General features: G+C 54.8%; 49 protein-coding genes, 1 tRNA gene and 1 pseudogene (1 of these 51 only partly in view). 20 read left to right on the forward strand and 31 right to left on the reverse strand.

Annotated elements, in window-relative coordinates:
- Nucleotides 1-14: 14 nt before the first annotated feature.
- Nucleotides 15-91 (forward strand) — tRNA-Met (locus tag L462_RS09205).
- A gap of 88 nt (nt 92-179) precedes the next feature.
- Here L462_RS09205 and amiC read toward each other — a convergent pair.
- Nucleotides 180-1,433: an N-acetylmuramoyl-L-alanine amidase AmiC gene (gene amiC, locus L462_RS09200; protein ID WP_020883787.1), complete on the reverse strand. Its 1,254-nt coding sequence runs from the start codon at nt 1,431-1,433 to the stop codon at nt 180-182.
- Nucleotides 1,434-1,660: 227 nt separating this feature from the next.
- Here amiC and argA point away from each other — a divergent pair, with 227 nt between their 5' ends.
- Nucleotides 1,661-2,992 (forward strand): amino-acid N-acetyltransferase, encoded by a 1,332-nt coding sequence (argA, locus tag L462_RS09195; RefSeq protein ID WP_020883786.1) that lies wholly within the window; start codon nt 1,661-1,663, stop codon nt 2,990-2,992.
- Between the two features lie 34 nt (nt 2,993-3,026).
- Here argA and recD read toward each other — a convergent pair whose 3' ends face one another.
- The 12 genes from recD to rppH form a co-directional block, all read right to left on the reverse strand.
- The gene (recD, locus tag L462_RS09190) at nt 3,027-4,847 is read right to left on the reverse strand and encodes an exodeoxyribonuclease V subunit alpha (RefSeq protein WP_032678884.1); all 1,821 of its coding nucleotides are present in this window, start codon (nt 4,845-4,847) and stop codon (nt 3,027-3,029) included.
- Nucleotides 4,844-8,386, reverse strand: coding sequence for an exodeoxyribonuclease V subunit beta (recB, locus tag L462_RS09185; RefSeq protein WP_032678885.1), 3,543 nt, complete (start codon nt 8,384-8,386; stop codon nt 4,844-4,846). The genes recD and recB overlap by 4 nt, the downstream gene beginning before the upstream one ends.
- Complete coding sequence (gene ptrA / locus L462_RS09180; protein WP_032678886.1) at nt 8,383-11,265, reverse strand: pitrilysin; 2,883 nt, start codon at nt 11,263-11,265, stop codon at nt 8,383-8,385. The genes recB and ptrA overlap by 4 nt, the downstream gene beginning before the upstream one ends.
- 139 nt (nt 11,266-11,404) lie before the next feature.
- Nucleotides 11,405-14,779 carry an exodeoxyribonuclease V subunit gamma gene (recC, locus tag L462_RS09175; protein ID WP_032678887.1) on the reverse strand — a complete coding sequence of 1,125 codons (3,375 nt, stop codon included), beginning with the start codon at nt 14,777-14,779 and terminating at the stop codon, nt 11,405-11,407.
- 12 nt (nt 14,780-14,791) lie between these two features.
- Nucleotides 14,792-15,115, reverse strand: coding sequence for a prepilin-type N-terminal cleavage/methylation domain-containing protein (locus L462_RS09170; RefSeq protein ID WP_014171443.1), 324 nt, complete (start codon nt 15,113-15,115; stop codon nt 14,792-14,794).
- A complete protein-coding gene (locus L462_RS09165) occupies nt 15,100-15,501 on the reverse strand; it encodes a DUF2509 family protein (protein ID WP_032678889.1) in 402 nt (133 codons plus the stop codon). The genes L462_RS09170 and L462_RS09165 overlap by 16 nt, the downstream gene beginning before the upstream one ends.
- Nucleotides 15,498-16,058 carry a prepilin peptidase-dependent protein gene (locus L462_RS09160; protein WP_025203343.1) on the reverse strand — a complete coding sequence of 187 codons (561 nt, stop codon included), beginning with the start codon at nt 16,056-16,058 and terminating at the stop codon, nt 15,498-15,500. Before L462_RS09160 ends, L462_RS09165 begins: the two co-directional genes overlap by 4 nt.
- Nucleotides 16,049-16,513, reverse strand: coding sequence for a prepilin peptidase-dependent protein (locus L462_RS09155; RefSeq protein ID WP_020883779.1), 465 nt, complete (start codon nt 16,511-16,513; stop codon nt 16,049-16,051). Before L462_RS09155 ends, L462_RS09160 begins: the two co-directional genes overlap by 10 nt.
- A 184-nt stretch (nt 16,514-16,697) precedes the next feature.
- On the reverse strand, nt 16,698-17,492 hold the full coding sequence (thyA, locus tag L462_RS09150; protein ID WP_032678890.1) for a thymidylate synthase: 795 nt from the start codon (nt 17,490-17,492) through the stop codon (nt 16,698-16,700).
- A 6-nt stretch (nt 17,493-17,498) separates the two neighbouring features.
- Nucleotides 17,499-18,374, reverse strand: coding sequence for a prolipoprotein diacylglyceryl transferase (gene lgt, locus L462_RS09145; RefSeq protein ID WP_014171449.1), 876 nt, complete (start codon nt 18,372-18,374; stop codon nt 17,499-17,501).
- 213 nt (nt 18,375-18,587) lie between these two features.
- A complete protein-coding gene (ptsP, locus tag L462_RS09140; RefSeq protein WP_014171450.1) occupies nt 18,588-20,834 on the reverse strand; it encodes a phosphoenolpyruvate--protein phosphotransferase in 2,247 nt (748 codons plus the stop codon).
- A gap of 12 nt (nt 20,835-20,846) precedes the next feature.
- Complete coding sequence (gene rppH / locus L462_RS09135) at nt 20,847-21,377, reverse strand: RNA pyrophosphohydrolase (RefSeq protein WP_013098553.1); 531 nt, start codon at nt 21,375-21,377, stop codon at nt 20,847-20,849.
- Between the two features lie 463 nt (nt 21,378-21,840).
- On the opposite strand from rppH, the pseudogene L462_RS25585 reads away from it, so the two are divergent.
- The 4 genes and pseudogenes from L462_RS25585 to L462_RS09120 form a co-directional block, all read left to right on the forward strand.
- Nucleotides 21,841-21,906: pseudogene (locus tag L462_RS25585) on the forward strand (hypothetical protein); the annotation flags it as partial.
- A gap of 154 nt (nt 21,907-22,060) precedes the next feature.
- Complete coding sequence (mutH, locus tag L462_RS09130) at nt 22,061-22,753, forward strand: DNA mismatch repair endonuclease MutH (protein WP_032678891.1); 693 nt, start codon at nt 22,061-22,063, stop codon at nt 22,751-22,753.
- A 128-nt stretch (nt 22,754-22,881) separates the two neighbouring features.
- Nucleotides 22,882-23,100 (forward strand): YgdI/YgdR family lipoprotein, encoded by a 219-nt coding sequence (locus L462_RS09125; RefSeq protein WP_020883776.1) that lies wholly within the window; start codon nt 22,882-22,884, stop codon nt 23,098-23,100.
- 132 nt (nt 23,101-23,232) lie between these two features.
- The gene (locus L462_RS09120) at nt 23,233-24,273 is read left to right on the forward strand and encodes an NADP(H)-dependent aldo-keto reductase (RefSeq protein WP_032678892.1); all 1,041 of its coding nucleotides are present in this window, start codon (nt 23,233-23,235) and stop codon (nt 24,271-24,273) included.
- A 77-nt stretch (nt 24,274-24,350) separates the two neighbouring features.
- On the opposite strand, the gene lplT is transcribed toward L462_RS09120, so the two are convergent.
- On the reverse strand, nt 24,351-25,544 hold the full coding sequence (lplT, locus tag L462_RS09115) for a lysophospholipid transporter LplT (RefSeq protein ID WP_025203340.1): 1,194 nt from the start codon (nt 25,542-25,544) through the stop codon (nt 24,351-24,353).
- Nucleotides 25,537-27,696, reverse strand: coding sequence for a bifunctional acyl-ACP--phospholipid O-acyltransferase/long-chain-fatty-acid--ACP ligase (gene aas, locus L462_RS09110; RefSeq protein WP_020883773.1), 2,160 nt, complete (start codon nt 27,694-27,696; stop codon nt 25,537-25,539). Before aas ends, lplT begins: the two co-directional genes overlap by 8 nt.
- 424 nt (nt 27,697-28,120) lie before the next feature.
- Here aas and galR point away from each other — a divergent pair, with 424 nt between their 5' ends.
- A complete protein-coding gene (galR, locus tag L462_RS09105) occupies nt 28,121-29,137 on the forward strand; it encodes an HTH-type transcriptional regulator GalR (RefSeq protein ID WP_020883772.1) in 1,017 nt (338 codons plus the stop codon).
- On the opposite strand, the gene L462_RS09100 is transcribed toward galR, so the two are convergent.
- The 4 genes from L462_RS09100 to L462_RS09085 form a co-directional block, all read right to left on the reverse strand.
- Nucleotides 29,098-29,574, reverse strand: coding sequence for a GNAT family N-acetyltransferase (locus L462_RS09100; RefSeq protein ID WP_032678893.1), 477 nt, complete (start codon nt 29,572-29,574; stop codon nt 29,098-29,100). The genes galR and L462_RS09100 overlap by 40 nt on opposite strands.
- On the reverse strand, nt 29,571-30,344 hold the full coding sequence (locus L462_RS09095; protein WP_032678895.1) for a GntR family transcriptional regulator: 774 nt from the start codon (nt 30,342-30,344) through the stop codon (nt 29,571-29,573). The genes L462_RS09100 and L462_RS09095 overlap by 4 nt, the downstream gene beginning before the upstream one ends.
- Nucleotides 30,345-30,434: 90 nt before the next feature.
- Nucleotides 30,435-31,862, reverse strand: coding sequence for a glycoside hydrolase family 1 protein (locus L462_RS09090; protein ID WP_032679731.1), 1,428 nt, complete (start codon nt 31,860-31,862; stop codon nt 30,435-30,437).
- A 7-nt stretch (nt 31,863-31,869) separates the two neighbouring features.
- A complete protein-coding gene (locus L462_RS09085) occupies nt 31,870-33,195 on the reverse strand; it encodes a PTS sugar transporter subunit IIC (protein ID WP_020883770.1) in 1,326 nt (441 codons plus the stop codon).
- 300 nt (nt 33,196-33,495) lie between these two features.
- On the opposite strand from L462_RS09085, the gene L462_RS09080 reads away from it, so the two are divergent.
- Complete coding sequence (locus L462_RS09080) at nt 33,496-34,533, forward strand: LacI family DNA-binding transcriptional regulator (RefSeq protein ID WP_032678896.1); 1,038 nt, start codon at nt 33,496-33,498, stop codon at nt 34,531-34,533.
- Here the strand turns inward: L462_RS09080 and lysA are convergent.
- Nucleotides 34,503-35,765 (reverse strand): diaminopimelate decarboxylase, encoded by a 1,263-nt coding sequence (gene lysA / locus L462_RS09075; RefSeq protein WP_032678898.1) that lies wholly within the window; start codon nt 35,763-35,765, stop codon nt 34,503-34,505. The genes L462_RS09080 and lysA overlap by 31 nt on opposite strands.
- Nucleotides 35,766-35,887: 122 nt before the next feature.
- On the opposite strand from lysA, the gene L462_RS09070 reads away from it, so the two are divergent.
- Entirely contained in the window at nt 35,888-36,811 is a 924-nt protein-coding gene (locus tag L462_RS09070) for a LysR family transcriptional regulator (RefSeq protein ID WP_032678899.1), read from the forward strand.
- Here the strand turns inward: L462_RS09070 and L462_RS09065 are convergent.
- Nucleotides 36,806-37,498: an aspartate/glutamate racemase gene (locus L462_RS09065; protein ID WP_032678900.1), complete on the reverse strand. Its 693-nt coding sequence runs from the start codon at nt 37,496-37,498 to the stop codon at nt 36,806-36,808. The genes L462_RS09070 and L462_RS09065 overlap by 6 nt on opposite strands.
- A 136-nt stretch (nt 37,499-37,634) precedes the next feature.
- Between L462_RS09065 and L462_RS09060 the strand changes: the two genes are divergently transcribed.
- Nucleotides 37,635-37,958 (forward strand): cupin domain-containing protein, encoded by a 324-nt coding sequence (locus L462_RS09060; RefSeq protein ID WP_020883766.1) that lies wholly within the window; start codon nt 37,635-37,637, stop codon nt 37,956-37,958.
- A 41-nt stretch (nt 37,959-37,999) separates the two neighbouring features.
- On the opposite strand, the gene wzz(fepE) is transcribed toward L462_RS09060, so the two are convergent.
- The gene (gene wzz(fepE), locus L462_RS09055; RefSeq protein ID WP_032678901.1) at nt 38,000-39,124 is read right to left on the reverse strand and encodes an LPS O-antigen length regulator Wzz(fepE); all 1,125 of its coding nucleotides are present in this window, start codon (nt 39,122-39,124) and stop codon (nt 38,000-38,002) included.
- Between the two features lie 541 nt (nt 39,125-39,665).
- On the opposite strand from wzz(fepE), the gene L462_RS09050 reads away from it, so the two are divergent.
- The 4 genes from L462_RS09050 to L462_RS09035 are packed head-to-tail and all read left to right on the forward strand — an operon-like array spanning nt 39,666 to nt 43,892.
- A complete protein-coding gene (locus L462_RS09050) occupies nt 39,666-40,556 on the forward strand; it encodes a carbohydrate ABC transporter permease (RefSeq protein WP_032678902.1) in 891 nt (296 codons plus the stop codon).
- Complete coding sequence (locus L462_RS09045) at nt 40,549-41,451, forward strand: carbohydrate ABC transporter permease (protein ID WP_025203331.1); 903 nt, start codon at nt 40,549-40,551, stop codon at nt 41,449-41,451. Before L462_RS09050 ends, L462_RS09045 begins: the two co-directional genes overlap by 8 nt.
- A 12-nt stretch (nt 41,452-41,463) precedes the next feature.
- A complete protein-coding gene (locus L462_RS09040) occupies nt 41,464-42,591 on the forward strand; it encodes an ABC transporter ATP-binding protein (protein ID WP_014171470.1) in 1,128 nt (375 codons plus the stop codon).
- A gap of 14 nt (nt 42,592-42,605) precedes the next feature.
- The gene (locus tag L462_RS09035; protein ID WP_020883762.1) at nt 42,606-43,892 is read left to right on the forward strand and encodes an ABC transporter substrate-binding protein; all 1,287 of its coding nucleotides are present in this window, start codon (nt 42,606-42,608) and stop codon (nt 43,890-43,892) included.
- A gap of 37 nt (nt 43,893-43,929) precedes the next feature.
- Here L462_RS09035 and L462_RS09030 read toward each other — a convergent pair whose 3' ends face one another.
- The 3 genes from L462_RS09030 to kduI all read right to left on the reverse strand — a co-directional run bounded on the left by L462_RS09030 (nt 43,930) and on the right by kduI (nt 47,320).
- Complete coding sequence (locus L462_RS09030) at nt 43,930-45,363, reverse strand: arabinose-proton symporter AraE (protein ID WP_226777985.1); 1,434 nt, start codon at nt 45,361-45,363, stop codon at nt 43,930-43,932.
- A gap of 295 nt (nt 45,364-45,658) precedes the next feature.
- The gene (gene kduD, locus L462_RS09025; RefSeq protein WP_014171473.1) at nt 45,659-46,420 is read right to left on the reverse strand and encodes a 2-dehydro-3-deoxy-D-gluconate 5-dehydrogenase KduD; all 762 of its coding nucleotides are present in this window, start codon (nt 46,418-46,420) and stop codon (nt 45,659-45,661) included.
- Nucleotides 46,421-46,483: 63 nt separating this feature from the next.
- On the reverse strand, nt 46,484-47,320 hold the full coding sequence (kduI, locus tag L462_RS09020) for a 5-dehydro-4-deoxy-D-glucuronate isomerase (protein WP_032678903.1): 837 nt from the start codon (nt 47,318-47,320) through the stop codon (nt 46,484-46,486).
- 298 nt (nt 47,321-47,618) lie between these two features.
- On the opposite strand from kduI, the gene L462_RS09015 reads away from it, so the two are divergent.
- Nucleotides 47,619-48,794: an oligogalacturonate lyase family protein gene (locus L462_RS09015; protein WP_032678904.1), complete on the forward strand. Its 1,176-nt coding sequence runs from the start codon at nt 47,619-47,621 to the stop codon at nt 48,792-48,794.
- A 152-nt stretch (nt 48,795-48,946) separates the two neighbouring features.
- Here the strand turns inward: L462_RS09015 and L462_RS09010 are convergent, their stop codons facing one another.
- From L462_RS09010 to L462_RS09000, 3 genes are all read right to left on the reverse strand, one after another.
- Nucleotides 48,947-49,630: a porin gene (locus L462_RS09010; RefSeq protein ID WP_014171477.1), complete on the reverse strand. Its 684-nt coding sequence runs from the start codon at nt 49,628-49,630 to the stop codon at nt 48,947-48,949.
- Nucleotides 49,631-49,945: 315 nt separating this feature from the next.
- Nucleotides 49,946-51,124, reverse strand: a complete 1,179-nt coding sequence (locus tag L462_RS09005) for an acetyl-CoA C-acetyltransferase (protein ID WP_020883759.1) — start codon at nt 51,122-51,124, stop codon at nt 49,946-49,948.
- 93 nt (nt 51,125-51,217) lie between these two features.
- Nucleotides 51,218-52,084: a LysR family transcriptional regulator gene (locus L462_RS09000; RefSeq protein ID WP_032678906.1), complete on the reverse strand. Its 867-nt coding sequence runs from the start codon at nt 52,082-52,084 to the stop codon at nt 51,218-51,220.
- A 103-nt stretch (nt 52,085-52,187) separates the two neighbouring features.
- Between L462_RS09000 and L462_RS08995 the strand changes: the two genes are divergently transcribed.
- A complete protein-coding gene (locus L462_RS08995; RefSeq protein WP_032678907.1) occupies nt 52,188-52,649 on the forward strand; it encodes a multidrug/biocide efflux PACE transporter in 462 nt (153 codons plus the stop codon).
- Between the two features lie 118 nt (nt 52,650-52,767).
- Nucleotides 52,768-53,997 carry an amino acid permease gene (locus L462_RS08990; protein ID WP_032678908.1) on the forward strand — a complete coding sequence of 410 codons (1,230 nt, stop codon included), beginning with the start codon at nt 52,768-52,770 and terminating at the stop codon, nt 53,995-53,997.
- A gap of 32 nt (nt 53,998-54,029) precedes the next feature.
- Here the strand turns inward: L462_RS08990 and L462_RS08985 are convergent, their stop codons facing one another.
- A complete protein-coding gene (locus L462_RS08985; RefSeq protein ID WP_032670215.1) occupies nt 54,030-54,503 on the reverse strand; it encodes an Lrp/AsnC family transcriptional regulator in 474 nt (157 codons plus the stop codon).
- A gap of 116 nt (nt 54,504-54,619) precedes the next feature.
- On the opposite strand from L462_RS08985, the gene L462_RS08980 reads away from it, so the two are divergent.
- Complete coding sequence (locus L462_RS08980; protein WP_020883757.1) at nt 54,620-55,231, forward strand: LysE family translocator; 612 nt, start codon at nt 54,620-54,622, stop codon at nt 55,229-55,231.
- Nucleotides 55,232-55,259: 28 nt separating this feature from the next.
- Here the strand turns inward: L462_RS08980 and L462_RS08975 are convergent, their stop codons facing one another.
- Together L462_RS08975 and yjdI are read right to left on the reverse strand one after the other, a co-directional pair.
- Nucleotides 55,260-55,532 carry a GNAT family N-acetyltransferase gene (locus L462_RS08975; protein ID WP_014171484.1) on the reverse strand — a complete coding sequence of 91 codons (273 nt, stop codon included), beginning with the start codon at nt 55,530-55,532 and terminating at the stop codon, nt 55,260-55,262.
- A 10-nt stretch (nt 55,533-55,542) separates the two neighbouring features.
- A complete protein-coding gene (gene yjdI / locus L462_RS08970; protein WP_020883756.1) occupies nt 55,543-55,773 on the reverse strand; it encodes a 4Fe-4S mono-cluster protein YjdI in 231 nt (76 codons plus the stop codon).
- 178 nt (nt 55,774-55,951) lie between these two features.
- Between yjdI and L462_RS08965 the strand changes: the two genes are divergently transcribed.
- Together L462_RS08965 and L462_RS08960 are read left to right on the forward strand one after the other, a co-directional pair.
- Nucleotides 55,952-57,589, forward strand: a complete 1,638-nt coding sequence (locus tag L462_RS08965) for an ATP-binding protein (RefSeq protein WP_032678909.1) — start codon at nt 55,952-55,954, stop codon at nt 57,587-57,589.
- Nucleotides 57,590-57,592: 3 nt separating this feature from the next.
- Nucleotides 57,593-57,671, forward strand: the beginning of a protein-coding gene (locus tag L462_RS08960) for a response regulator (protein ID WP_014171487.1). 623 nt of this gene lie beyond the right edge of the window; the window shows 79 of its 702 coding nt (coding positions 1-79); the start codon lies at nt 57,593-57,595; the stop codon falls past the right edge of the window.

Consider the following 57,671-nt stretch of genomic DNA (forward strand, 5'->3'; position numbering starts at 1 on the left):
AGTAGAAAGACGGACGCGGGGTGGAGCAGCCTGGTAGCTCGTCGGGCTCATAACCCGAAGGTCGTCGGTTCAAATCCGGCCCCCGCAACCAACACTTCTAAAAACAATAAACACCCTTCAGGGTGTTTTTTTGTATCTGCGGTGTGTGAAACTGCCGGGCGTTTACCCGGCGCACTCAACTACCCAAGCCTTGCCAGCGTCGCCCCATCTGAGAAATACGCCCGGATCCCTGCCAGAATCGACTCTGCCACTTCCTGCTGGAATTTTGCCGTCCTGAGCTTACGCTCTTCTTCCACGTTACTGATAAACGCGGTCTCGACCAGAATCGACGGAATATCCGGGGCCTTCAGCACCGCGAACCCGGCCTGTTCAACGCTGTTTTTGTGCAGCTTATTAACATTGCCTAGCTTGCCCAGCACCGCTTTACCAAATTTCAGGCTGTCGGTGATGGTCAACGACTGCACCATATCAAACATGGTGTGGTCGACATAGCGGTCGCCACTTTTGCTCACGCCGCCAATCAGGTCCGAGGCGTTCTGAGAGTCAGCCAGGAATCTTGCGGCGGTGCTGGTTGCCCCTTTAGTCGAGAGCGCAAACACCGACGAACCGCTCGGCTGACGGCTGGTAAACGCATCGGCATGAATCGAGACAAACAAGTCTGCACGCTGCTTCTGGGCTTTCGCCACGCGGACTTTCAGTGGAATAAAGACATCTTCGTTTCGCGTCATATAGGCGCGCATATTGCCTTCTTTATCGATCAGCGCCTTCAGCCGGCGGGCGATTTGCAGCACCACATCTTTTTCCCGGGTACGATATTTCCCCACTGCGCCCGAGTCTTCGCCGCCATGGCCAGGATCAAGCATGATCACAATCGGGCGATCGCGCCCTGCTTTTCCGGGCTGCGGACCGCTCTGGGCCGGTGGCACCTGCTTCTCCAGGTTGCCCTGGTTGTAGTCTTCCAGTAATGCCAGCAGCGGATCCTGAATATCCGTCGCATTCGCCGGATAGAGATCCATGACCAGACGCTCTTTGAACGTCGCAACAGGTGCCAGGGCAAACAGCTGCGGTTTAACGTTTTGCTTCAGCTCAAACACCATGCGCACGGTTTGCGGATCAAACTGACCCACGCGCGCCGATTTGATAAACGGATCGTCGCCGCGGATCTGCGCCGCCATTCCCTTAAGCACAGAGTTGAGGTTAACACCTTCGAGATCCACCACCACACGCTCAGGATTGCTGAGAGCAAATTGCTTATATTTCAGCACCCGATTGGATTCTACCGTGACGCGTGTATAGGTCGACGACGGCCAGACACGCACCGCCACCACCTGACTGGTGGCGGCAAGACCCACCTGGCTGACGCTAAGCAACCACATCGCCCCTGCCCCTTTTAACAACCGGCGGCGGCTTATTGCTGAATTGGATCCCGACATGCTTCTCCCGAGCAAGAAAAGTGATTGATTTACAAAATCGCTAAATTGACCGAAAACTTTAACGAATGACGCATAAACTGTCATCTATAAAAGGGTAAACATTCATACGCTAACGCACGGATTACTTATCAATTTCTGTGGGTCGCAGAAAATTTAGGCTTGCACACACGGCCACAATCGAATAAAAATACAGAAATTACGAATAAACATTCATTAAGGGTTGTGTCATGGTGAAGGAACGTAGAACCGAACTGGTCCAGGGATTCCGCCATTCTGTTCCCTATATCAACGCCCATCGGGGAAAAACGTTTGTCATCATGCTCGGCGGCGAAGCCATTGAGCATGAAAACTTTTCCAGCATCGTCAATGACATTGGCCTGCTGCACAGCCTCGGGATCCGCCTGGTTGTGGTGTATGGCGCGCGCCCGCAGATTGATGCCAACCTGGCCGCGCATCACCACGAGCCGATTTACCATAAACATACCCGCGTCACGGATGCGAAAACCCTTGAGCTGGTGAAACAGGCGGCGGGTCTGCTGCAGCTGGATATCACCGCTCGCCTGTCGATGAGCCTTAACAACACACCGCTGCAGGGCGCGCACATCAACGTTGTGAGCGGCAATTTTATCATCGCTCAGCCTCTCGGCGTGGACGATGGCGTGGACTATTGCCATAGCGGACGTATTCGTCGTATCGATGAAGAGGCCATTCACCGCCAGTTGGACAGCGGTGCCATCGTGCTGATGGGGCCTGTAGCGGTGTCCGTGACCGGTGAAAGCTTTAACCTCACCTCAGAAGAGATTGCCACTCAGTTGGCCATCAAGCTGAAGGCGGAGAAAATGATTGGGTTTTGCTCTTCCCAGGGCGTCGTGAATGATGAAGGGGTGATTGTGCCAGAGCTCTTCCCGAATGAGGCCCAGGCTCGCGTGGAAGCGCTGGAAGCCGAAGGGGATTACCACTCGGGTACCGTACGTTTTTTGCGCGGTGCCGTGAAGGCCTGCCGCAGCGGCGTACGTCGTAGCCACCTGATCAGCTATCAGGAAGACGGTGCCCTGCTGCAGGAACTGTTCTCCCGCGATGGTATCGGCACCCAGATTGTGATGGAGAGCGCGGAGCAGATCCGTCGCGCCACCATCAATGATATCGGCGGAATTCTGGAGCTGATTCGCCCACTGGAACAGCAGGGCATTCTGGTTCGGCGCTCCCGCGAACAGCTGGAGATGGAGATCGACAAATTCACCATTATTCAGCGCGATAACCTGACCATTGCCTGCGCCGCCCTCTATCCGTTCCCGGAAGAGCAGATCGGAGAAATGGCCTGCGTGGCGGTGCATCCTGACTACCGGAGCTCTTCACGGGGTGAAATGCTGCTTGAGCGCGTGGCGGCTCAGGCGCGTCAGATGGGGCTGAACAAGCTGTTCGTGCTGACTACGCGCAGCATTCACTGGTTCCAGGAGCGCGGATTTACACCGGTGGACATTGAATCACTGCCGGAGAGTAAGAAAGAGATGTACAACTATCAGCGCCGGTCAAAAGTGCTGATGGCCGATCTGGGATAATACGAAGCCCTCACCACCCGGTGGGGGCTATCGCTTAAAGGGCTTCAAATATCGCGCTCAGGCCGCTTCGACGTTCCGTGCGGGTGGCAATCGCCTGTAGCAGCACACGTTCATCAGCATACAGCGACAGGCGCTGACGCGCGCGCGTAATGGCGGTATAAATCAGCTCGCGGGTAATGACGGGCGAAAGCTGTGTCGGCAGGATCAGCGCCGCATGGTTGAACTCGGAGCCCTGAGACTTATGCACCGTCATTGCCCAGGCCGTTTCATGTTCAGGCAGACGGCTGGGCTGAACGGACTTCACGCTTCCATCCGGCATCTGGAACCAGACGCGCAGCCCCAGTCCACGATCGAGGGCAATCCCGATATCCCCGTTAAACAACCCCAGCGCGCTATCGTTGCGGGCGATCATCACCGGGCGTCCCTCATACCAGCGCGAGTGCGGGGTGCGGTGGATTTTGCGTTTCTGGCCCAGCAGCTGTTCGAACCTGTCGTTCAGACCGCTTACGCCAAATGGCCCTTCCCTCAGTGCGCACAGTAGCTGATACTCGCCAAAGGCGGCGAGCGCCTGTGCGGGCGTGCATTGCTGTTGTACACCCGTCAGGAAATGCTGATACCCCTGCAGGGCGTCATCAAGCATCGCCTGATACTCTTCCCCGGTTTGCAGCGATTTTTTCTCGATATCGGTGAATTGACCGTCAAATACCGCACAGGTCATCTGCCGGTCGCCTCTGTTCACAGCCGAAGCCAGCTGACCGATGCCCGAGTCGCTGCCGAAACGGTAGCTTTTTTGCAGCAGGCACAGGCTGTCGCGCAGCGCCCCCGCCAGGGAATGGTTTTCACTGGCGAGCGAACAGCCGGTCAGACGGGACAGCTCCTCAGCGCGTTCAGCGGTATATCCCAGGCTTGCATAAGTGCAGATATCTCCCAGCACCGCCCCGGCTTCCACCGAGGCAAGCTGGTCGCGATCGCCCAGGAAAATGACGCGGGCGTGCGCTGGCAGAGCATCAATCAACCGCGCCATCATCGTCAGGTCGATCATCGACGCCTCATCCACCACCAGCACATCCAGGTGCAACGGGTTACCGGCGTGATAGCGCAGACGCTGGCTTCCCGGCTGAGCGCCCAGCAGCCGGTGCAGCGTGCTGGCTTCGTTTGGGAAAAGGGCAAGCTGCTCCCCGGTGAGTGGCAACTTCTGCAGCGCACCACCTAACGACTCGGTCAGGCGCGCCGCCGCTTTGCCGGTAGGGGCCGCCAGACGAATACGGCACTTTTGCTCACCTGATAACTGAATCAGGGCGGCAAGCAGTTTGGCCACGGTGGTGGTTTTACCGGTTCCCGGGCCGCCAGAGATGACGGAGATCCGCCGTGTTAAGGCCACGGCCGCCGCCACTTTCTGCCAGTCTGTCGCCTCAACAGAGGTAAACAAGGTATCCAGCGTTTGCCGCAGTTGGTCTTCATCGCAGGGAAGAGGCGCATTGGTCTCGCTGAAAAAACGCGCGACCGCCAGTTCATTACGCCACAGTCGGTTGAGATACAAACGATCGCCCGTCAGGATCATGGGGGTCTGGCTATCGGCTGCGCTGACGGCAGGCGAACGGTGCAACACCGTCGGCCAGTCCACGGATTCTCCCAGCAGAGCAAAGCAGGACTGCAGGGTCGCGGGCATTTTCTCATCCATCGCCAGACGCGAAAGCGGCAGGCAAACATGCCCTTCCCCTGCGTCTTTACTCAGGATGGCAGCGGCGAGCATCACGGCAGGCTCATCACCTGACACCATCATGGCGAACTGTACGTCCAGGTGGCGCAGTAGTCGCTGTTCTACCGCTTCCAGCAACAATTCCTGCATCGTCATGCCACTTCCTCCGTGTTTGCTGCAAATAAGTTATCCATTTTCTCAATCAGTGCCGCATGCGGGCGTGTGCTAAAGATACCTGAACGCGGGTCAGCCGCATCCACACCGCGCAGGAAAAGGTAAATCACCCCACCAAAGTGCTCTTCGTAACGGTAGTCAGCAATGCGATGGCGCAGATAACGATGCAGCGCCAGAGTGTAGAGCTGGTACTGCAGATCGTAGCGATGCATTTGCATGGCGGATGCCATCGCCTGCTGGGTGTAGGCTTCGCTGTTCTCACCCAGCCAGTTTGATTTGTAATCCAGCAGGTAGTAGCGCCCTTCGTGACGGAAAACCAGGTCGATAAAGCCTTTTAACATCCCCTGCACCTGGCGGAAGTTCAGCGGCGGGCAACCGGCAGACAACGGGTCATACTCGCGGATCACCGCATCAAGCGCGTCAGCCCGCAGCGGGCTGACGATGGGAAGGTAAAACTCCATCTCCACCTGTTTATCTTTGGCGGTCAACTGGCTGAGAGAGAGGCCCTCTGCCGTGAGCGGGGCGTGCAGAATAGCGCGGATCCACTCGGTGAGGACCGGCTGCCATTGTGCATCATAGCCCCCACTCTGTAACATCTTCAGGACCCATTCGTCAGAGACAGGCTGGGTAAAATCCAGCTCTTCAAACAGGCTATGCAAAAAGGTTCCCGGTGACGCGCCGCGTGGAAATTGATGCGGCGTAAGCGCAGGCTCAACCGGTACGCTACCGGCTCCGGCGGCATCAATATCCAGCTTTGGCATCAGGTCCTGCGCAATGCTCTGCCCGTGCTGCTGTAACCCGGAGTAGCTGGTAACGCGCCAGTCGTCGGCAATGGTACGCAGAATCTGCCGGGCTTCCAGTTCAGATTCCCGCCAGTCCGGCATCTGCCAGCGGCTGTTATCGGGTGGCGACGGAATGTGCAGGGCAACATGCTCGCCGCACAGCGACTCGATGCACTGGCGCAGCCCGGCAGCATCTTTGGGCTCGCCGAGCTGAATGAGTCGCCCCAGCGCGCTCAGGTGGAAATCGCTCTCCCCCGACTTGTCGCCACGACGGCGGAACAGCGGCGCCACGCCCAGGCTGCAGTGCCAGACCGAACGGGTCAATGCCACGTAGAGCAGGCGTAAATCTTCCGCCAGACGTTCGGCCTCGGCCAGCTCAACGCTGGACTCCGCTTTACTGAGATCGAGCACCGCGTCGAACGACTCGCGATCGTGGTAAAAGGCCTGATCCTGCACACGGTAATTGGCGATAAACGGCAGCCAGACCAGCGGATACTCCAGGCCTTTCGACTTGTGAATCGTGACGATTTGTACCAGATGTTTATCACTCTCAAGACGCATCTGCTGGCTGGAGGCGTTGCTGTTTGGGTCGGCAATCTGTTGCGCCAGCCAGCGCACCAGAGCATGTTCGCTTTCAAGTTGCGTGCCCGCCTCCTGCAACAGCTCACTGATATGTAAAATGTCGGTCAGACGGCGTTCACCGCCTGCTGTCGCGAGCATATTCTCCGCAAGGTGTCGCTTCGCCATGAGCTCGCGCACCATCGCCATCACACCGCGCTTCTGCCATCGCTCACGGTAGTGAACGAACTCTTCGACGACCGCATCCCATGCGGCTTCGTCATTATTGAGTGCATCAATGTCACGGGCGTTCAGACCGAGCATGGCGCTGGCTAGTGCACTGCGAAGCGTACTTTCGCGCTCCGGGGACAGCACGGCCTGAAGCAGCCACAACATCTCCTGTGCTTCCAGGGTTTCAAAAACGCTGTCACGGTTTGAGAGGTACACGGACGGGATGTTCAGCAGGGTAAGCGCATCGCGGATCAGCGACGCCTCCTGACGACTGCGCACCAGCACCGTGATATCAGACGCCTTCACAGGGGCTGACTCATTTTCCTTCCACAACAGCGCCTCGCCACGCGCACCAGCGCTGAGCCAGTCACGGATCTGCGCGGCACAATGCTGGGCCATGGCATTTTGATAGTCCGCGACGCCACAGCCTTCACCGTCCAGCAGCCAGAAGTTCATGGCGGGCTGCGTCACCCCGTTGAATTCGAAACGCAGCGAGCTGTTTTTTGCGGCAAACTTTACCGGCTGAAAGGGGATCTCACGGAACATAAACGCCGTATCCATGCGGCTAAACAGCGCATTGACGCTTTGCACCATGCCCGGGGAAGAGCGCCAGTTGGTATCCAGCGTATAATGCGCCTCTACCTCACTGCGGGCCTTCATGTAGGTGAAAATATCCGCACCGCGGAAGGCGTAAATGGCCTGTTTCGGATCGCCGATTAACAACAGCGCGGTGTCGGGCTGTTGTCGCCAGATGCGGCGGAAAATACGGTACTGCTGAGGATCCGTATCCTGAAATTCGTCAATCATGGCTACCGGGAAGCGGGTGCGGATCGCGCAGGCAAGGGCTTCGCCGTTTTCACTGCACAGCGCCGCATCAAGGCGGCTCAGCATATCGTCAAAACCCAGTTCGCCACGGCGACGTTTCTCACGTGATACGGCTTCGCGAATTTCCGTCATGGCGCGGGTGATCATCAGGTCATTGAGCGTGAGTGGCTCAGCGAGCAGCGATTCAATCGCAACAAACAGGGGATGCTCAGGCACAATGCCGTCGGCTTTAGTCCGCTCAATCAAAAAACGCTGCGAGAATTTCTCCAGTGCGTCCGGAAGCTGATAACCGCGCGTCTCTTCCTGCGCCCAGGCGCTGACCTTCTCGATCCATTTACTCTGGTTGCCGCGGTTAAATTTACGTCTGTCGATCCCGGAGTTTTCGATGATCGCCTCAATCTCACCGACAGACTCATTCCATTTTTGCTTGAGCGCAGCAATTTTTCCGACAATCTTTTCATGACGTGAAGCCAGCGTTTCGTCTGCAGGCGGCGGAGATTTGATAACCGGCGCTTCGCCCTGAAGATAACGGTCGATAGCGCGAAGAAGCTCTTCGGGACTTTTCCACAACGCATGGACCGCTTCAGCGATATCGCGCGATAAAGGGTAACAGTGGCGACGCCAGAAATCCGCACAGGCCTGATAGCGAAGCACAGATTCATCTTCAATGAGCTGCTGTTCAAACAGCATTCCGGATTCAAACGCATTCAGGCTCAGCATGCGCTGACAAAAACCATGAATGGTGAAAACGGACGCTTCGTCCATCTGCCGTTCCGCCAACAGCAGCCACTGGGCGGCCTGTTGCTTATCTGCAATCTCTTCAAGAAGGCTGGCGTAGAGAGGGTTATCCGTGGTCTGGCGCAGGCAGGCGATGCGCAGCTCATGAATATTGGCACGAATACGACCGCGCAGCTCAGCGGTAGCGGCCTCGGTGAAGGTGACCACCAGCAGCTCTTCCACGCTTAACGGACGTGGAAAAGCGGCGTTACCACCAAGCCCTAACAGAAGACGCAGATAGAGCGCGGCAATGGTGAAGGTTTTTCCCGTTCCCGCTGAGGCTTCAATCAATCGTTCACCCTGTAGAGGTAAACGTAAGGGATTAAGGGGCTCAGCGGTATCGGTCATTCTTTCTTACTCCAGGGCATAGATTGCTGCAGCGCGCTGACGCTCTTCCAGATCGTCCAGCCTTTCGGGTTAACGTAGTCCGTTTTCCCGTTCTGACTACCGGAAACCTGCGACAGAATCGCCATTCCCTGCGGTTTAACCACCGCCTGGTGGAAGAAATCAGCAACCTTCTGCGGCGTCAGCTGTTTTATCTCGGCCACTACTTTATCACGCGAATCAAATTTCAGATTACCGCGATCAAAATCTTTGCTCAGTTGTGATGCTTCTTCACCCAGCGTCTGCGGCGGCTGCATCACCTGCGCGATGACGGCCTGCTGAATCTGAGCAAACTCCTCCGGCTTCATCGCCCGCAGCTTCGCTTCCGCCTGTGGGAAGAATGCCTGATAACGCTGCCAGAGATAAGCAGGCTGTTTATCACTGCTTTGCAGCAGGAAGCCCAGCCCCCACTGGCGACCCACGTTCATGGAGAAGGCAAAGACCGCGTAACCAAGCTGCTCTTCTGTACGCAGTTGGTTGTAGAACCACGGCTGAATAATCTGCCCCAGCACCGCACTCTGCGCGGTACTGGTGAATTCATCATAACCCGTGGGTACAAACACAGCAGCCAGGGCTGAATCCGTGCTGTTACCCGCCTTTTCAAAAATCACATTCTGTTTTTTCTCAACCAGTACGTCCTGGTTGCGGCACCACTCGTCACCTTTCGAACCAAGCTGCGTACGGACATTTTCTGCCAGTGTTTTGGCCTGTACGTCACTCATGTTTCCGACGATAAGGAACTCCGGACGCGTGTTCGTTTTCAGCGCATCACGATACGCCAGCACATCTTTTAAGGTGATAGAGGGCAGTAGCGCCCGGCGATCTTCGCGCTGGAAATAGGGAATTTGCGAAAGCATTTGCGTCGGCATGAGCGCCAGGTCATACGCTTTACCCTTCTCGGCAGAATCCATCATCTGCGCATACCAGGATTTGGCCTGCTCAAGTTGCTCTTCCGTCGGGGTATAGTTGAAATAACCTTCCAGTAACGCCTGGAACAGCTGCGGCAGACGCTGGGTGTAGCCGTTGGCATTGACCATCAGACCGTTATTGGCGTTGGTCGAGAAGCTTATCCCGCCGACGGCCGCCTGATTGCTAAGCTGATCGAGTGCGATACCGGCAAGATAGTCATTGAGCGCAAACATCACCTGATTTTTAGCGCTGTTCATTGCTTTTGGGTTACGCAGAACCACGCTCACATCGGCTTTCGGTTCACTCGCGAAATAGCGGCTTGGCGTATACACCACGCGCAGCGTCGGCTCATCAACGATAAGTTCCGGGTGCGGATAGGCTTTCGTGGTTTTAATCAGCGAGAAATCATCCGGAATGTAGGGGTTCAGCTCCGGCAATTTAAGCGCGATCTCACCGGCCTTTTTCTGCCAGTCGGCGAAGGTCTGGTCACTGATTTTATCCACCTGGTAAGGGGCATCGACAAAATAGGCCATTTTGTTATGCGGTTCGTTCGGGCTGATATACCAGACGCGGGCATTCTGCGGCGTCATCATCGCCAGGCGGGCTTTTACCGCGTCGGCGTCATACTGGTCGGCAATATTGACCGCGTCGAGGGTATGTTCCACCGGCACACGGATCATGGTATCCGCCAGCCACTCAACGTAATCCATGTCGCGGGTAATGGACGGATAACGGAAATCGAGATCCAGCACGTGCGCCAGTTCATCAAAGTAACGTTTATCGACGCCTTTATCGCGCAGCAAAGAGAGGTAGCTGAAGATAGCCGCCACGACGTCATCACGGTGAGCCAGACCTTTGTCAGTCAGGGTGGCGGAGATCGCCAGCACGCCGCTGTTGCCGTTCACAACCGGATCGGAGTCGGCACGGATACCTTCCACCAGCCCTTGTTTTTGCAGCCAGTCAGAAAGTGTTCCCGGGCTACGGTTGCCAATCAGGTAGGTGACCAGTTCATCGGTTTTGCTGCGAAACTGCGCCGTATTGTTATCAATGCGGAACTCAACGCGTAACACTTTACGCGGCAGTGCAGGAACGTAGTGGATAACGATCCCTTTTTGCGCGTCCGTGACCACAGGAACGTTTATCTGCGGCAGGTCGATATTTTTATTCGGTACCCGGCCAAACGTCTGTGCCGCCATGCTTGCCAGCTCAGGCAACGGTTTGTTGCTGTAGATGACCGCTTTCATCAGATTGGCGGAGTAGTATTTATCGCGAAAGGCATGCAGGGCATCCAGCACCGGGCTGTTCGGTTTATCGCTCAGCGTCTCCAGGTTACCACCGGAAAAACGCGATCCCGGGTGCGCCGGGTTAATGGTTTCTGCACTCACCTGCGCCATGCGCATCCCGTCTCGCGTACGGGCAAGGGTCAGTTCAGCATTAACGGCATTGCGCTCGCGGTCAGCGTATTTTTTATCCAGCAGGGGAGCCGCGATAGAATCCGCCAGACGATCCACTGCACCTCCCAGCGCATCATTCTCAACTTCGAGATAGAAGGCTGTACGGTACGGCGCCGTGCTGGCGTTGTGGCTGCCGCCATGCATTTTGAGAAATTCGGACAGGCTATCTGGCTGTGGGTATTTTTTGGAACCCATAAGCGTCATATGTTCCAGATAGTGTGCAAGCCCAGGGTGGGCTTCCGGATCTTCCAGCGACCCAACCGGCACCACCAGTGCCGACAGGGATTTTACCGCCTGCGGATCGGAAACCAGCAGCACAGTCATCCCGTTATCAAGGCGAATAGCCTGATACTGACGGGTATCTTTTTCGCTCTTACGGATAGTTTCCTGAATGGGTTGCCAACCGGAGCCTGCCTGAGTGAAAGGTGCCCAAAGGGCGACAAACAAAACAAACGCTTTGAACAAGGTGCTGCCTGGCATTACGACCTCTTTATCACGGCTACATCATTAACAAACTGCGTGCTGGACTCACCAACATCTCTTTCTTTGGGTACATCAGTCCGTGATAAGAAGTGCATCATAAATGAACACCCCATGCTGCGCAATTTTTATACAGCACTCAGGACTGATTAAATTTGAACAACGGTAACAGGTAGCGTTGTGCTTCTTCCGTGATAGCCTCGAAGTATTCAGGCTCAAGCGTTCGCCATAAACGTTGATACCAAACATCCTCACCTTCGCCGCGCACCATCATGTTACCTTCATACGCCAGCATGAATTTACTCCGTGCTTTCTGCAGTGAAGCGTCATCCGTTAACATGGCATCATTCTGTGCGTCATAACAAGCTTTTATCCAGGCGCCACCGCTCTCGGGCAGTAGCAGGAGCGGTTTATTCATTCCCCGCAGGTAGCCTTCAACGTACAAGGATAAATAACGTAACGCCTGCTCTGCGTCCATCGGCGGAAAGCGCCATTCGCCCTCTTTGCGGACAAAAATACGGCTTTCGCCTTTATGGCCGCCAGCACTGTAGACAAGATGTTCGAGCCAGAGTTGCAAACCTTGTGAAACGCTAAGCATGGAAGGACGCCAGCGCAGGAGCCCATCCGGCTGTACCTGAGTTAGCCAGCCCGTGAGCTGCACACCCTGGCAGTTGAGATCGATTTCAAGACTTGTTCCGGGTTGCCGGCATTCCCTCACGCGTTCTGCCAGAGCTTCCATCTCCTGGCGCTGCGCCTCCCAGACAATTTCTCCGAACGCCCCGTAGGGTAACTGCCCCGCAGCACGGTAGCGGCGGTAAAGCTTGTCGGCATCTTCCTCTTCAACCAGCGCGTTCAGCAGCTGCAGGTTTAACTGATAACGCTCCAGCCCTTCCAGCGTAAACGGCTCTGCATCAGGAATTTCACTCTCTTCAGAACGGAAATTGACCTGCAACCGTTGCTGGAAGAAAGCGCGTACCGGATGCCCCCAAAACCGCTGAAGCTGTTCAAAGGTCAGGGTGTCTATCGGGCGAGGATCAAGCTCCTGAATGAAATCGGTATGCGCTCTCCCCTCTTTTTTCGCCGCAGGCAGCCATTCGTGGGCATAGCTCTGATGATCGCTGACCATGTAGTTCACCGGGTCAAACGGCATGCGGCTATGGAAGCGGGTGATATGCGCCTTCACTCGCTGCGCGCTTTCATCACAGTTACGGGCTTCATCCCCCGCCAGATAGTGGCTCTGCCCGATATAATCCACCAGTTCCTGCACCAGAACAGAAGGAAAGCGCTCGCTGTTGTCCTGGATAGAGCGGCCGATATAGCTGATATACAGCTGACGTTGAGCCGAAATGAGCGCCTCAAGGAAGAGATAGCGGTCATCGTCACGACGGCTACGATCGCCCCGCTTTGGATTCGCACTCATCAGATCAAAACCCAGCGGCGCCAGGGCTCGTGGGTATATACCGTCATTCATTCCGAGCAGGCACACCACTTTGAACGGGATAGAACGCATTGGCATCAGGGTGCAAATATTGATTGGGCCTGCCAGGAAACGCTGGCTAATTCGCTCCTGATCGAGCCGTTGCGTCAGCTCATCGCGCAGCAATGACAACGGGATAGCCTCGTTATAGTGGGAACTCACGCCCTCTTCGACGATTGCCTGCCACTGCGTTTCAATGAGCGCCATAGCGGCTTCGGTATCACTGTCCGGCAGGAAGAAATCATTGAGCAACGCCCTGCATATCGGGAGCCACGCATCCAGTGGACGCGGCTGCATCAACTCGAGCCGCCAGCGGTTAAGTTGCATCAGCAGGGAAGCTAAATGACCGACCAGCTCAGCGATCAACCCGCTGGACTCATCGTAGGGCAGGACTTCATTCCACTCGCCCTGGCTGCTTTCCATCGCATAGCCCAGCAGCATACGCGTCAGGCCAAACCGCCAGGTGTGCTGGCCGGTAGGAGGAAGCTCGAACGCCTGAACGTTGTCATCATCAATGCCCCAGCGTACGCCGGACTCGTTAACCCACTGACGAAGGTAACGCAGCCCCTCTTCATTAATATTGAAACGTGCGGCCAGGACTGGGACATCCAGTAATGCCAGGACATCTTCGGAGATAAACCGGCTATCCGGTAATGAAAGCAAAGTAATAAAGGCCTGCAAGGCCGGATGAGACTGGCGGGCCCGTCGGTCAGAAATGGCGTACGGCAGGTAGCGTTCACCCGTCGCACTCCCAAAAACAGCCTGAATAAAGGGACTGTAACTGTCGATATCCGCCACCATCACCACAATGTCACGTGGCGTCAGCTCAGGATCGTCCTGCAACATCGCCAGCAGTTGATCGTGAAGGACTTCAACCTCGCGCTGCGGGCTGTGGCAAACGTGGATCGTGACGCTGCGATCGTCGCCATCCAGCTTGCGCTTACTGTCGCTGCGTTCAAATTCTTTCGCCGTAACGCCCATGACGGCGCGGTTTTCGAGATCCAGAATGTCGAGCTGGATATTATGCAGCAGGCTATCCGGAGCGATCTCGACGAAGGCATCCACATCCCCTTCGCCTGACGACGTGATGTCTGAGAGCATATGAATGTAGTCACGGCCCAGCTTTCCCCAAGAGGCAAGCAGCGGGTTCGGCAGATTTTGAATGCCGTGCTCATCAAATAGCTGTGCGGCAGACGCGCTGTCTTTAAACAGTGGCACGGTACGCTCTTCAAACAGGCGTCGTCTCTGGCGAGACACCAGCCGCGAAAGCCAGCGTTCATCCTGAATGTCGCCCCAGTACTGGCGACACGGATTGGTAAAGAGGATATGTATGTCGATGTGTTTACCCAGCGCACTCAGCGCCTGCAAATACACCGGTGGCAGCGCCGAGATGCCGCAGATAAACACGCGAGAGGGCAGCCGGGCTGGTCGCTCAGCGCTGTTTTCCAGTATGGAGATAAACCGCTGGTAGAGGTTTGCACGGTGCCACTTCGGCTGGCCAAGTTTCTCAGTGTGTTCCACCAGCGCTTTCCAGAGCGGCGCCTGCCAGACTTGCGCCTCCGGTAACCCGTCGACCCGCTCGCCCGCTTCCCAGCGAGTCAGCCATTCCGGGCGATACACCAGATACTGGTCATAGAGATCGGCGGTGCGCGATGCCAGCTGGAACAGCTTGCGTTTATCGGTGTCGTCATTGAGGTAGTGGCGCAGCATGACGAATTCATCATGCTGCAGCATGTCCGGCAGCAATGCCATCAGCTTCCAGCTCATGCTTTGCTTGTTGAAGGCACTCTGCTCCGGGATATCCGGCAACACGCGGACAAACATCTCCCAGATAAAACTCGCGGGCAGCGGGAAATCGATATTTGCGGCAATGCCGAATTTACGCGAAAGTGACATCTGCAGCCACTGTGCCATACCGGTGCTCTGCACCAGCACCATTTCTGGCTCAAAAGGATCGTCAAGCCGCTCGCGCTCAACGATAAATTCCATCAGCGCTTCCAGCACATCCAGACGATTTGAGTGGTAGACCCTTAACATAGACGCTCCCGACTACTGGCTAACCGGGCAATGCAGACGCGTCATCTCGCCGCGCCGCCCCAGAGGAGAAATAAGTGTAACCGTGATGCTGACACATCCAGAGAGTGTTGTCTGCCCCCGACTGACCTGCCAGCCTGCCGGGAGAGCAATTGTTGAAAGCTGAGACTGATTCCAGGCATGGTGCCAGAGCTGACGATACTGATTAAACATGGAGAACCGCGTCGCCAGTGCCCGCTGATAACCCGACAGTGCCGTGACAATCATCACCAGCAGCATCATCGCCAGTAATACCTCAACCATGCTAAAGCCTTTTTCTCTGCTCACGGCAGCTGGCATAACGCACTCTCCTTAAGCGGACAAAAATCACTCCAGCCGTGTGGCGAGAAATGGATCTTACCATCGATGATTTCGCCTCTGCGCCATAGCTGCAGGTCATCACTCCCGGCGATAAGCAGCACACGCGCTTCATTCAGTAGCCGCAGGCAAACTCGCCACGCCGATACCTTTTTGCACTGGATCTCAGGCTCAGATAACCAGCTCTGAACGCGTCCCCATTCAAGCGCTGACTGCACGGATGCCTGCTGTTGAACCGAGCGGCTCTCACCGCCCACCAGTGCGCTAAACGTGGCCAGCTGCTGATTGAGGCCGGTGAGGATCAGCGTGCCCAACACCAGTAAAAGTAACACCAGCGCCAGCGAGGACATCCCACGCTGCCGGTTCACAGGTTGTACCCCGTGACGCCATAAAAAGCCTGACAGGGGGCCCCCTGCTCGCCCTGACGAAGGGCGGTCATTTCAATATTCAGCTGGGGGGCAAACCCCGCATGCTCAACTTGACTCACCACAAAGTGCTGGATGAGAAGCCTGTTGGGGTCAGTGAGTTTCTCCCATCCTTTACCCTCACACGAGGTCGCCCCATGCAGGGTCTCCAGTGCACCTGATTCCAGACGAAAACCTGTGCTGTCGTTTTCCGAAGACGAGCTATCCCAGTTACCGTTACTGTTTGCATCCCACCGTACAATGACACAGCGACCTTGCCTGCCGATCGTCAGTCCCTGCCCCGCACAGTTTCCGGCGCAATACCCCGCACGCTGAAGCTGTTTGCCGAGGGAAAAAAGGCGTTGCCACACCTCCTCCTCAAGCTCCCGCTGACCGGACTGCTGTAAAACAGCCCGCTGCAAGCCCGGTAAAAAGCGCGAGGCGCTTATCAGTAAAAGACTGCTGATCGCCGTGGCAATCAGAACTTCCATCAGTGAGAAACCCTGCTGGTTTAGGGACATGAACCTTCTCCTGTGACATTGCACATCCTGATTCGCCCTCCATTCGAGACAATGACGAGCCATTCTCCTGCACGACTTTGCAGGCGTATTCGCCCTGCCCATGCCGTATCCCTGAGTCCATAGAAGCCAAATAACGGCGTTATTTCACTTACCGTGACCTCCGGCCACAGGGGAATAAATACAAACGGACTGCCCTTATCACAGCCCTGCACGAATGCGCTCATCAGACAGGTGACGCCCCTGTCGCGCCGCAGTGTGACCTGGTGGTCACGGTTGTGCCGGTTTGCGTCATTGCGCAGAAATGCCAGGTAATCGCGCACCTGCCCGGCGGTTTGCCAGAGCCGTTGCTGCCGTTGCCAGTTGTCCCAGCCGTATAGCCCGGAGGCGCTGAGAATGACCACCAGCGAGATAGCCACCAGGGTTTCGATAAGCGTAAAACCGTTCTCTTTTTTCATGCCGGGAGTGTGGCGAAATGGCCTGGAATTGACGAGCAACGGAGGAGCGTTTTACGAGCCCTTATCAAGGAAAGTTAAGCGGTTGCAGTGTGTTGCATACGTTCTGGATAACGCGTCGGAAAGCGGGAAGAAGGCGAAAAAAAACCGGCGCTAAACAGCACCGGTTATGTCACGATTGACGGCCTCAGATAGCGACGGGCGCTTTGATGCCTGGATGAGGGTCATAACCCTCAATCTCAAAATCGTCAAAGCGGTAATCAAAAATGGATTCCGGTTTGCGTTTGATAATCAACTTAGGCAAGGCGCGCGGTTCGCGGGTCAACTGGAGATGCGTCTGTTCCATATGGTTGCTGTAGAGATGGGTATCCCCACCGGTCCAGACGAAATCGCCCACGTCCAGATCGCACTGCTGCGCCATCATATGCACTAACAGCGCATAGCTGGCAATGTTGAACGGCAGGCCGAGGAACACGTCGCAGGAGCGCTGATAGAGCTGGCAGGAGAGCTTGCCGTCTGCCACATAAAACTGGAAGAACGCATGGCACGGTGCCAGCGCCATTTTATCCAGCTCGCCGACGTTCCAGGCGGAAACGATAATACGGCGCGAGTCCGGATCGTTTTTCAGCTGGTTCATCACGGTGGTGATCTGGTCAATATGGCGGCCATCCGGCGTAGGCCATGCGCGCCACTGCTTACCGTACACCGGGCCCAGGTTGCCGTTTTGATCTGCCCATTCGTCCCAGATAGAGACGTTGTTTTCATGCAGATACGCAACGTTGGTATCGCCTTGCAGGAACCAAAGCAGTTCATGAATGATCGAGCGCAGGTGGCAGCGCTTTGTCGTTACCAGCGGAAAACCTTCCTGCAGATTGAAGCGCATCTGGTGGCCAAAAATGGAGAGCGTGCCGGTACCGGTACGGTCATTTTTCGGCGTGCCCTCATCGAGCACTTTTTTCATCAGTTCAAGATACTGTTTCATGGTTCCTCAGGAAAGTTGTTGCTGTGGACGACGACGATACGCCCAAATCATCATAATGACACCCGCGACAATCATCGGAATGGAGAGGATCTGCCCCATGCTGATGTACTGTACCCATTCGCCGGTGAACTGTGCATCCGGCTGGCGGAAGAACTCGACGATGATACGGAATGCACCGTAGCCAATCAGGAACAGACCGGAGACAGACCCCATCGGACGCGGTTTACGGATAAACAGATTCAGGATGATAAACAGCACCACACCTTCCAGCGCCAGCTCGTAAAGCTGAGACATGTGGCGCGGCAGAACACCGTAAGTATCGAACAGGGATTGCCACTCAGGATGAGACGGCAGCAGCGCCATGTCCTCTGCACGCGAGCCCGGGAATAGCATGGTAAAGGAGACACTCGGGTCGACACGCCCCCAGAGCTCACCATTGATAAAGTTGCCCAGACGTCCTGCTCCCAGACCAAACGGGATCAGTGGCGCGATAAAATCTGACACCTGGAAGAAGTTGCGTTTGGTGCGTTTGGCAAAAATCACCATCACCAGGATCACACCAATCAGCCCGCCGTGGAAGGACATGCCGCCATCCCAGACGCGGAACAGGTAGAGTGGATCGTTCAGGAATACCGGGAGGTTATAGAACAGAACATAGCCAATACGGCCGCCCAGGAACACGCCAAGGAAGCCTGCATACAGCAGGTTCTCGACTTCGTTTTTGGTCCAGCCACTGCCGGGACGACTGGCGCGACGGCCAGCAAGCCACATGGCAAAAATGAAGCCGACCAGGTACATCAGACCGTACCAGTGAAGCGAAACAGGTCCTATTGAGAAAATGACCGGATCAAATTCCGGAAAATGCAGATAACCACTGTTCATCTGTCACCACAAGATGTTGTTATTCCGCTGAAAGTGGACAGCGGTAGAAATGCGATTCTGCTGTTAGCAGAGGCTCCAAAGTTGCGAATCATAGCATAAGGCGGACGCGGAGGATGCGCCAGAGATGTAAAAGATGTGTATAGAGGAGGGTGTTATATCCTCACCGCCGCCCTGTCACAAAGGACGAGGACGGAGTAAGGGGAAAAGTACGTATTAGCGACCGCCGCGAATCAGGCCGCCCATACCGCGTCGTTCCATGAAAGCAGCCACCTGATGACGCACTTCGGCGGCCAGTTGCGCTTCAAGACTGCGTTCAGCCAGCTCGCGGGCATCCTCAATATCGATATGCCGCAGCAGGTACTTCACGCGGGCAACCGCACGGCCGTTCATGGAGAGGTGGCGGTATCCCAGCCCAATCAGGATTGCAACGCACATCGAATCTCCGGCCATTTCACCACACAGGCGCAAATCAATATCGTGCTGTTCGGCTTCTCGCGCGATCATCGCTAACGCCCGGATCATCGCAGGGTGCAGGCTGTCATAGATGCTGGCAACACGCGTGTTGTTACGGTCGACGGCCAGAATATACTGCGTCAGGTCATTGGTACCGACCGAGATAAAGTCGACACGGTTAGCCAGCTGCGGCAGCATAAAGACCATTGACGGCACTTCAAGCATCACCCCAATTCGTGGTTTGGGGATCGCATAGCCAATCATCTCTTCGACTTCACGACCGGCACGCTCAATCAGACGCCGCGCCTCGTCAATCTCATCAATGCTGGTGACCATCGGCAGTAAAATGCTGAGGTTACCCGTCGCCGCATTCGCGCGCAGCATGGCACGCACCTGGATCAGGAAGATCTCAGGCTGATCGAGCGTAATGCGTATCCCACGCCAGCCCAGGCACGGGTTTTCTTCACTGATCGGCATGTACGGCAGCTGTTTATCTGCCCCGACATCAAGGGTGCGCAGGGTGACCGGTTTGTCGTTAAACATCTGCAGCATGCCCTGATACTGCGCGACCTGCTCCTCTTCAGAGGGAAAGCCACTTTGCAACATGAACGGGATTTCGGTGCGGTATAAGCCGATACCGTCGATGCGGCTGCCAAGCTTCTCTTCATGCTCGGGGCTTAAACCTGCGTTGAGCATGACTTTGATTCGCTCGCCGCTTTTGAGCTGCGCGGGCAGATTAACGTCATCCTCTGCCAGCTTGCTTAATTCATTCTCTTCGCTGATAAGGCGCTGGTATTCCTGAAGCAGAACCGGCTCAGGATCAACCAACAGCTCACCGCGATAACCGTCGACCACCAGGGTGCGTCGGTGCAGCACCGATGGCTGGATATCCGCCCCCATAACGGTGGGAATTCCCAGCGCGCGCACCATAATGGCCGCGTGCGAGTTCGCCGCGCCATCGCGTACCACCACGCCCGCCAGGCGGTCATGAGGCAGTTCAGCCAGCGTTGTCGCGGAGAGTTCATCGGCAACCAGCACAAAACGTTTTGGCCAGGCATTCGCGCCCTGAATAGTGTCATCAAGATGGAACAGTAAACGCTGCCCCAGGGCGCGTAAATCACCGGCCCGCTCTTTCAGGTAACCGTCGGTCAGTGCCGCAAACTGCTCGGCAAATTTTTCGATGACCTTTTTAACCGCCCACTCCGCAACCGCACCTTTGTCGACTTCGTCAAAAAGCTCGCGGCGCAGACGTGCATCGGAGAGAAGGTGCGAGTAGAGGTCAAAAATGGCCGCCGTCTCTTTTTGCGCACCAGCGGCAAAGCGCTTGCTGTAGCGACGAAACTCATTCGACGCCTCTTCCAGTGCGGCGGTGAGACGCTCGCGCTCAAGCGCTTCATCAAGCGTTGAGGCTTCGTACACTTGCTCCATCAACGGCAGGGTGGCATCCATCCAGCCTTCGGCGATAGCGACGCCCGGCGACGCCGGAAGCGCGCGAATACGCGTATGGCGGTACTGACCAAACAGTGCCGTCAACTGGGACTGGGAGAGGATCGCGGCCATCTGCGTGGCCAGCGTGACGAGGAAAGACTCTTCGCTTTCATCGTACTGACGCAACTCACGCTGCTGTACCACCAGCACACCAAGCAGTTGACGGCGCTGAATAATCGGCACGCCCAGGAAGGCGCGGAAACGATCTTCTTTTACGGAGGGGATATATTTAAAGCTGGGGTGTTTTTGCGCGTCGGCAAGGTTGATAGGTTCGGCGAGTCGCCCAACCAGACCAACGATACCTTCATCAAACGCGAGCGTTACGGTGCGTCCACGTGGCTTTTTCAAACCACGGGTCGCCATCAGGTAATAGCAACGCCGATCATGGTCGGCCAGATACACCGAACAGACTTCGGTCTCCATCGCAAGACAGATGTCGGTAACCAGAATGTTCAGCGCCTCATTCAGACGCGGCGCACTGGCCACCTTCTCGACTATTTCTCGCAAGCGGGTGAGCATGATTTGCGTAGCTTAACCTCTTTTACGTCGCCAGGCAGGTGCGCTCTGCGGCTTAGGCGGGATCTCCTGAAGCTGCATGACAACACTTGCGAACTCTTTCATCACCCTACGGTAAACATCGCGTTTAAATGACACGACCTGACGAACAGGATACCAATAGCTCACCCAACGCCAGCCATCAAACTCCGGCGTACTGCTGGTTTGCATATTGATATCTGAATCGTTGCCCACCAACTGCAGTAGAAACCATTTTTGTTTCTGGCCGATACAAACCGGCTTTGTGTCCCAACGCACCAAACGTTTCGGTAACTTGTAACGCAACCAGTTGCGGGTCGAAGCCAGGATGCGAACATCTTTTCGGCTTAAACCAACCTCTTCAAACAGCTCCCGGTACATCGCTTGTTCTGGGGACTCTCCCGGGTTGATCCCGCCTTGCGGGAACTGCCAGGAGTGCTGACCATATCGACGGGCCCACATCACCTGGCCCTGACGATTACAAATTACTATTCCTACGTTCGGGCGGTAGCCATCGTCATCAATCACCGGACTACCCCAAACTAAACCTTATATATGAATGATTGTTTCACACTACAGGGAGGCGGTAAACCACTCTCTTACAGGGCTGCAACCTAATAACATTTGAATAACTCACAAATACAGGCAGAGTTATAAACAGATGAGCGGCTCTGAGGGGAATTTTATTCACCTTTTCTGTGGATATAGTTGTGAAGAAGTGTCTGATTACCGATGAACAACCTCAGCCGCCGTCAATCCCTCTCCATTACCGAAAGAAAATAAAATCATTATTTTCATAAAGTTAATCACAATAAAACCAACCCACACTGCTTAAGCGTGACGATCGTCACATCAGGGATCGTTGTGCTGATGAAAGATCGAACAGCGTCGGTTTTATCCACAGATTGTGCCAATAAGTTAGGCACAATTTGTTTGAAAATTGGATTTTCGTCGCACGTCAAGGCTGTAAATTGAAACAGTAGTCAGGGTTATGCCCAGTTATCCCACTTTTCTGTGGATAACATGGTGTAAGATCCTGTTCATTGTCAGTGACCAGAATTGAACAACCGAATTTTTGTCCTTTGCCATCCATTTTTAGCGTGCTAAAAAAACCTATAAATCATACACATGGCATATTCGTACAGAAAAAGTTAAACTCTATCCACAGGGGACAATTTCTTAGTGTATTTTTTAATCAAAAGGTTACCTTCATGCATTCGCTTTTACCCTTGCTTTCACCGCCGTCCAGCGAAACCCAGTTGCTACAGCAGGCGCAGCGTCTGGCTGGCTTTTCGCTTGGCGAGCTGGCAGCAATGGCTGGCCTGCCGATCCCTCAGGATCTGAAGCGGGATAAAGGCTGGATCGGCATGCTGCTGGAGCTGTGGCTGGGTGCAAGCGCAGGGAGTAAACCGGAGCAGGATTTCGCCGCCCTGGGTGTAGAGTTAAAAACCATTCCCATCGATAGCCTTGGGAAGCCCCTGGAAACGACATTTGTCTGCGTTGCACCGTTAACCGGGAATACCGGTGTGACGTGGGAAACCAGTCACGTTCGGCATAAACTGAAGCGCGTGCTTTGGGTCCCCGTAGAAGGAGAACGTCAGATCCCGCTGGCTGAACGCCGGGTTGGCGCACCGCTGCTGTGGAGTCCGGATGAAGATGAAGAGCATCAGCTGCGTCTGGACTGGGAAGAGCTGATGGATATGATTGTCCTCGGTCAGGTTGAGCGCATCACCGCCCGACACGGAGAGGTGTTACAGCTGAGGCCAAAGGCGGCGAACAGTAAAGCGCTCACGGAAGCAATCGGTGCCCGGGGCGAGCCGATACTGACATTGCCACGCGGTTTTTATCTCAAAAAGAACTTTACCGGGGCGCTCCTTGCTCGCCATTTCTTACTCAAAACGTAGTTTTTTACTTATTTTGAGAGCTCTCAAACATAATCACCTGGTTTTTAAGATTTTACCGCTTCCTCCTGTCGAAATATCGGGTTATTACTACACTATGATTTGATACGAGCCAGGTGAGGACGATAACGATGAAAAAATGGGCAGTGTTAATTTCAGCAGTCGGATTAGCGTTTGCAGTATCGGGCTGTAGCAGCGATTACGTGATGGCGACAAAAGATGGCCGGATGATCCTGACAGACGGCAAGCCGGAAGTCGATGATGACACCGGTCTGGTCAGCTACCGCGATCAGTCCGGGAATAAAATGCAGATCAATCGCGACGAAGTCTCGCAAATTATCGAGCGATAAACAGAGAGAGGTCAGTACCTTGCTGGCCTTTTTGATTTTTTTCTTCCCCTTTTGCTTCCCCTCTGCCATGTTTATATTCCTTTGTCGGGAGGTTCCTGACGCGGTCTACATGTCTATTGAAGGAAGCCGGCTATGCATTATCACCGTATCCCCCACAGCTCTCTGGAGATAAGCCAACTGGGGTTGGGCACGATGACATTTGGTGAACAAAACAGCGAAGCCGATGCCCATGCACAACTCGATTATGCCGTCAGCCAGGGCATTAACCTGATTGATGTCGCAGAGATGTACCCTGTTCCTCCACGCCCGGAAACGCAGGGGCTTACCGAAACCTACGTCGGCAACTGGCTGGCAAAACGCGGCAACCGCGAGAAACTGGTTGTCGCCTCGAAAGTCAGCGGCCCTGCGCGTAACAGCGATGCCGGGATCCGCCCAAACCAGATCCTCGATCGCAAGAATATCCGTGCCGCGCTGGATGCCAGCCTGAAACGCCTGCAAACCGATTATCTTGATCTCTACCAGGTACACTGGCCGCAGCGTCCAACCAACTGCTTTGGTAAGCTCGGCTACAGCTGGAACGAAAGCGCTCCCGCCGTTACGCTGCTTGAAACGCTGGAAGCGCTGACCGAATGCCAGCGAGCGGGCAAAATCCGCTACATCGGCGTGTCTAACGAAACGGCTTTTGGCGTTATGCGCTACCTGCACCTGGCTGATAAACACGATCTGCCGCGCATTGTCACCATCCAGAACCCCTACAGCCTGCTCAACCGCAGTTACGAAGTGGGTCTGGCCGAAGTGACGCAATATGAAGAGGTTGAGCTGTTCGCCTATTCCTGCCTGGGCTTTGGTACGCTGACGGGTAAATACCTGAACGGCGCGAAGCCAGCCGGCGCGCGTAATACGCTCTTCAGCCGCTTTACCCGCTATAGCGGCGAGCAGACGCAGAAAGCCGTCGCGGCCTACGTTGATATTGCGAAGCGTCACGGGCTCGATCCTGCCCGGATGGCACTGGCCTTCGTACGCCGTCAGCCGTTTGTGGCCAGCACCCTGCTGGGCGCAACGACGATGGAACAGTTGAAAACCAACATTGAGAGTTTCCATCTGGACCTTAGCGAGGATGTGCTGGCGGAGATTGAAGCGGTGCATCAGGTTTATACCTATCCGGCACCGTAAAAAAACAAAACGGCAACCTCTGTTGCCGTTTTTAATGTTTGCACCCGCTTGTGAAAAGGCGCTGAAGACGACCCGAATCAGCGGCGGCGCTGCCAGACCCACAAGCCAGCAATCGCCAGCGCAAACAGTCCACCGAACCCGACGCCAATCCCCACCACAGGCGCGCCGGCTTTAACCGCCAGCGAATACAGGCCCAGCATCAGCAGCATCGCCAGGTTTTCACCGAGGTTTTGCACCGCAATAGCATTGCCCGCCCCGACCGTCTGCTTGCCACGCTCCTGCAAAAGCGCATTCAGCGGCACCACGAAGAAGCCCCCCAGAATACCAATCAGGATCAGCAGTACGTAGGCTGGCAATAAGGCGTGTTGCAGCGCGAAAAAAAGCACCGCAACGCCAATCAGGATCCCTGCCGGCATGCAGCGAGCAACGGTGTCGAGCGTCACCAGTTTTGCCGCTGCCCCCGCGCCCACCACAATCCCGATCGCCACCATCGCATTAAGGTAGGTTGGCGTCGCGTTGTCCGTGATCCCCAGCGCCACCGGCACCCACAGCACCAGCAGGAAGCGCAGCGTAACGCCAGCGCCCCAGAACATGCTGGTGCCCATCAAAGAGAATCGTGTTTCACCGTTACGCCACAGTACGCGGCAGGCATTGAAGAAGCTGCCGGTCATCGGCTTAAAGCGCCAGGATTGCCCCGGACGCGCCACCGGCAGTTTCGGAATAAACAGGTTAGCGACTACCGCACCACCGTACACCACGGCACACACGCCGAGGGCCGCCAGCACGTGCCAGTCAGCGAGGACACCACCTGCGACGGAGCCAAGCAGGATTGCCGCAATGGTGGAGGACTCCATCAGCCCATTGGCTTTCACCAGCTTATCACCGGTGGTCAGCTCCCCGAGGATGCCATACTTCGCCGGGGAGTAGGCTGCGGCGCCAATGCCGACCAGCGTATAGCCAATAAACGGATTGAAACCAAAACAAATGCTGGCGGCTCCCAGCAGTTTCAGACCGTTGGCAAACATCATTACCCGGCCTTTCGGGAAGCTGTCCGCAACCTGTCCAACAAACGGTGCAAAGATAATGTAAGCGCCCACAAACACCATCTGCAGAACCGGCTGACTCCAGTCGGGGTAAAACTCAGCCTTGAGCAGTGCCAGCGTGGCAAAAAGCAGCGCGTTATCGCCAAAGGCGGAAAGGAACTGGGCGGCAATCACCGCCATCATGCCTTTTGAGCGCAGAGAGGTGTTAGTGTGTACTGACTCACGCATTATGTTGTTCCGCCTGTTCAACCATGCCCTTGAGGGTCACGAAGTCGGGCTTACCGCTGCCGAGCACCGGAAGCTGTTTCAGGTAGCGAATATCACGAGGTACCGCCAGCTCCGGAATGCCGTGCTCGCGGGCATAGCTCAGTAACTGGTCGCGCTTAAGCTCGCTATCGGTGGTGAACAGCACCAGCGCCTCGCCTTTACTTGCATCACTCTTTACAACCGTGGCATGCATCTTGTCGGCAGAGACGCCCGATGCCAGCTGTTCAACCATCTCAAGCGAGACCATTTCACCCGCAATCTTGGCAAAGCGTTTTGCACGCCCCTGGATCTGCACAAAGCCTTGCTCATCGAAACGTACAATATCGCCGGTGTCGTACCAGCCCGTTTCAATCTCGCCATTAACGTTTTCTGCGGTCGGTGCTTCCAGCACGCCGGGGTTTTCCACGCGCAGATAGCCGTTCATCACGTTTGGCCCTTTCAGCTGCAGACGTCCACCGTCTTCAATGCCAGGCACCGCCAGCAGACGAGCATCCAGCCCAGGCAGAATTCGGCCTACTGTCCCCGGTTTCGCCGCCATTGGCACGTTGATAGAGACCACCGGCGCACACTCTGTCACGCCATACCCCTCGAGGATACGCAGACCAAATTTGTCCTGCCAGATCTGTCGCGTGCTCTCCTGCAGTTTTTCCGCGCCAGCAACCACGTAGCGCACGCGGAAGAAGTCATACGGGTTGGCGAAACGCGCGTAGTTTCCGAGGAAGGTTGAGGTTCCAAACAACACGGTACAGTTACGGTCATACACCAGCTCAGGCACAATGCGATAATGCAACGGGCTTGGATAAAGGAAGACTTCGGCACCGGTCAGCAGCGGCGTGAAAAGCCCCACCGTCAGACCAAAAGAGTGGAACAGCGGCAGCGCTGACATAAACCGGTCTTTCGCGGTAAAGTCGGCAATGCTTTTGATCTGCTCAACGTTCGCCAGAATACTCTTGTGACTGTGGACGACGCCTTTCGGGTTGCCTTCAGAGCCAGAGGTGAAGAGGATAATCGCGTCGTCTTCCGGCTGCTGTTTCACCTGGGCCAGACGCGGCATCAGAAGATGAGCAAAAATCCACAGTTTGTCGCCTGTCGTCACGTCCGCTTTAAGATCTTCCAGGAAGACCCAGCGTACCTGGGTAAGCTGTTCAGGAAGATGCCACAGTTTGCCTTTGTCGAGGAACTGGCGGGAGGTAAAGACGGTTTTGATTTGCGCTGCCGTGATGGCGCTGGTCAGCCCTTTCACGCCCGCCGTGTAATTCATCATCGCCGGAATACGGCCACGGGAAACGGCACCAAAAATCACCGCCGCACTGATTCCTGCGTTGGGCAGCATCAGGCCAATCTTTTCGCCCTGCTGACTGTACTTCTCAAGAATACGACCCACGAACAATGTTTTGGTCAGCAGCTTGCGATAGGTATCCGGGGTAAAGTTGATGTCTTCGATGCAGTTTTTCTTCGCGCCGTAGCGGTGCTGTGCCGACAACAGGGATTCATACAGCGTCTCGCGCGGGCGGACCGCCATACGCGCTTCCATCATAATCTGGTGCAGCATCTCCCCGGCAATTTTACGGCGATCGCGTGCACGGGGCGCGTCAGGCATCGGTAACGACGTTGGCGGCAGGATATGCAACGTAATTTTTGGGAACACGCGCTGCTTTACCAGCCCTTTCAGACGGCTGAAATAGGAGCGCTCCGCCCCTTCAATACGCAGTGGCACCACGGTTGCTTTTGACTTCGCCGCGACAAACCCGGCGCCGTCGTAGATTTTCATCAGTGAACCGGTCACCGAGATGCGCCCTTCCGGGAAAATAACCACCGGACGCCCCTGCTCCACCAGACGCACCAGATGTTTAATCATCATCGGTTTGGTCGGGTCGAGCGGCACAAAATCAATCAGCGGCGTGAGCCAGCGCATGTACCACTGCTGGCTGATGGAGGTATAAACCGCAAACACCGGACGCACGGGCAGAAATAGCGCCAGCAGAATGCCGTCGATAAAGGAAACATGGTTTGGTGTGATAAGAACGCGTTCGCCGCGAAGCGCCTGAGCATCGCCAGTGACGCGAATGCGAAAGAGAATACGGAAGAGTGTACGGAAGAACCCAAAAAGCATCTCAACTCCCTTTGCCAGCCAGTGTGAAGGGTTGATAGTAAATGGTGGCAGATTACACGAGAAGTGATACGGGAGCGACTGCAAAGTTGAGGCGAAAAAAAACCTGCGCATCCGCGCAGGTTGGTGCAAGAGAAGAGTACGAAACCGTACTAAGAATTCTCACCAATCAATACCTCTGGGATCTCGACTCTATCAATCTCCCCCTCATCCTCGCCATCGGACAATCGCAACAGCCTGAGGCAAAGTGTAACTAAAGGTTCAGATTGACATTATTCAGACATGACTGGCCGTGTAACGATTACACGGCCAGGGTTGTGCTGCGTCACGTTTGTGGAGGGCGAAACCCCGCGCCCCTTGAATGCACGGCGCTTTTCCGCAACACTATTTCGTGTGTAAACGCTTACCCCCACTAAGAAGGTATGTAATGGCGACAATAAAGGATGTGGCCCGTCTGGCTGGTGTTTCCGTGGCGACCGTCTCGCGCGTGATTAACGACTCCCCTAAAGCCAGTGACGCATCACGCCAGGCGGTGCAAAACGCCATGGAATCATTGAATTATCATCCGAATGCCAACGCCCGCGCCCTTGCCCAACAGTCTACTGAAACCATCGGACTGGTGGTGGGCGATGTGTCTGACCCGTTTTTTGGCGCCATGGTAAAAGCGGTTGAACAGGTTTCTTATCAGACCGGCAATTTTCTGCTGATCGGCAATGGCTATCACAACGAACAAAAAGAACGCCAGGCTATCGAACAGCTGATGCGCCACCGCTGCGCTGCGCTGGTTGTTCACGCCAAAATGATCCCCGATGCTGAACTCATTCATCTGATGAAGCAGATCCCCGGCATGGTAATCATCAATCGAATTATTCCCGGTTTTGAGAAACGCTGCGTGGCACTCGACGACCGCTACGGCGCCTGGCTTGCTACCCGCCATTTGATTCAGCAGGGCCATACCCGCATTGGTTATCTCTGCTCCAATCACCCGATTTCCGATGCCGAAGATCGCCTGCAGGGCTACTACGATGCCCTGCGCGAAAACGGTTTGCCGTGTAATGACCGGCTGGTGGCCTACGGCGAGCCGGATGAGAGTGGCGGCGAACAGGCAATGACAGAACTGCTAGGGCGTGGACGGAATTTCACGGCGGTTGCCAGCTATAACGACTCGATGGCCGCCGGGGCAATGGGGGTGTTAAATGACAACGGAATCGAGGTGCCGGGAGAAATTTCACTCATTGGCTTTGATGATGTGCTGGTATCCCGCTACGTGCGTCCCCGCCTGACCACGGTACGTTACCCGATTATCACAATGGCAACGCAGGCTGCGGAGCTGGCACTGGCGCTGGCCGAACAACGCCAGCCACCGGATATCACCCACCTGTTCAGCCCCACCTTAGTCCGCCGTCACTCTGTAGGTTCGCCAGCAGAAGCGGGAGAGGAATAGCGATACAGATGTACCGTTTTGTTCGGGTATTCAAGCGCATCGCCAATGTACTGCCAGCCGTAACGTTCGTAGAAGTCGCGGCAGGCAGACCACAGATGCAGTTCGTGATACCCGGCCTGCGCGGCATAGGCGATAACATGCTGCTGCAGTTTTCCCGCCAGTCCCTTACCACGCGCCGCTTCATCAACGTACAGCGCAGCCAGCCACGGACAAAGATCCTGTCGGGTGATTAAATCGCAGCGCCAGAGCCCGACCGTACCCAGAAGCTGTTCGCCCTCCAGAGCAATAAAGGTCAACGGTAACGCGCCCGGCGTCTGGCTGTGTTCAACGATGCTCTGGAAAAACGCCCGCGTAAGCCCGTCACCGAACGCCTGCCAGATCCAGTCAGTTACCTGTTCCGCATACTGAGGCGCGGTATAGAGAGGCAGAATAGTCACACCAGCTTCCCCTGAAACACGGGCACAGATTCAAAAAGATAACCGTCAAAATCCGGCGCATCTTCATCGGAGAGTTCAAGTAAGCTCTTTTTCACATTTTCCAGATGCTGGAACATCGCCTGCCAGGCGCCCATCAAATCACGACGACGAAGCGCCGCGAGGATGGTTTGCCTGTCGCCCAGCCATTTCAGGCGGTATGCACGGCTGGCGATATGCCCATTGAATTGCTGCCACAGCGGGCTGCTGTCCATGTGGTGCCAGATACTCTCTACCGTTGCCAGCAGCATCTGGTTTTGCGTTGCCCCCGCCAGCACCAGGTGAAACATTTTATTGTTGTCCTGGCTGTTATCGTTGGCGGCAATGGCGCGCTGCTCCTGCTCAATAATACGGCGCAGATTGTCGATGTCTGCGCGTGTCGCCATTTTGGCAGCAAACGCGGCGATGTTGCTTTCGAGGAGCTGGCGCGCCTGCAGGATCTCAAAGGGGCCGACGTCGCTGTTCAGAAAACGTTCTTCTTCGTTTTCGTGTTCTTCAGGAATGCGCATCACATAAACGCCAGACCCCTGGCGGATATCCACCGTGCCCTGCAGCTCCAGCATCAACAATGCCTCACGCACGATGGTACGACTTACGCCGTACTTCTCAGCAATATTACGCTCGGGCGGCAGACGGGAACCTACGGGATAGTGCCCCTGGATAATTTGCGCCCGTAAATCCTCGCCAATTTCCTGGTACTGTTTTTTTTCCGGCAGGATGACAGCCTTATCCACGTTTTCACCTGTTTTTTCAGTTAATGCGCAGGCCGGGCGTCCTCCCGGCCAGTTTGTGCGCTATTTTACCAGAACCAGCATGGTTTTCGCTTACTTCCATTCATCATCGACCGGGAGCGTGAGCACGCGCGCATCGCGCAGCTGCCGGAACCAGCTCGCCGACCTTTTCGCCCGCCTGGCGCGATTGTTATCGAGATCGATCTCAATCAGCCCGTAGCGATTTTTGAAGGCGTTCATCGGTGATACGTTGTCCGTGAAGGCCCACAGCATATAGCCATGACAGTTTGCCCCCTCCTCCCGCGCCAGCAGCGTGTAATAGAGGTGCTCGCGAATGAACGCAATGCGGTACTCGTCGTCAATGACCCCGTCACTGTTGCGAAACTGCGCTTCGTTCTCCACGCCCATCCCGCTCTCCGCCACGAACCAGTCGATGTTGCGGTAGTCATTTTTTATTCGCATCGCCATATCGTAGATAATGCGGGGGTAGATTTCCCAGCCGCGGGATTTATTCATTCGCCGTCCTGGCAGTTCGAACGGTTCGTAGTAGTACGCCGGGTGGAACGGTGTCTCCGGGTGCCAGGCACGAGACGGCGCTTTCACCCGATGCGGGTAATAGAGGTTTATCCCCAGCTCATCGACGGTGTTCTGCGCAATCAGTTCCAGCTCTTCTGCGGTGTAGTCCCACGCCACCTGATGCTGTTCCAGCAGCGTAAAGAGTTCTGGCGGGTAGCGCCCGTGCACCAGCGGATCGAGAAATACGCGGTTATAGAACAGATCGTACTTCTCTGCGGCGTTAACATCGTGCGGTGCGCACGATCGAGGATAGGTGACTTCGGGGTTGAGAATACAGCCAACCGAGCCAGGGTAGCCTTTGGCACGAAACAGCTGTACAACCTTTGCCGTCGCCAGAACCTTATGGTGGTTCCACTGCATCCATTTACCGGTATTCTGCTCGTAGGGCCAGCGCAGCGCATCGAGATAAACGCGGGTCTGTACCACGATCGGTTCATTGAAGGTAAACCAGTGGGTGACTTTACCGTGGTAGCGTTCAAAGACTTTTTCCGCATAGCGGACAAACAGGTCGACAACCTGCTTTGAAGCCCAGCCGCCGTAAGTGTCAAGCAGCACGCCCGGCAGCTCGTAATGCTCGAGGCAGATCATCGGCTCAATACCCTGACGGTGCATCTCATCGAACAACGCGTCGTAATAGGCGGCGTACTCCTCGTCCACCGTCACTTTTTCATAGTCGGTTAAAAAACGTGACCAGTTAATCGAGGTTCGGTAGTGCGTCAGCCCCGCCTGCTTCATCAGCGCCACATCCTCGCGAAAGCGGTTGATAAAGTCGGTCGCCACCGCCGGGCCATAGCCGTTGTGCCAGACGTGGCGATCGTTTTTGTACCAGAGATCGATCCACGAATCCTGCCCCGCCTTTTTGCCGCTCCAGCCTTCGGTTTGCCAGGCTGACGCGGCCGCGCCCAGAATGAAATCCTGCGGAATGGTTATCTGTTTTGTCGTCATCACATCCTCATGCATTGTCGGTCGCCTGTTGCAGCGCGGCCTGTTCGGCACGTCGTGAAGCAATCTTCACAAACGGCAGGTAGATAATGACGGCAGTCACAATGCAGATAAGCTGAGTGATGACCGCCCCCATCGATCCGGCGGTGGAGAGCCAGGCGTTGATCAGCGGCGGCGTGGTCCACGGCACCATTACCACGGCTTTACCGGCAAAGCCGGTTACGGTGGCAAAGTAACCGATAGAGCCGGTCACCAGCGGCGTGATAATGAAAGGAATGGCGAGGATCGGGTTAAGCATGATTGGCATGCCGAAGATCACCGGCTCGTTGATGTTAAAGAGCCCCGGACCAATGGAAAGCTTGGCGATCTCTTTCATCTCTTTGCGTTTGGTGGCAATCATGACCGCGATCAGCAGGCCGATGGTCAGCCCCGACCCGCCGATGCTCATATACACATCCCAGAACGGCATGGTGATGATATTCGGCACCTCTTTGCCCTGCTCAAAGGCGCTCATATTAACGGTGATGGCGCCTAACAGCAGCGGCTCGCGGATCGGCTTGATCATCTGGTTGCCGTGAATACCAATCACCCAGAAAAGCTGTGCGACAAACATCAGCAGCAGAATGCCCGGCAGGCTTTGCACCACGCGCTCCAGCGGCTGTTGCACCACCTGATAGACCGCGTCATAGAGATACATGCCGGTGAGTTGATGGAAGACGAAACCCAATGTGGCAATCGCGGTAGTGGTGATGATCGCCGGGATCAGCGCGGAGAACGATGCCGCCACGTTTGGCGGTACGGTGTCCGGCATCCTGATCTTCAGCCCCTTGCGGTTTTCCAGCCAGCAGTAAATTTCTACCGACAGAATCGCGATAAACATACCGAGGAACAGGCTGCGGGTATCAGAGAACTGACGCAGCAGCACGTCTTTCACCACGTGCATTTCACCATCCACCAGCATCTCAACGGTTGTCGGCGTCACGCAGATAAAGCAGATCACCGCCAGCAGGCCAGGGAATAACGATTTGATCCCATTGATGCGGCCCAGTTCGATACCGATTAAGAACACCGCGCCAATGTTAAGGAAATTCAGGGTGGCGTAATTGAGCGCGCTGGTGATGGGTTTTAGCGTGGCGAGAAAAGAGAGGGACTGGAAGCTCGCCAGGCCATTTTTCGGATCCAGTACCATATTGGAGATCAAGACAGAGAATGCCCCAACGATGATGACCGGCATTAAGGTAATAAAGGCAGACTTGATCGCCATGATATAGCGATAACTGTTGAATTTTGTGGCAAAACTGCCCAGAGCGTCGATCAGTTTTTCCTGTAATGCCATAGGGTAATACCTCAGTAAAAGGGCTTTTATTGGATAAGGTGTACAGCCGGATACTATTGGCATACCAAAAATAGCTTCATGTCGGGTTTTGTTCTGTGATTAAGCTCTCAACGACGTAACAGGTATTCCAAAATGCGGTTTATATCGATTTTGGCATACCACTTAAAACCCGGTATTTCGAACTGACCGATCGTTACCTAAAAGCGTGATCGTGCTGGAAGTTTTGCCCTTCCCGCATCGCTTATGCACCGGATGGTCTGTGTTAAACTGCAGATCGTTACGTGGAATCAGGAATGTCTAATGGCAACAATGCTGGATGTCTCATTGCGCGCGGGCGTGTCGAAAGCCACGGTATCGCGCGTGCTGAACGGCACAGGTCAGGTTAAAGAGAGTACGCGTCAGCAGGTGTTTAATGCGATGGAAGAGCTGGGCTACCGCCCAAATTTTCTCGCGCGTTCGCTGGCAAACCAGACCAGCAACAGCATTGGTCTGGTGGTCTCTACCTTTGATGGTTTTTACTTTGGTCGTCTTCTTCAGCAGGCCTCCCGGCAGACGGAAACCCACGGCAAACAGCTGATCGTCACGGATGGTCACGACGCCCCGGAGCAGGAAGAGCAGGCGGTACAAATGCTGGCCGATCGCAAATGCGATGCCATCGTGCTTTACACCCGCTACATGAGCGAAAAAGCGATCATGAAGCTGATCCATTCGGTGCAAACCCCGCTGGTGGTCATCAACCGTGAAGTCAGCCAGGCGCCCGATCGCTGCGTGTTCTTCGAACAGCAGGATGCCGCCTTTAAGGCCGTGGATTACCTGATCAACCAGGGCCACCGGGAGATCGCCTGTATCACCGTCCCGATCCACACGCCAACCGGGAAAGCGAGGCTGATGGGCTACCGTAAGGCGCTGGAAAAGCACGGCATTCGTCTGGACGAGCGGCGGATAAAGTATGGCGATGCGGGAATGACGCGAGGATATGAGCTCTGCAAAGAGCTGATTGCCGACGGTATAGCGTTTAGCGCTCTGTTTGCCTGTAACGATGATATGGCGTTGGGTGCGTCCAAGGCGCTACACCAGGCGGGGCTGCGGATCCCACAGGATATTTCCCTGTTTGGCTTTGACGATGCCCCATGCGCGAAATGGCTGGAGCCTGCGCTCTCGTCGGTTTACCTGCCTATCGACAATATGATCGTTACGGCTATCGATCAGGCGATCCGGCTGGCAAAAAACCAACCGGTCGACGCGATCCCGCCGTTCACCGGTACGCTGGTATTACGCGACTCGGTCACGACGGGGCCGTACTTCACTCAGACGAGTTCCAGCGCCAGCAGTTCCTGAATGGTCTGGCGGCGGCGGATCAGCCGCGCCTTGCCGTTATCAAACAACACTTCTGGCAGCAGCGGGCGGCTGTTGTAGTTTGAGGACATTGACGCCCCGTACGCACCGGTATCGTGCAGCACCAGATAGTCGCCTGGTTTAACTTCCGGCAGCGTGCGGGTTTCCACTTTCCCCCCTTCCTGCTGGGTAAAGACATCACCAGACTCACACAGCGGGCCCGCAACAACCGTCTCGATACGCGGCGCGTGAGTTAAATCGCGGCCATCGGCAGCCAGAGCCGAAATGTGGTGATAGCTGCCGTACATTGACGGGCGCATCAGATCGTTAAAGCCGGCGTCAATCAGCACAAAGTGGCGCGAGCCCATCTCTTTCACGCTGCGAACCTGCGCCACCAGCACCCCGGATTCAGCCACCAGGAAACGACCCGGCTCAATTTCCAGCTTCACGGCATGACCAAGATGCGCGGCGACCTGGTCACGCGCGGCGCTCCACAGGCCGTAATAGTGATCGGTGTCGATCGCCTCTCCCCCTTCACGGTAGGGAATGGAAAGGCCGCCCCCGGCAGAGATCGCCTCCAGATCCTGACCAAACTCGATCACCTGGCGCACCATTGCGCCACAGACCTGCTCAAGGTGCGCGTAATCCACGCCGGAGCCGATGTGCATATGAATCCCCACCAGCTTCAGATTGTAACGCTGCAGTACGTCCAGGGCAGCGGGCATATCGGCATACCAGATACCGTGCTTGCTGTTTTCGCCGCCGGTATTGGTTTTTTGGCTATGACCGTGACCAAAGCCAGGGTTCACGCGCAGCCAGACGCGGTGGCCCGGAGAAACTTGCCCAAGCTGTTCCAGCATATCCACGGACCCGGCGTTTACCGGCACCTGCAGCTCATGGACGCGAGCAAGCGTGGCGTCGTCGATCACATCGGCGGTAAACACAATCGCGTCAGGATCGGTTTTCGGATCAAACCCGGCCGCCAGCGCGCGCTCAATCTCCCCCAGGGAGACGGAGTCGACCTTCACACCCTGCTCACGCATCAGACGCAGAATGTGGATATTGGAGCACGCCTTCTGGGCAAAACGCACCACGTCAAACTGATGCAGGGCAGCAATCTTCTCGCGAACGATCTGCGCGTCGTAGACCCACACCGGACAGCCAAACTCGGCAGGCAGGCGTAGCAGGTTTTCGGCATTCAAATCGGTATCAGTCTGGTTAAGCGGGCGTGGCATGGTCTTTCTCCGGGGTGACATTTTTTTATGATTACGCCACAGCAGGAAGAGAATAAAAAATATCGTTTTATCGCGAGTCTATGCAAAAATGATATGGACAGTTCTTTGTATTCAGGTGACCTATGCCCGCCGTCAATTTACGCCATATCGAGATTTTTCACGCCGTGATGACCACGGGCAACCTCACCGAGGCTGCGCAGATGCTCCATACCTCGCAGCCAACGGTCAGCCGCGAGCTGGCGCGATTCGAGAAAGTGCTGGGACTGAAGCTGTTCGAACGCACACGGGGCAGGCTTCACCCAACGGTACAGGGGCTGCGCCTGTTCGAGGAAGTGCAGCGCTCATGGTACGGGCTGGACCGCATTGTCAGTGCAGCGGAAAGCCTGCGCGAGTTTCGGCAGGGCGAGCTATCGATTGTCTGCCTGCCCGTCTTTTCACAGTCTTTTTTGCCGACGCTGCTCCAGCCTTTTCTGGCCCGATATCCGGAGGTGAATCTCACGATTGTCCCGCAGGAGTCACCGCTGCTCGAGGAGTGGCTCTCCGCACAGCGCCATGATTTAGGCCTGACCGAAACCCTCTCTACGCCCGCGGGAACGGAACGCACGGAACTGCTCTCTTTAAATGAGGTGTGCGTGCTGCCAGCCGGGCACCCGCTTGCCCGCAAGCAGATTCTGACGCCAGCGGATTTTCACGGTGAAAACTACATTAGCCTGTCACAAACCGACAGCTACCGGCAGCTGCTGGATTCACTGTTTGCCGAGCATCAGGTCAAGCGCAGGATGGTGGTCGAGACCCACAGTGCGGCCTCCATTTGCGCCATGGTGCGCGCCGGGGTGGGCGTTTCGGTGGTGAATCCACTGACGGCGCTGGATTACGCCGGGCGCGATATTGTGATCCGCCCGTTTAGCCTGTCAGTCCCGTTCACCGTGAGCCTGATCCGCCCCCTCCATCGCCCGGTCTCAGCACTGGTGGAGGCGTTTACGGAGCACCTGATAGCCCATGCCCGTCAGGTGGCGCTTCGTTTATCCGATCGGCAAAATTTATGACAGCATAAACTCCACGGCATCGGCGGCATGAATCGCGGCGGTATCGAAGACCGGAATCGGGCTTTGCTCAACCGGTACCAGTAAACCGATTTCCGTACAGCCGAAGATCACCCCTTCCGCCCCCTGCTGCGCGAGTTTTTCAATCACGCTGACGTAATATGCCCGGGATGATTCGCTAAAGGTGCCGAGGCAGAGTTCATCAAAGATAATCTGGTTGATGCGGGCCCGGTCTGCCTCATCCGGGATCAGGCTTTCAATGCCAAACTGGCTGCTCAACCGACCGCGGTAAAAATCCTGCTCCATGGTGTAGCGCGTTCCCAGCAGCGCCACACGACGTAATCCGGTTGCGGTGATAGCCCGCCCGGTTGCATCAGCAATGTGCAGGAAGGGCAGCGAACAGCGCGCTTCGATATGGGACGCGACTTTATGCATGGTGTTGGTACAGAGCAAAATCCCCTCTGCTCCCGCACGCTCCAGCCCCAGCGCGGCCTCGGCCAGTATTTCACCGGCTTTATCCCATTCACCGCTCGACTGGCAGGCTTCGATTTCATGGAAATCTACGCTGTGCAGCAGCAGGCTGGCAGAATGCAGGCCCCCCAGACGTTGCTTCACCCCTTCATTAATCAGGCGGTAATAGGGGATTGTCGATTCCCAGCTCATCCCCCCTAACAGGCCGATCGTTTTCATCATCCCTCCTTATGTGTTTGTCCCAGTGAAGCAAACTTGTGATCGTGTTTCCAGTTCTTTGTCACGTCGTTTCTTTTTAACCCATGGTGATATAAATTAAATGAAACATTGTTTTAATACACTCCGGGGTGACGATATGTTTATTTTCCACAACGAGACCACGCTTGACGATCTGGGGAACGGCGTGACGCGCCGTATTCTTGCCCATGGCGGTAAAATGATGGCGGTGGAGGTGAATTTTGAACAGGGCGCGACAGGCCCACTGCATAACCATCCTCATGAACAGTTAACCTATGTGCTGTCCGGCGAGTTTGAGTTCACGATTGGAGATGAAAAACATGTGGTGACGGCCGGGGATACCCTCTACAAAAAGCCACATGTGATGCACGGCTGCGTGTGTCTTAAACCCGGCACGCTGCTGGATACCTTCACGCCGGTACGTGAGGATTTTTTGAAATAAAAAAAGGGCGCTGATGACAGCGCCCTTCTCGTCTGCGTTTTTTATTCCGTTACAGGCTCGACCAGAGGATTGCGGCTGAGCATGGCATCACGCAGTAATACGCTGCCACAGGCAAACAGCCCGCCCAGCAGTCCCGCCAGGATCACAATCAGGGCTTTGCCCGGACCGTCTTTTTTCACCGGCATGGATGGAGAGAGCTGATACTTGAACGGTTCAAGTTTGACGTCTTCGACAGACAGCTTTTTCAGCTGCGCCAGGTAGTATTCCCGGTTCTGGAAGTCCGCGTTCAGCTCAGCGATGTCCTTGAGATTTTTTTCAATCTGCAGTTTTTGCGCGATACCGTCGGCACCGAGCGCGACGGAGTAATCCGGATCGTCTTTAACCGCCTGACCGTTGCTGTAGACCGGCTTTTTGATACCCGCCGCGTTGGCCACTTCCAGAGAATAGTTAAGACGCTGCAGATTGGTGTTGTGAACATTCGTCAGACGTACCCGATCCAGCTCCAGCTGCTGCTCCACCACTTTGGTTTTCAGGGTGATCTGGTTACGGATATTCTCCATGGTTTCCTGCTCAACAATCTGTGAGATGTAATCTACGTAACCTTTAAGAACCGTTTGCGCATCCCCCGCCGTCGGCGCGGTGAAGCTCAATGTCCACGAGACGTACGGCGCTTTATCCGCATCTTTTGCCAGGGTGTTATCTACCGCTTTCATCTTTTCGGAGATATTGACCACCGCACGATGCAGCTCAAGCGGATCCACATCAGTGCCTTCCAGCTGTGCCATCACGTAAGGTGAGGATTTCATGTACTCCTCAAGCAACGACTGCGACTGGAACTTTTTAATAAACTGATTAAACACGTCCGGACGGGTAATTTTCACGTCCACGTCGAGCACCTGCAGGGCGACCATCATCTGGCGCAGCGGGTTCCACTGCGTCTGTTCCGCCGGTGTGATCACCGCTTTACTGGTCCATTTTTGTGGCAGTAAGAACGCGATGGCCAGTCCAACCAGTGCGAATGCGAAGGCAATCACGATGATACGTTTTTTTGCCGCCAGAAGAACTTCTAACAGTCCCAGAAGGTCAATTTCTTTGGAACTGACTGCCGGGGCCGCGTAATGGGGGAAGTCGAGATCCGTATTTTTTTTTAAATCCATTGCTGACATAGCCATTCTTCTTTTGAGGGTGCAGACCATTTCTGCCTGATTGGTTACAGTGGTCCGATGATACAAGAAAGTAAGAATTATCTGAACGAAAGAATGATCCAGCTGTAGACCTGCTATCAGAATTAGTAGTTAGTTTCTCCACGGTATTGTCTTTACTAATCATCCGGTTCTTTCCGCCCCGCCCGCCTCTCTCTTCTTTGAACGCCTGAAATAGCGCAAAAATGCCATCCTCATCACCTTATTGAAACACTGTTCCGACTTTGATCACATTTCCGCTATTAAGCGAATGACGCAGAAACAAATAGCAATAATATAAAATAAAACGGCGTTTTATTATCCAGGAACACGAGTTCTACCGTATTGAAACCCAGGCGTTTCGCTCAACGATGAAATCGGAAAAAGTATTATAAAACAAAGTTAAATGAAGTAACCGTGACACGTCTTACCCAGAACATTGCCGTTCAGGCTCGGTTTCGACAGCCTGAAAGGTTGTTACAGACGCAGATTCCGTTTTAAAACATTGATTACCAGGTAGGTAAGTATGAATGAAAACAAGCTGCTGGGGCTCGCGTGGATATCACCCTACATCATTGGGTTGATACTCTTTACGGCTTTCCCCTTCGTCTCATCGTTTTTCCTGAGTTTTACGGATTACGACCTGATGAGCCCGCCGGTATTTAACGGCATTGAAAATTATCGCTACATGTTTACGGAAGACACGCTCTTCTGGACATCAATGGGAGTGACGTTTGCGTATGTATTTCTGACCATTCCCCTGAAGCTCGCCTTTGCATTAGGGATTGCGTTTGTTCTGAACTTTAAATTACGCGGTATTGGATTCTTCCGTACCGCCTACTATATTCCGTCGATCCTCGGCAGCTCCGTAGCCATTGCTGTTTTGTGGCGCGCGCTCTTTGCCATTGATGGTCTGCTGAACAGCTTTATTGGCGTATTTGGTTTTGACCCGGTGAACTGGCTGGGGGAGCCCTCGCTGGCCCTGATGTCGGTCACCCTGCTGCGCGTCTGGCAGTTCGGTTCCGCGATGGTCATCTTCCTGGCCGCGCTGCAAAACGTACCGCAGTCGCAGTATGAAGCTGCGATGATCGATGGGGCATCCAAATGGCAGATGTTCACGAAAGTGACCGTGCCGCTGATCACGCCGGTGATTTTCTTCAACTTCATTATGCAGACCACCCAGGCGTTCCAGGAATTTACCGGACCGTATGTCATTACCGGCGGCGGGCCAACGTATTCCACTTACCTGTTCTCACTCTACATCTACGACACCGCGTTCAAATACTTTGACATGGGTTACGGCGCAGCACTGGCGTGGTTCCTGTTCCTGGTGGTGGCCATTTTTGCCGGTATCGCCTTTAAGTCATCGAAATATTGGGTGTTCTACTCCGCCGATAAAGGAGGCAAAAATGGCTGATATCCAACAACTTTCCACGGCGAGGACGATTGCCGAGCGTGAAGTCGCCCGCACGCTGCGCAGAGAGAAAATTAACGCCGCTGTGCGCTACGTGATCCTGCTGTTTGTCGGCCTGCTGATGCTTTATCCGCTGGTGTGGATGTTCTCGGCGTCGTTTAAACCGAACCACGAGATTTTCACCACTCTCAGCCTGTGGCCTGCCCATGCGACCTGGGATGGTTTTGTGAATGGCTGGAAAACCGGTACCGAATACAACTTCGGCCATTACATGCTGAACACCTTTAAGTATGTGATCCCGAAAGTGATCCTGACCATTATCTCCTCCACCATCGTGGCGTACGGCTTTGCGCGCTTTGAAATCCCGTGGAAGAAATTCTGGTTCGCCACCCTCATCACCACCATGCTGCTCCCCAGCACCGTGCTGCTGATCCCGCAGTACCTGATGTTCCGTGAAATGGGCATGCTCAACAGCTATATGCCGCTGTACCTGCCGCTGGCCTTCGCCACCCAGGGGTTCTTCGTCTTCATGCTTATCCAGTTCCTGCGCGGCGTGCCGCGTGACATGGAGGAGGCGGCGCAAATTGACGGCTGTAACTCGCTTCAGGTGCTGTGGTACGTGGTGGTGCCGATCCTGAAACCGGCCATTATCTCCGTCGCCCTGTTCCAGTTCATGTGGTCAATGAACGACTTTATCGGGCCGCTGATTTATGTCTACAGCGTGGATAAATACCCGATTGCACTGGCGCTGAAAATGTCCATCGACGTCACCGAAGGGGCGCCGTGGAACGAAATTCTGGCAATGGCGAGCATCTCCATTCTGCCATCCATCATTGTCTTCTTCCTGGCACAGCGCTACTTCGTCCAGGGCGTCACCAGCAGCGGAATTAAAGGTTAAGAGGGAAATATTATGGCTGAAGTTATCTTCAACAAACTGGAAAAGGTCTACTCCAACGGCTTTAAAGCGGTACATGCCATTGACCTGAAAATCGCTGAAGGAGAGTTCATGGTGATCGTTGGCCCCTCCGGCTGCGCCAAATCCACCACCCTGCGCATGCTGGCTGGCCTGGAAACCATCAGCGGGGGTGAAGTCCGCATCGGCGATAAGATTGTGAACAACCTCGCGCCAAAAGAGCGCGGGATTGCGATGGTGTTCCAGAACTACGCGCTCTATCCCCACATGACGGTGCGCGAAAACCTGGCCTTTGGTCTGAAGCTGAGCAAACTGCCAAAAGATCAGATTGAATCTCAGGTCAACGAAGCGGCCAAAATCCTTGAGCTGGAAGAGTTACTCGACCGCCTGCCACGCCAGCTTTCCGGCGGCCAGGCACAGCGCGTGGCGGTAGGCCGTGCGATTGTGAAAAAGCCGGATGTATTCCTGTTCGACGAACCGCTGTCAAACCTCGACGCCAAACTACGCGCCTCAATGCGCATTCGTATTTCCGACCTGCATAAGCAGTTGAAGAAATCCGGTAAACCGGCGACCACCGTCTACGTCACCCACGACCAGACCGAAGCGATGACCATGGGCGACCGCATCTGCGTGATGAAACTCGGCCACATCATGCAGGTTGATACCCCGGACAACCTCTACCACAAGCCGAAAAACATGTTCGTGGCAGGCTTTATCGGCGCGCCGGAGATGAATATTCGTCAAAGCCAGCTGGTGGAAAGCGCCGGGAAACTGCACATCGCCATCGGCAATGAAACCATGCCGCTGAACGCCGGGATGCAGGAGAAAGTCTCCGCTTATGCCGGGCAGGCCATTTACTACGGCGTACGTCCGGAATTCGTTTCCCTCTCCGACGCACCATTCGTTGACGGGGGCTGCAGTGGCGAAATGGTTCGCGTGGAAAACATGGGCCACGAATTCTTCGTCTATCTGAAGGTTGCGGACTACGAACTGACCGCCAGAATTCCATCCGATGAAGCTAAGCCAATGATTGATAAAGGCCTTCATCGCAAGGTGTATTTCAAATTTGATATGAATAAATGTCATATTTTTGACGCAAAAACTGAACAGAACCTCTCTCTCTGATGGAGTTTATAAAAATGAAAAAAGTGCTTTTAAGCGCAGCAATCTCCGCGACGCTGGGCCTTACCGCTTTGCCATCGATGGCGCAAGATGTCGAATTACGCATGTCCTGGTGGGGTGGTAATGGCCGCCATCAGGTGACGTTGAAAGCGCTGGAGGAATTCCATAAGCAGAACCCGGATATCAACGTTAAAGCAGAGTACACCGGCTGGGATGGGCACCTCTCCCGCCTGACCACTCAAATTGCGGGCGGCACCGAGCCGGATGTGATGCAGACCAACTGGAACTGGCTGCCAATCTTCTCGAAAACCGGCGACGGGTTCTACGACCTGAACAAAATGAAAGACGTGATCGACCTGACCCAGTTCGATCCCAAAGAACTTCAGTCCACCACCATCAACGGCAAGCTGAACGGCATTCCGATCTCCGTCACCGCACGCGTGTTCTACTTCAACGACGAGACCTGGAAAAAAGCCGGTATTGCATACCCGAAAACCTGGGACGAGCTGATGGCAGCGGGTAAAACCTTCGAGAGTAAACTCGGCAAGCAGTACTACCCGGTCGTGCTGGAGCATCAGGACACGCTGGCGTTGCTGAACTCGTACATGATTCAGAAGTACAACATCCCTGCCGTGGACGAGAAAACCAAGAAGTTCGCCTACAGCAAAGCGCAGTGGGTGGAATTCTTCCAGACCTACAAAACGCTGGTGGATAGCCACGTCATGCCGGACACCAAATACTATGCGTCGTTTGGTAAGAGCAACATGTATGAGATGAAGCCGTGGATCCAGGGAGAATGGGCGGGAACCTACATGTGGAACTCCACCATCAACAAGTATTCCGACAACCTGAAGCCACCGGCAAAACTGGTGCTGGGCAGTTACCCGATGCTGCCGGGCGCAACCGATGCGGGCCTTTTCTTCAAACCGGCGCAGATGCTCTCGATTGGTAAATCCACCAAAAACCCGGAAGCGGCGGCGAAACTGATTAACTTCCTGCTGAACAGCAAAGAGGGAGTGGATACGCTGGGTCTGGAGCGTGGCGTGCCGCTGAGTAAAGCCGCGGTGCAGTTCCTGACCGAAGACGGCACCATCAAAGAGAGCGATCCGTCGGTCGCGGGGCTGCGTCTGGCGCAGTCTCTGCCGGCCAAACTTTCCGTGTCACCTTACTTTGACGATCCGCAGATTGTGGCCCAGTTCGGCACCTCTCTGCAGTACATCGATTATGGACAGAAATCCGTGGAAGAGACCGCCGCTGACTTCCAGCGTCAGGCTGAACGTATTCTGAAACGCGCGATGCGCTAACGAAAACCGGGTGGCCTCTTCGCCACCCGGCAACAGATTACACGCCAATATTACGCAGCTTCTCGCCGGACATCAGCCTGCGCTCGATATGCTCCAGCGTGACGCCTTTGGTTTCAGGGATCAGCCAGAACGTGACCCCGATAAACGCGACGTTGAGAACCGTATAGAGCCAGAAGGTTCCTGCCGCGCCAATTGAATCCAGCAGCGTCAGGAAGGTCGCGCCGATGATCATGTTCGACACCCAGTTGGTGGTCGTGGAACAGGTGATACCAAAGTCGCGGCATTTGAGCGGCTGAATTTCGGAACACAGGATCCACACGACGGGCGCAGCGCTCATCGCATATCCGGCAATACACATCATGGTCATGCCAACAGAGAGCCAGGAAAGACCGCTTGAGGCCGTGCCGTTATCAAACTGCATCAGGCAGTAGCCAAGGATCAGCGTACCGAGCGCCATGACGCTAAAGCCAATCTTGAGTGCCGGTTTACGTCCGGCTTTATCCACGGTGAACACCGCGATAAAGGTGGCGAACATAAAGGTCAGCCCCACCACCAGCGTGGCAACCATTTGCTGTTCCGTGGTGGTGAACCCCGCCATTTTGAAGATACGTGGCGCGTAGTACATGATGATGTTCATCCCGGTGAACTGCTGCATCGCTTGCAGCAACATGCCGAGGAACACCGCGCGGCGTACGTTACGGTTGATCTTAAACAGCGCCCAGCCCCCCTGCTTCAGCTTCAGGCTTTCGCGGATCTCGTTCAGCTCTTCACGTGCTTTTTCTGAGGTATCACGCAGCATCCGCAGCACCTCTTCCGCTTCCACATGACGACCCTTTTGCGCCAGCCAGCGGGGACTGTTTGGCAGGAAAATCACCAAAACAATCAACACCAGCGCCGGGAGCGCCAGTACGCCCAGCATCGCGCGCCAGTTGCCGCTGTAGCTGAAATAAGTGTCAGACAGAAACGCCAGCACGATACCCAGCGTCACCATCAACTGGTACATACTGATCATCTTGCCGCGCACGTTCTCGCTCGCCATTTCGGAGAGGTACAACGGCGCAGTGTAAGAGGCAATCCCCACAGCCACGCCGAGCAGCACGCGGGAGAGCAGCAGCATTTCCACGTTCGTGGCAAATGCTGACCCAATAGAGCCGGCGACAAACAGAATCGCCCCCACCATCAGGCTGTATTTGCGCCCGAGGCGGAACGAAAGCCAGCCGTTAAACAGCGCGCCGATGGCCGCACCCAGCATCATGCTGCTGACCACCCACTCCTGCAGGCGGTTACTCAACGTAAAGTGATCGGTGATAAAGGGCAGCGCCCCGGCGATCACGCCAATATCCAGACCGAACAGTAAACCAGCCACTGCAGCCGCGATGGAGACAAACTGATTCATGCGTCGGGTATCACGCAACGCGGCGGGCATAAGGGTAGAGTCATTTATAGATGTCATATTTTCCTGCCTGAACAGCGAAATTCGTTAACTGAAATTACGAGATAGCGCGGAAAAGTGTCAGGCCGTAATTCGCGAAGATATGGATTATTTCGCTGTGGCATAGCGATCTGTGATGGACATTACAATTTCAACTAACGATGAAATACCGCCAGTTTTTATTAATCATTTAATTTTTAAGCAATAAAACTGTGATGCATATCATTTATGATTTTTTAGTATGGATTTTTCGTCTTGAGACATATGGATAATGGCAATTTTTGGGCAAAAAAAACCTCCACCCACCGGCAGAGGTTTAAGACGGAATACGCAATTAACGCGCCAGCCAGCCGCCATCGACCGCCACGGTATAGCCGTTGATGTAATCGGATGCCGGAGAGGCCAGGAATACAATCGGCCCCTTAAGATCGTCCGGAAGGCCCCAGCGGCCCGCCGGGATACGGTCGAGGATTTCCGCGCTACGCTGTTCGTCAGCACGCAACTGCTGAGTGTTATTCGTCGCCATGTACCCCGGCGCAATCGCGTTGACGTTGATGTTGTGCTTCGCCCACTCGTTTGCCAGCAGACGGGTAACGCCCATCACCGCGCTCTTGGATGCGGTATAAGACGGCACGCGGATACCGCCCTGGAAGGAGAGCATAGAGGCGATATTAATGATCTTGCCGCCTTTCCCCTGGGCAATGAAGTGTTTCGCCGCCGCCTGGGACATAAAGAACACGCTCTTAATGTTCAGGTTCATCACGTCGTCCCAGTCGCGCTCGCTGAAATTAATCGCGTCTTCACGGCGAATCAGTCCGGCATTGTTCACCAGAATGTCAATATGGCCGAATTCCGCCACCGCGCGATCCAGCAGTTCAGGGATGGCGTCAATTTTACGCAGATCGGCGGTCAGGCTCAGAAAACGACGACCCAGCGCGGTGACGCGCTCGATGGTTTCAGTAGGCTCAACAATGTTAATCCCGACGATATCGCAGCCCGCTTCCGCCAGCCCTAACGCCATACCCTGGCCCAGTCCGGTGTCACAACCGGACACCACAGCCACTTTACCCTGCAGAGAAAATGCATCCAGAATCATGTTTGTTCCTTAATCTTTCAGCGCCTGTCACCAACAGGCAGGTTTATGCTTAACTGCCTGCGGCTAGCGCAGCTCGTTAACCGCGACGTGGTCCATGTCATCAAAGACCTGGTTTTCACCGACCATACCCCAGATGAAGGTGTACGCTTTCGTGCCTACGCCCGAATGAATAGACCAGCTCGGCGAAATAACCGCCTGCTCGTTATGCATCACGATATGGCGCGTTTCCTGCGGTTGCCCCATCATGTGGAACACGCAGGCGTCCTCGTCCATGTTGAAGTAGAAATACACTTCCATACGGCGCTCGTGGGTATGGCACGGCATGGTGTTCCACAGGTTGCCCGGAGCAAGCTCGGTCAGCCCCATGCTGAGCTGGCAGGTTTCCAGCACATCCGGAACAAAGTATTTATTGATGGTGCGACGGTTACTGGTGAGGTTGTCACCCAGCGTCACCGGGGCGACATCCGCCGGGGTCACTTTTTTGGTGGGATACGGGGTATGTGCGGGCGCACAGTTGTAGTAAAACTTCGCCGGTTTACCGCTGTCGATGCTGGCGAACACGACCTCTTTCGCCCCTTTACCGACATACAACGCGTCGCGATGACCTATCTCATAGCACTGTCCGTCTACGGTGATGGTGCCGGGGCCACCGATGTTAATCACGCCCAGCTCGCGACGCTCAAGGAAATAGCTCACACCAAGCTGTTTACCCACTTCTCCGCCCACGGAGACGGTCTGCGTCACCGGCATAATCCCGCCGACGATAATACGGTCGATATGGCTGTAGACCATGCTGTACTTATCGGCCTCGAACACTTGCTCGACTAAAAACTCATTGCGCAGCCCCTGAGTATCCAGCGTTTTGGCGTGCGCACTGTGGATGCTTTGTCTGACGTCCACCGTAACCTCCAGAAATGATCGTGCCCGCAGGCAGAAAATTAACGAAACGACGTTCCGTTTTCATGATGAGCACAGTCTAGCCCCAGAGAAGGGGGTTTTCAATTACATTTAAAACAACGTTTCATTTTTTCTGTTTGTTTATACCAGAAATGGCGTTCGGATCACGATAAAGAGAGCCAGACATTAATCTCGCCAATGAAACAGACAAAGTGCGCCATCAGTCACACATAATGAAACATTGTTTTGATAATTTAATACTCACTTTTTAATCTACTTTTATCGTTCAAAGGAGTGCATTATGGCTAAAGGTATGCGGGTCAAGCTGAACTACGAGATCAGCCACGATCCGGATACAGGCGTGGAAGTCACCCGCCTGACCCCACCCGACGTGACCTGTCACCGCAACTACTTCTATCAGAAGTGCTTCTTTAATGATGGCAGCCACCTGCTGTTCGCAGGGGCGTTTGACGGTCACTGGAACTACTACCTGCTGGATCTGCAGAAGGCCGAAGCGGTACAGCTGACGGAAGGCGCGGGGGATAATACCTTTGGCGGGTTCCTCTCTCCGGATGATAAATCCTTCTACTATGTGAAGAACGACCGCACGCTGCTGGAGGTGGATCTCCATACCCTGGTAGAACGCGAGGTGTACCGTGTCCCCGATGACTGGGTCGGTTACGGTACCTGGGTCGCCAACAGCGACTGCACCAAACTGGTTGGGATAGAAATCGCCCGACGTGACTGGACGCCGCTCAACGACTGGAAAATTTTCCACGACTTCTTCCATAAGGGGCCGCACTGTCGACTGCTGCGGGTGGATCTGAAAACCGGTTTAAGCACCACAATCCACGAAGAGAAAAACTGGCTTGGCCACCCTATCTATCGTCCGTTTGATGACAACACGGTGGCGTTTTGCCATGAAGGGCCGCACGACCTGGTCGACGCCCGCATGTGGCTGGTCAACGAAGATGGTACGCACGTGCGCAAAGTGAAAACGCATGCGGAAGGCGAAAGCTGTACCCATGAATTCTGGGTGCCGAACGGTTCTGCCCTTGTGTATGTCTCTTATCTGAAGGGCCAAAAGGGCCGCACCATCTGCAGCTTCAATCCGGATACGGGCGTCAATGACGCAGTCATGCCAATGCCCGCCTGTTCCCATCTGATGAGCAACGTTGACGGCTCCCTGCTGGTGGGCGACGGTTCAGGCACGCCGGTTGATGTGAAGGATACGCACGGTTACACCATCGATAACGATCCTTATCTGTACGCCTTTGACGTGGCGAAAAAAAGCTACTTCCGCATTGCCCGTCACGACACCTCCTGGGCAACGGTGGCAAATAGCCGCCAGGTCACCCACCCGCATCCCTCCTTTACTCCGGACGAGAAAGCGGTGCTGTTCAGTTCCGATAAAGACGGTCAACCCGCCCTCTATATCGCGAAACTTCCTGAGCAACCTGAAATGTTGCATGCATGATTTGAGTTTGTGTTTCTGTAACTGGCCTTGCCCTCCGTTTCGGAGGGCTTTTTTTTCAGTGGGCTTTTGCCCGTTGGGCGGCGCTTATCAGACATGGGAAAGCCGGGTAGGCACTGGCGCTACCCGGCAATGTTCAGCGGAATAACGTGATATCAGAAAGAATAGGCCACGCCTAAACGAAGGCGGGTCTGGCGTTCATCGGTATCTTTCACGCCGATGTTACCCACTTCAACATACGGTGCCCAGTTTTTATCCCATTTATACGCCAGCTTGGCGTTATATTCGTTGGAATAATCTTTGTTATTATTACGAACCATACCTTCAGAACTCTTCGCATAAACATAATTGAGTTCGGTACGCCAGTCACCCATTACCCAGCCAACCCAGGCATCACCACGGTTAACTTTGTCGTCATCTTTATTCGAGCTTGACGGGTAGCGGGTATATTCATAACGATAACGCGCGGCAACGTAGAAGCCGTTGTCGAAACTATATTGCAGATGCAGATTCGGTTTATATATTGTGCGGCTGTCGTTACTTTCAAGGGTAAACGCCGGCGTCAGTGCAATATTCTCAGTCGCTTTCCAGCGCCAGCTAATTTGATCTTCATGCCCGTTACCCACCACATCCGCAAACGGCTGATCGGCTTTATCACCACCGGATTTCCATTTAGCTTCAACAGAAAAACCGACCCCGTTAGCAAAGCGATGTGAGACCGAGACACGGTCAGCATTGGCACCACTGTCGATATATTCATGGCGCAGATCGACGGTAACGGCCTGAGCCATGAAGGACGTACCGATAAGGGAAGTAAGGACCAGAGATTTCTTAAACATGAAAAAACCCTCAACTGAAATAATGTTTCTTATTTATGAAACTGCAGTTTATTTTTTAAAGAACATTATTTTAGTGACAAAGATCGTAATTATTTGTTTCATTTTTTTTGGCAAAGATGGACGTGACACCCATCAACAAACAGGGTGTATTAACGTGAAATTACCGGAGGAGGATCACACTAAGACGTTAACAACGATAATAATTAAGGCCGTAATTATTCAATAACAGAGTGAGAATGTGCTAATAACGGTTAATTCGTCATACGTTATGTAAAAAAAACCTCCTGAAGGGAGGCTCTTTTATGCGGGCGGATTTTAGCGTTCAATGGCGAGGGCGACACCTTGTCCACCACCGATACAGAGCGTCGCAATGCCTTTGCGGGCATTGCGCTTTTTCATCTCATGCACCAGCGATACCAGAATTCGACAACCGGACGCGCCGATAGGATGACCCAGTGCGATTGCCCCACCGTTCACGTTTACCCGCAGGGGATCCCATTCCAGCATTTTGCCAACCGAGATTGCCTGTGCGGCAAAGGCCTCGTTGACTTCAATCAGATCCACATCAGAGAGTTGCCACCCTGCGCGTTCCAGGCAGCGACGGGTAGCATAAACCGGGGCGATACCCATTAACGCAGGATCAACACCCACGCTGGCAAATGCCTTAATGCGGGCCAGAACGGGCAGATCCAGCTCGAGGGCTTTGCTTTCACTCATCATCATCACGGCCGCAGCGCCATCATTAATGGAGGAGGCGTTTCCCGCCGTCACTGAGCCCTGAGTTTCAAACGCAGGATTGAGCCTCGCCAGCCCTTCAGCGCTGGCGTCGGTGCGCGGCTGCTCATCGGTATCCACCACGGCAACCTCACCGTTCTGACGCTGCGTGCTGACCGGGACGATTTCATCCCGAAAGCGCCCGGCATCAATCGCCGCGCGCGCTTTTTGCTGCGAGCTTAACGCGTAAGCGTCCTGCAACTCACGGCTGATACCATACTCACGTGCCAGATTTTCCGCCGTCACGCCCATATGATAGTCATTGAACGCATCCCACAGACCGTCATGCACCAGACTGTCGAGCAACTGGCTGTTGCCCAGCTGCGCGCCGGTACGGCTGTCGGTCAGCACGTGTGGTGCCCGGCTCATATTTTCTTGTCCGCCGGCAATCACGACATCCGCTTCACCACACTGAATGGCCTGCGTCGCCAGATGCAGCGCTTTTAACCCTGAGCCACAGACGTCGTTGATGGTGATAGCGGAGACGGTATTGGGCAGGCCACCCTTGAGCGCCGCCTGACGGGCAGGGTTTTGCCCGGCACCGGCGGTCAGCACCTGTCCCAGGATCACCTCATCAATTTCATGTGCTGCAATCCCGCTGCGTTCCACCAGCGCTTTCACCACTACGCTGCCCAAATCAACAGCCGAGTGGCGTGCAAGCGCCCCCTGAAAACAGCCGATAGCCGTACGCAACGCACCCACTATAACGACATCTTTCATCACAACCTCTGTGTTAAATGACATGACGATAGTAGTGGATTGTTATTGGCAATTATCTTAATTGTTTAAAAATAGTGAGTTTAATCACAAGGATTAGCGCGCATCCTGCAGATACTGCCGCAGCCAGCTTCCGGCAACGCCGGGCGGGGATCGTTTATTCCAGAGCAGATCGATACCGATCGCCCGTGGCCAGCCGGGGACATTCAGCTGCACCAGCGATTTCGCGGCGGCAAATTCATCCACCAGCGCGCACGGCAGCACGCACCAGCCAAATCCCTGCACCGCCATACTGAGCAGTAACAGGTAGTTGGGTGCCGACCAGACGGGTCCGCGTGCGAGCGTTGCCTCCCGCTCCAGATAGGTGCTGAGCCGCAATTCCCGCCAGCCGTGCAGCTCATCGGCCTGGATTACTTGCTGCCCGGCCAGAGAATGGTTGGTCGCGACATAGATTGCCATCCGGGTCTGTATCGGCAACCGGGTAAACCCAATATCGGTCGGATAACTGTCACGCGCTTCCGTGAGACCAACCTGCGCACGCGACTTCTGCAGCAGATCGATAACGTCCTCTTCCTCGCCAATCAGGCATTCAAATTCGGTATGGGGAAAGCGCTGGTCGAACTGGTTCATCAGGTCTTCCAGCACGTCCGGGTTGAGGGTATCGGAAAGAACAAACGTCAGGCGCGCCTCCGTTTGTGCCGTTAACGACACCGCCAGCTCGTCAAGCCGCGTGCTGGCCGCGAGGATCGCCTGCACATAACCCAGCACCTGTTCGCCCTGGGCGGTTAACACCGGCTGACGGGCCGAACGGTCAAACAGATCGAAGCCCAGATCGGCTTCAAGATTGGCGATGGATGTGCTCACGGTCGACTGGCTTTTACGTAACCGACGCGCGGCGGCAGAAAAAGAGCCAGCCGCGACGGTCTCAACGAATGCGGTAAGGGCTTCAGGTGAATAACGCATGCACTATCTACTTTATCGATGGATACCATCTTTAATATATCACCTTTAGCGATAACAATAGGCCGCATCAACGCCAAAATGCGTATTCACGAGGTCTAAAACTATGCAACATCAGGATGCACTCCAACGTAAACTGCCGGAGCGGATCTTTCATGCCGTCTGTTTCGAAGGGATTGCCACGGCGATCCTCGCCCCGACGGCGGCGTGGCTTATGCAACGTTCCGTGGTGGAGATGGGTGGATTGACCATTATCCTGGCAACCACCGCCATGCTCTGGAACATTATCTATAACGTCGGCTTCGACCGTTTCTGGCCGGTTCACCGCATCACACGCACGGTAAAAATCCGCGCACTGCATGCGCTGGGATTCGAGTGCGGGTTTATTGTGATCGGCGTGTCGATAGTCGCCGCGGTGCTGGGCGTCACGCTGCTGCAGGCATTCACACTGGAAATTGGTTTCTTCCTGTTCTTCCTGCCGTACACCATGTTCTATAACTGGGCTTACGATACGCTGCGCGAGAAATTCCTTAAACGTCGCCAGCAGCGACGCGCCCTGGCAGGCTAATTCCCTCTGGCCGGACGCCCGCTCCGGCCAAACTCCGTCGAAGCAACTGCGCTCTCAACCCATAATTATGGTAAATTGCGCTCCATTCTGTTGGTTTGATAGTTGATACGTTGCTCTAATGTCGAAAATTTGGTCAAAAGATGAGACTCTCTGGAGTTTCGCTCTCTATGGCACGGCCGTGGGCGCAGGAACGCTGTTCTTGCCCATTCAGCTGGGCTCCGCAGGCGCTATCGTCCTGTTTATCACTGCCCTTGTGGCCTACCCATTAACCTACTGGCCGCACCGCGCGCTGGCACAATTCATCCTGTCGTCGAAAACAAAAGGCAATGAAGGGATCACCGGCGCCGTCTCCCATTATTACGGCAGGAAGATAGGCAACCTGATCACCACGCTCTATTTCATCGCCTTCTTCGTGGTGGTGCAGATTTATGCAGTGGCCATCACCAACTCGTTAACTGAGCAGCTGGCAAAACACATGACGGTGGATACCGCCGTTCGCGTGCTGGTCAGTTTTGGCGTGGTGCTGGTGTTAAATCTGATCTTCCTGATGGGACGGCATATCACCATAAAAGTGATGGGCTTCCTGGTGTTTCCGCTGATCGCCTACTTCCTGTTTGTCTCGCTCTATCTGACCGGAAGCTGGCAACCCGCGCTGCTCACAAGCCAGATGGCATTTGACCGCCATACGCTGCATCAGGTCTGGATTTCGATCCCGGTGATGGTATTCGCTTTCAGCCATACGCCGATTATCTCGACGTTTGCCGTTGACCGCCGTGAGAAGTTTGGCGACGCCGCCATGGACAAGTGCAAGAAAATCATGAAGGTGGCGTACCTGATTATCTGCCTGAGCGTGCTGTTCTTCGTGTTCAGCTGCCTGCTCTCTATTCCACCGTCCTATATCGTTTCGGCAAAACAGGAAGGGGTAACCATTCTGTCGGCGCTGTCGATGATGCCCTCTTCTCCGGCATGGCTGGGGATTTCCGGGATAATTGTGGCGATTATCGCCATGTCGAAATCGTTCCTCGGCACCTATTTTGGGGTGATCGAAGGGGCGACGGAGATTGTGAAGTCATCGCTGAACCAGGTGGGCGTGAAAAAGAGCCGCGCCTTTAACCGCGCGATCTCCATCATGGGGGTGTCGTTAATCACCTTTGCGGTGTGCTGCATTAATCCGAATGCCATTTCGATGATTTATGCCATCAGCGGTCCGCTTATCGCCATGATCCTGTTTATCATGCCGACGCTGTCGACGTACCTGATCCCGTCCCTGAAACCGTACCGATCTGTCGGCAACCTGCTGACGCTGATCGTTGGCGTACTGTGCGTGTCAGTCATGTTTGTAGGCTAAACGCCCCTGCGCCCGGCGTTCTGCCGGGCGCGTTATTCGTCACGCCCTGAGATGTCGAGCGGAAACGGCCTGTCCTGCACGACCGTTTTCATGACCAGCGTTGAGCGAAGATGCTGAACGCCGGGCATCGCAGAGAGCTTCTCATCATAGAGTTTCTGAAAAGCCGGCAGGTCGCGGGTCACGACGTGCATCAGATAATCAGGATCGCCAAATAAACGCTGCGCCAGCACAATTTGCGGGATCTCTTCCACCGCCTCCTCAAAGGCGCTCACCGCCTTTCTGTCGCCCTCTTTCAGCGTCGCAAACACGATCGCCAGAAAGTTAAACCCCATTTTGGCGGGATCGAGACTGGCCCGGTATCCCGTAATGGCCCCGCTCTGCTCCAGTGCCCGCACGCGCCGGTGACACGGCGAGAGGCTCAGGTTCACCCGTTCAGCCAGCTCCGTAAGAGATAAACGGCCATCAGCCTGCAACTGCGCAAGAATTTTTCGATCGATGCTGTCCATGTGGAAGATTTTGTCAATTTCACCGTCTTTTGAGCATAACATTGAAAACTCATTTCGTCCGGATACCGATATGCTTTCTCTCTGTTGACGGGTGAAATTCTGGAGTTTTACAGACGATGGAAATGAGTATTGTGGCTGGGTTTTGGGTGGTGTCTTTCCTGCTCATCATGACGCCGGGCGCCGACTGGGCTTACGCCATTAGCGCCGGCATCCACGGGCGGCGCGTGGTACCCGCAGTGATGGGCCTCATGTCTGGGCATCTGCTGGCGACACTGATTGTGGTCGCGGGCGTGGGCGTCATGATGGCGCAACATCCGCTGGCATTATCCGGGCTGACGATAGCGGGAGCACTTTACTTGCTGTGGCTTGGTATCTCACTGTTACGCGCTCCTGGCGCACCGGAAAGCGCCACAACCTCGGCGGCAAACTGGAAACAGTGGGCGGTGAAGGGATTATGTATCAGCGGCCTTAACCCGAAAGTTTTTTTGCTGTTCCTGGCCCTGCTTCCACAATTTACTGACCCGACGGGAAGCTGGTCGGTTGCGATGCAGATGTCCGCGCTGGGCTTGCTACACCTCATCACCTGTACGCTGGTCTATCTGCTGGTGGGATACGGTTCAAAAGCCATCCTGGCCACCCGCCCGCAGGCCGCACGTCTGGTGAGCAGAGCATCAGGGGGAATGATGGTAGTGATTGCGGTGGTGCTGCTGTTTGAACAGATCAGATGAAAAAACACCGGCCATTGCCGGTGTTTTTCTACGCCCGAATATCGTCATATTCCCGCGTATTATCAAACTCATGTTTGGCAAACGGGCATAGCGGGATAATTTTTCGATTTTCACCGCGCATCTTCGCGACCACTTTTGCCACCAGCTGTTTACCCACACCTTGCCCTTTCAGGCTCGGATCCACATCGGTGTGCTCGATAATGCTCAGATGTTCACCGGTCGGTACGAAGACAATCTCTGCAACCTGGTTACCGTCAGCATCGTTGACGTAAAACTTGTTATGGCCTTCCAGAATATCCATGGTTCCTCGCTTATTTTTGGCGATACTTCAGCGCACCGCTCGGGCAGGTATCAATCACATGTACAACCGTTTCGACGTCCACTTCATCCGGTATAATCCACGGTTTACGTTTCAGGTTGAAGAGCTTAGCGCTCCCGCGCACGCAATTTCCTGAGTGTTTGCAGATCGCGGTGTTGAAGTAAACGTCAATTTTCTCTCCGGTATAGGCCCGGTAGCCTGCATCCAGTAGCGCTTTATCCACGACATTGCCTCTGTAATTATTCGGGTGCTGAATGAAGCATAGCCTTACGCGATCCTGATAGCTATAACCCCCAAAACGAAAAGCCAGGTCACAACTCTGTTTTCGCCAGATTGCATCCCCCATTTCCTCATGTCAGTCTGCGCAGACCGCTCTAATCAGACTCCCCGCGTCAGGTCGTATGAAACGCAGACTCTCTTTTCAGGTAAAACTTTTTTTAGCGCTGGTGTGCTTCTCCTGCCTGCTGTTAGTTCTGCTGGGAACCATCCTGTTTCATTTTATTGACCGGCAATTGCATCACGATCTCGGCCAGCGCGCCCGGGTTCAGGCCAGCGAAATCGCGTTGATGCCGGGTCTGGCGGAAAACGTCGCGGCCAGAAATATCCCCGCCATCGCCCGTTTAATTCAGCCTATACGGGCCGAAAGTGATGCCAGTTATATTGTCATTGGCGATACCCGGGAACAGCATCTCTATCATTCAGAATCACCGGAACGCATCAATTTACCGATGATCGGCGGGGATAATGCGGAGGTATTACAAGGCAAAACAATTATTTCGGTGCGTAAGGGTGGGATTGGGGTTTCACTGCGCAGCAAAGCGCCCATCTTTAATGCGCAGCATCAGGTGATTGGGATTGTCTCGGTCGGTTATTTGACGTCGTACATTGCGAATATCAATGCGCGTATTCTCTGGCAGTCCGGGTTATACGGTATGGGTCTGTTGCTGTTACTGTTTATTTTTTCCTGGTTGTTTACCCGCAATCTTAAAAAGCAGATGTTCCGCCTTGAGCCAAAAGATATTGCGCAACTGGTCTTACAGCAACGCGCGCTGCTGGAAGCAATGTATGAAGGGGTATTTGCCGTCAATGAAGAAAAGCAGCTGATTTTAATTAACCGTGCCGCCAGAGAGATGCTGGATATTCATCAAAGTGAGAAAGCGCTTATCGGCAAACCGCTGGAAGACGTTCTGCAAACGTCCCCCGGTTTTTTATCTCAGCGCTACGCCTCGGTTAGCCGGGGCAGCCACGACCAGATTGCGGTGCTTAACCAGCGCGAGGTGATTGTGAACCGCGTGGCGATTGAGGTTGAACCTGGTGTTGAAAGCGGTTGGGTTTATAGCTTTCGCGACAAGAATGATATCAACACTCTCAGCAGCCAGCTAAGCCAGATTAAACGCTATGCGGATAACCTGCGCATTATGCGTCATGAACAACTGAACTGGACCGCCACGCTGGTGGGGTTGCTGCAGATGAAACACTATGACGAGGCGATCCGTTACATCCAGGCACAGTCAGAAGGGGCGCAGCGCGTGCTGGACTTCGTCTCAGCCCATTTTGTCTCGCCGGCCCTGTGCGGATTGCTGCTAGGGAAATATGTCAGCGCCCGGGAAAAGGGCGTTGAACTGCAGTTTGATCCCGCCTGCCAGCTCACCCGCATGCCTGCCAGCATCACGGAAACGGAGCTGGTGTCGGTGATTGGCAACCTGCTGGATAACGCCGTTGACGCCACCCTGAAAGCCCCGGTTCCCGCACCTGTAGAGCTTTACATTTCCGATCGCAACCAGGAGTTGCTGATAGAGGTGGCCGATCGGGGTTGCGGGGTGGATGAGGCGATGAAACCGCATCTCTTTCGCCAGGGATTCAGCAGTAAGCCGGAAAGCGAGAACGACATTGTAGGCACAGAGCACGGTATTGGCCTGTTTCTGGTGGCAGGCTATATCAACAAGGCGGGCGGCAGCATTGAGATAACGGATAACGCTCCTCAAGGCACGATATTCTCTGTGTTTATTCCCAATCCACTCCCCGTTCGACAGGGCTAACGCATGACCACGACCCGAGCACTTGATGTTGTGATTGTTGAGGATGAGCCGCACCTGGCGGAACTGCATCGCGAGTATATCG

It is taken from the genome of Enterobacter sp. BIDMC 26 (assembly GCF_000534435.1).
Classification (GTDB): domain Bacteria; phylum Pseudomonadota; class Gammaproteobacteria; order Enterobacterales; family Enterobacteriaceae; genus Enterobacter; species Enterobacter ludwigii.

Excerpts from the sequence above, each read along its gene's own strand:
- L462_RS09065 (WP_032678900.1), bottom strand. The coding sequence starts at position 37,498 with ATGAAAACGATCGGCCTGTTAGGGGGGATGAGCTGGGAATCGACAATC.
- L462_RS09120 (WP_032678892.1), top strand. The coding sequence starts at position 23,233 with ATGCATTATCACCGTATCCCCCACAGCTCTCTGGAGATAAGCCAACTG.
- kduD (WP_014171473.1), bottom strand. The coding sequence starts at position 46,420 with ATGATTCTGGATGCATTTTCTCTGCAGGGTAAAGTGGCTGTGGTGTCC.
- thyA (WP_032678890.1), bottom strand. The coding sequence starts at position 17,492 with ATGAAACAGTATCTTGAACTGATGAAAAAAGTGCTCGATGAGGGCACG.
- L462_RS09005 (WP_020883759.1), bottom strand. The coding sequence starts at position 51,124 with ATGAAAGATGTCGTTATAGTGGGTGCGTTGCGTACGGCTATCGGCTGT.
- L462_RS09000 (WP_032678906.1), bottom strand. The coding sequence starts at position 52,084 with ATGCGTTATTCACCTGAAGCCCTTACCGCATTCGTTGAGACCGTCGCG.
- mutH (WP_032678891.1), top strand. The coding sequence starts at position 22,061 with ATGCATTCGCTTTTACCCTTGCTTTCACCGCCGTCCAGCGAAACCCAG.
- L462_RS09085 (WP_020883770.1), bottom strand. The coding sequence starts at position 33,195 with ATGGCATTACAGGAAAAACTGATCGACGCTCTGGGCAGTTTTGCCACA.
- L462_RS09015 (WP_032678904.1), top strand. The coding sequence starts at position 47,619 with ATGGCTAAAGGTATGCGGGTCAAGCTGAACTACGAGATCAGCCACGAT.
- L462_RS09045 (WP_025203331.1), top strand. The coding sequence starts at position 40,549 with ATGGCTGATATCCAACAACTTTCCACGGCGAGGACGATTGCCGAGCGT.
- ptsP (WP_014171450.1), bottom strand. The coding sequence starts at position 20,834 with ATGCTCACCCGCTTGCGAGAAATAGTCGAGAAGGTGGCCAGTGCGCCG.
- L462_RS09080 (WP_032678896.1), top strand. The coding sequence starts at position 33,496 with ATGGCAACAATGCTGGATGTCTCATTGCGCGCGGGCGTGTCGAAAGCC.
- L462_RS08985 (WP_032670215.1), bottom strand. The coding sequence starts at position 54,503 with ATGGACAGCATCGATCGAAAAATTCTTGCGCAGTTGCAGGCTGATGGC.
- L462_RS09050 (WP_032678902.1), top strand. The coding sequence starts at position 39,666 with ATGAATGAAAACAAGCTGCTGGGGCTCGCGTGGATATCACCCTACATC.
- L462_RS09125 (WP_020883776.1), top strand. The coding sequence starts at position 22,882 with ATGAAAAAATGGGCAGTGTTAATTTCAGCAGTCGGATTAGCGTTTGCA.
- L462_RS09010 (WP_014171477.1), bottom strand. The coding sequence starts at position 49,630 with ATGTTTAAGAAATCTCTGGTCCTTACTTCCCTTATCGGTACGTCCTTC.
- lgt (WP_014171449.1), bottom strand. The coding sequence starts at position 18,374 with ATGAACAGTGGTTATCTGCATTTTCCGGAATTTGATCCGGTCATTTTC.
- L462_RS08980 (WP_020883757.1), top strand. The coding sequence starts at position 54,620 with ATGGAAATGAGTATTGTGGCTGGGTTTTGGGTGGTGTCTTTCCTGCTC.
- galR (WP_020883772.1), top strand. The coding sequence starts at position 28,121 with ATGGCGACAATAAAGGATGTGGCCCGTCTGGCTGGTGTTTCCGTGGCG.
- L462_RS09035 (WP_020883762.1), top strand. The coding sequence starts at position 42,606 with ATGAAAAAAGTGCTTTTAAGCGCAGCAATCTCCGCGACGCTGGGCCTT.
- L462_RS08965 (WP_032678909.1), top strand. The coding sequence starts at position 55,952 with ATGAAACGCAGACTCTCTTTTCAGGTAAAACTTTTTTTAGCGCTGGTG.
- ptrA (WP_032678886.1), bottom strand. The coding sequence starts at position 11,265 with ATGCCAGGCAGCACCTTGTTCAAAGCGTTTGTTTTGTTTGTCGCCCTT.
- argA (WP_020883786.1), top strand. The coding sequence starts at position 1,661 with ATGGTGAAGGAACGTAGAACCGAACTGGTCCAGGGATTCCGCCATTCT.
- L462_RS09160 (WP_025203343.1), bottom strand. The coding sequence starts at position 16,058 with ATGTCCCTAAACCAGCAGGGTTTCTCACTGATGGAAGTTCTGATTGCC.
- L462_RS09170 (WP_014171443.1), bottom strand. The coding sequence starts at position 15,115 with ATGCCAGCTGCCGTGAGCAGAGAAAAAGGCTTTAGCATGGTTGAGGTA.
- L462_RS08995 (WP_032678907.1), top strand. The coding sequence starts at position 52,188 with ATGCAACATCAGGATGCACTCCAACGTAAACTGCCGGAGCGGATCTTT.
- L462_RS09060 (WP_020883766.1), top strand. The coding sequence starts at position 37,635 with ATGTTTATTTTCCACAACGAGACCACGCTTGACGATCTGGGGAACGGC.
- L462_RS09155 (WP_020883779.1), bottom strand. The coding sequence starts at position 16,513 with ATGAAAAAAGAGAACGGTTTTACGCTTATCGAAACCCTGGTGGCTATC.
- L462_RS09090 (WP_032679731.1), bottom strand. The coding sequence starts at position 31,862 with ATGACGACAAAACAGATAACCATTCCGCAGGATTTCATTCTGGGCGCG.
- lysA (WP_032678898.1), bottom strand. The coding sequence starts at position 35,765 with ATGCCACGCCCGCTTAACCAGACTGATACCGATTTGAATGCCGAAAAC.
- lplT (WP_025203340.1), bottom strand. The coding sequence starts at position 25,544 with ATGCGTGAGTCAGTACACACTAACACCTCTCTGCGCTCAAAAGGCATG.
- L462_RS09040 (WP_014171470.1), top strand. The coding sequence starts at position 41,464 with ATGGCTGAAGTTATCTTCAACAAACTGGAAAAGGTCTACTCCAACGGC.
- L462_RS08975 (WP_014171484.1), bottom strand. The coding sequence starts at position 55,532 with ATGGATATTCTGGAAGGCCATAACAAGTTTTACGTCAACGATGCTGAC.
- recD (WP_032678884.1), bottom strand. The coding sequence starts at position 4,847 with ATGACGATGCAGGAATTGTTGCTGGAAGCGGTAGAACAGCGACTACTG.
- amiC (WP_020883787.1), bottom strand. The coding sequence starts at position 1,433 with ATGTCGGGATCCAATTCAGCAATAAGCCGCCGCCGGTTGTTAAAAGGG.
- recB (WP_032678885.1), bottom strand. The coding sequence starts at position 8,386 with ATGACCGATACCGCTGAGCCCCTTAATCCCTTACGTTTACCTCTACAG.
- recC (WP_032678887.1), bottom strand. The coding sequence starts at position 14,779 with ATGTTAAGGGTCTACCACTCAAATCGTCTGGATGTGCTGGAAGCGCTG.
- L462_RS09070 (WP_032678899.1), top strand. The coding sequence starts at position 35,888 with ATGCCCGCCGTCAATTTACGCCATATCGAGATTTTTCACGCCGTGATG.
- aas (WP_020883773.1), bottom strand. The coding sequence starts at position 27,696 with ATGCTTTTTGGGTTCTTCCGTACACTCTTCCGTATTCTCTTTCGCATT.
- L462_RS08990 (WP_032678908.1), top strand. The coding sequence starts at position 52,768 with ATGTCGAAAATTTGGTCAAAAGATGAGACTCTCTGGAGTTTCGCTCTC.